The sequence below is a fragment of the Pantoea sp. X-Soil-ISGK-275 genome (genome assembly GCF_059730795.1).
Map to the genome: position 1 here is coordinate 115,344 of NZ_AP035978.1, position 47,685 is coordinate 163,028.

Annotated in this window: 53 protein-coding genes and 2 pseudogenes (1 of these 55 cut by a window edge); 7 read left to right on the forward strand and 48 right to left on the reverse strand. The window is 57.8% G+C overall.

The genetic code is table 11. The features are described 5' to 3' along the window. The 22 genes from AC6I8A_RS24055 to mobA form a co-directional block, all read right to left on the reverse strand. Window positions 1-694, reverse strand: partial view of an LPD7 domain-containing protein gene (locus tag AC6I8A_RS24055; RefSeq protein ID WP_497819435.1) — the start only. It extends 4,031 nt beyond the left edge of the window; only the first 694 of its 4,725 coding nucleotides appear in the window; it begins with the start codon at window positions 692-694; its stop codon lies off the left edge, out of view. A gap of 30 nt (window positions 695-724) precedes the next feature. Then, on the reverse strand, window positions 725-1,015 hold the full coding sequence (locus AC6I8A_RS24060; protein WP_497819436.1) for a conjugal transfer protein: 291 nt from the start codon (window positions 1,013-1,015) through the stop codon (window positions 725-727). Continuing rightward, complete coding sequence (gene traJ, locus AC6I8A_RS24065) at window positions 1,012-2,178, reverse strand: plasmid transfer ATPase TraJ (RefSeq protein ID WP_497819437.1); 1,167 nt, start codon at window positions 2,176-2,178, stop codon at window positions 1,012-1,014. The genes AC6I8A_RS24060 and traJ overlap by 4 nt, the downstream gene beginning before the upstream one ends. Further along, the gene (locus AC6I8A_RS24070; RefSeq protein WP_497819438.1) at window positions 2,178-3,002 is read right to left on the reverse strand and encodes a type IV secretory system conjugative DNA transfer family protein; all 825 of its coding nucleotides are present in this window, start codon (window positions 3,000-3,002) and stop codon (window positions 2,178-2,180) included. Before AC6I8A_RS24070 ends, traJ begins: the two co-directional genes overlap by 1 nt. Further along, window positions 2,999-3,481, reverse strand: coding sequence for a DotD/TraH family lipoprotein (locus AC6I8A_RS24075; protein WP_497819439.1), 483 nt, complete (start codon window positions 3,479-3,481; stop codon window positions 2,999-3,001). Before AC6I8A_RS24075 ends, AC6I8A_RS24070 begins: the two co-directional genes overlap by 4 nt. Window positions 3,482-3,567: 86 nt before the next feature. Beyond that, complete coding sequence (gene pilV / locus AC6I8A_RS24080; RefSeq protein WP_497819440.1) at window positions 3,568-4,911, reverse strand: shufflon system plasmid conjugative transfer pilus tip adhesin PilV; 1,344 nt, start codon at window positions 4,909-4,911, stop codon at window positions 3,568-3,570. After that, window positions 4,911-5,564 (reverse strand): prepilin peptidase, encoded by a 654-nt coding sequence (locus tag AC6I8A_RS24085; RefSeq protein WP_497819441.1) that lies wholly within the window; start codon window positions 5,562-5,564, stop codon window positions 4,911-4,913. The genes pilV and AC6I8A_RS24085 overlap by 1 nt, the downstream gene beginning before the upstream one ends. Before the next feature lie 20 nt (window positions 5,565-5,584). Then, window positions 5,585-6,049, reverse strand: a complete 465-nt coding sequence (locus tag AC6I8A_RS24090) for a lytic transglycosylase domain-containing protein (protein WP_222213790.1) — start codon at window positions 6,047-6,049, stop codon at window positions 5,585-5,587. Between the two features lie 53 nt (window positions 6,050-6,102). Next, the gene (locus AC6I8A_RS24095; protein WP_497819442.1) at window positions 6,103-6,690 is read right to left on the reverse strand and encodes a type 4 pilus major pilin; all 588 of its coding nucleotides are present in this window, start codon (window positions 6,688-6,690) and stop codon (window positions 6,103-6,105) included. Between the two features lie 26 nt (window positions 6,691-6,716). Next, window positions 6,717-7,832, reverse strand: a complete 1,116-nt coding sequence (locus AC6I8A_RS24100; protein WP_497819443.1) for a type II secretion system F family protein — start codon at window positions 7,830-7,832, stop codon at window positions 6,717-6,719. Beyond that, a complete protein-coding gene (locus tag AC6I8A_RS24105; protein WP_497819444.1) occupies window positions 7,825-9,348 on the reverse strand; it encodes a GspE/PulE family protein in 1,524 nt (507 codons plus the stop codon). Before AC6I8A_RS24105 ends, AC6I8A_RS24100 begins: the two co-directional genes overlap by 8 nt. A 4-nt stretch (window positions 9,349-9,352) precedes the next feature. Continuing rightward, window positions 9,353-9,874, reverse strand: a complete 522-nt coding sequence (gene pilP, locus AC6I8A_RS24110; protein ID WP_497819445.1) for a type IV pilus biogenesis protein PilP — start codon at window positions 9,872-9,874, stop codon at window positions 9,353-9,355. Continuing rightward, a complete protein-coding gene (gene pilO2 / locus AC6I8A_RS24115) occupies window positions 9,861-11,165 on the reverse strand; it encodes a type 4b pilus protein PilO2 (protein WP_497819446.1) in 1,305 nt (434 codons plus the stop codon). The genes pilP and pilO2 overlap by 14 nt, the downstream gene beginning before the upstream one ends. Window positions 11,166-11,174: 9 nt before the next feature. Beyond that, the gene (gene pilN, locus AC6I8A_RS24120) at window positions 11,175-12,806 is read right to left on the reverse strand and encodes a PilN family type IVB pilus formation outer membrane protein (RefSeq protein WP_497819447.1); all 1,632 of its coding nucleotides are present in this window, start codon (window positions 12,804-12,806) and stop codon (window positions 11,175-11,177) included. A 26-nt stretch (window positions 12,807-12,832) separates the two neighbouring features. Next, on the reverse strand, window positions 12,833-13,270 hold the full coding sequence (pilM, locus tag AC6I8A_RS24125; RefSeq protein ID WP_497819448.1) for a type IV pilus biogenesis protein PilM: 438 nt from the start codon (window positions 13,268-13,270) through the stop codon (window positions 12,833-12,835). Beyond that, on the reverse strand, window positions 13,270-14,325 hold the full coding sequence (locus AC6I8A_RS24130; protein WP_497819449.1) for a TcpQ domain-containing protein: 1,056 nt from the start codon (window positions 14,323-14,325) through the stop codon (window positions 13,270-13,272). Before AC6I8A_RS24130 ends, pilM begins: the two co-directional genes overlap by 1 nt. A 327-nt stretch (window positions 14,326-14,652) precedes the next feature. Further along, the gene (locus AC6I8A_RS24135) at window positions 14,653-15,261 is read right to left on the reverse strand and encodes a hypothetical protein (protein ID WP_497819450.1); all 609 of its coding nucleotides are present in this window, start codon (window positions 15,259-15,261) and stop codon (window positions 14,653-14,655) included. A 118-nt stretch (window positions 15,262-15,379) separates the two neighbouring features. Further along, the gene (locus AC6I8A_RS24140) at window positions 15,380-15,802 is read right to left on the reverse strand and encodes an HNH endonuclease (protein ID WP_497819451.1); all 423 of its coding nucleotides are present in this window, start codon (window positions 15,800-15,802) and stop codon (window positions 15,380-15,382) included. A gap of 576 nt (window positions 15,803-16,378) precedes the next feature. Beyond that, window positions 16,379-16,594: a TraY domain-containing protein gene (locus AC6I8A_RS24145; RefSeq protein WP_497819452.1), complete on the reverse strand. Its 216-nt coding sequence runs from the start codon at window positions 16,592-16,594 to the stop codon at window positions 16,379-16,381. A gap of 187 nt (window positions 16,595-16,781) precedes the next feature. Next, on the reverse strand, window positions 16,782-17,060 hold the full coding sequence (locus tag AC6I8A_RS24150) for a helix-turn-helix transcriptional regulator (RefSeq protein WP_497819453.1): 279 nt from the start codon (window positions 17,058-17,060) through the stop codon (window positions 16,782-16,784). Between the two features lie 110 nt (window positions 17,061-17,170). Next, window positions 17,171-19,135 (reverse strand): TraI/MobA(P) family conjugative relaxase, encoded by a 1,965-nt coding sequence (gene traI, locus AC6I8A_RS24155; protein ID WP_497819454.1) that lies wholly within the window; start codon window positions 19,133-19,135, stop codon window positions 17,171-17,173. Continuing rightward, window positions 19,135-19,476 carry a plasmid mobilization protein MobA gene (gene mobA, locus AC6I8A_RS24160; protein ID WP_497819455.1) on the reverse strand — a complete coding sequence of 114 codons (342 nt, stop codon included), beginning with the start codon at window positions 19,474-19,476 and terminating at the stop codon, window positions 19,135-19,137. The genes traI and mobA overlap by 1 nt, the downstream gene beginning before the upstream one ends. A 242-nt stretch (window positions 19,477-19,718) precedes the next feature. Here mobA and AC6I8A_RS24165 point away from each other — a divergent pair, with 242 nt between their 5' ends. After that, the gene (locus AC6I8A_RS24165) at window positions 19,719-20,042 is read left to right on the forward strand and encodes a hypothetical protein (protein ID WP_497819456.1); all 324 of its coding nucleotides are present in this window, start codon (window positions 19,719-19,721) and stop codon (window positions 20,040-20,042) included. Window positions 20,043-20,083: 41 nt separating this feature from the next. Here the strand turns inward: AC6I8A_RS24165 and AC6I8A_RS24170 are convergent, their stop codons facing one another. From AC6I8A_RS24170 to AC6I8A_RS24260, 19 genes and pseudogenes are all read right to left on the reverse strand, one after another. Next, a complete protein-coding gene (locus tag AC6I8A_RS24170; RefSeq protein ID WP_497819457.1) occupies window positions 20,084-20,431 on the reverse strand; it encodes a DUF5983 family protein in 348 nt (115 codons plus the stop codon). Between the two features lie 110 nt (window positions 20,432-20,541). Continuing rightward, on the reverse strand, window positions 20,542-20,958 hold the full coding sequence (locus AC6I8A_RS24175) for a hypothetical protein (RefSeq protein WP_497819458.1): 417 nt from the start codon (window positions 20,956-20,958) through the stop codon (window positions 20,542-20,544). Further along, the gene (locus tag AC6I8A_RS24180) at window positions 20,955-21,311 is read right to left on the reverse strand and encodes a hypothetical protein (RefSeq protein WP_497819459.1); all 357 of its coding nucleotides are present in this window, start codon (window positions 21,309-21,311) and stop codon (window positions 20,955-20,957) included. Before AC6I8A_RS24180 ends, AC6I8A_RS24175 begins: the two co-directional genes overlap by 4 nt. Window positions 21,312-21,400: 89 nt before the next feature. Continuing rightward, window positions 21,401-21,973 (reverse strand): hypothetical protein, encoded by a 573-nt coding sequence (locus AC6I8A_RS24185; RefSeq protein WP_497819460.1) that lies wholly within the window; start codon window positions 21,971-21,973, stop codon window positions 21,401-21,403. Continuing rightward, a complete protein-coding gene (locus AC6I8A_RS24190; protein WP_222213955.1) occupies window positions 21,970-22,119 on the reverse strand; it encodes a succinate dehydrogenase flavoprotein subunit in 150 nt (49 codons plus the stop codon). Before AC6I8A_RS24190 ends, AC6I8A_RS24185 begins: the two co-directional genes overlap by 4 nt. A 375-nt stretch (window positions 22,120-22,494) precedes the next feature. After that, a pseudogene (locus AC6I8A_RS24195) lies at window positions 22,495-22,743 on the reverse strand (DUF905 family protein); the annotation flags it as partial. A gap of 984 nt (window positions 22,744-23,727) precedes the next feature. Then, window positions 23,728-25,410, reverse strand: coding sequence for a DUF4942 domain-containing protein (locus AC6I8A_RS24200; protein ID WP_497819461.1), 1,683 nt, complete (start codon window positions 25,408-25,410; stop codon window positions 23,728-23,730). 673 nt (window positions 25,411-26,083) lie between these two features. Continuing rightward, the gene (locus AC6I8A_RS24205; protein ID WP_497819462.1) at window positions 26,084-26,479 is read right to left on the reverse strand and encodes a hypothetical protein; all 396 of its coding nucleotides are present in this window, start codon (window positions 26,477-26,479) and stop codon (window positions 26,084-26,086) included. A gap of 81 nt (window positions 26,480-26,560) precedes the next feature. Further along, window positions 26,561-26,875, reverse strand: a complete 315-nt coding sequence (locus tag AC6I8A_RS24210; protein ID WP_058776656.1) for a helix-turn-helix domain-containing protein — start codon at window positions 26,873-26,875, stop codon at window positions 26,561-26,563. Then, on the reverse strand, window positions 26,868-27,212 hold the full coding sequence (locus AC6I8A_RS24215) for a toxin (RefSeq protein WP_094111544.1): 345 nt from the start codon (window positions 27,210-27,212) through the stop codon (window positions 26,868-26,870). The genes AC6I8A_RS24210 and AC6I8A_RS24215 overlap by 8 nt, the downstream gene beginning before the upstream one ends. Window positions 27,213-27,394: 182 nt before the next feature. Beyond that, window positions 27,395-28,018 carry a plasmid SOS inhibition protein A gene (locus tag AC6I8A_RS24220; protein ID WP_497819463.1) on the reverse strand — a complete coding sequence of 208 codons (624 nt, stop codon included), beginning with the start codon at window positions 28,016-28,018 and terminating at the stop codon, window positions 27,395-27,397. Next, complete coding sequence (locus AC6I8A_RS24225; RefSeq protein ID WP_497819464.1) at window positions 28,015-28,461, reverse strand: conjugation system SOS inhibitor PsiB family protein; 447 nt, start codon at window positions 28,459-28,461, stop codon at window positions 28,015-28,017. The genes AC6I8A_RS24220 and AC6I8A_RS24225 overlap by 4 nt, the downstream gene beginning before the upstream one ends. Before the next feature lie 95 nt (window positions 28,462-28,556). Continuing rightward, window positions 28,557-29,198, reverse strand: a complete 642-nt coding sequence (locus tag AC6I8A_RS24230) for a JAB domain-containing protein (protein ID WP_497819465.1) — start codon at window positions 29,196-29,198, stop codon at window positions 28,557-28,559. 832 nt (window positions 29,199-30,030) lie between these two features. Next, window positions 30,031-30,408 (reverse strand): DUF1380 family protein, encoded by a 378-nt coding sequence (locus tag AC6I8A_RS24235; protein WP_497819466.1) that lies wholly within the window; start codon window positions 30,406-30,408, stop codon window positions 30,031-30,033. Between the two features lie 43 nt (window positions 30,409-30,451). Further along, window positions 30,452-30,886, reverse strand: coding sequence for an antirestriction protein (locus AC6I8A_RS24240; RefSeq protein ID WP_497819467.1), 435 nt, complete (start codon window positions 30,884-30,886; stop codon window positions 30,452-30,454). 456 nt (window positions 30,887-31,342) lie between these two features. Next, window positions 31,343-31,576 (reverse strand): hypothetical protein, encoded by a 234-nt coding sequence (locus tag AC6I8A_RS24245; protein ID WP_222235264.1) that lies wholly within the window; start codon window positions 31,574-31,576, stop codon window positions 31,343-31,345. 13 nt (window positions 31,577-31,589) lie between these two features. After that, on the reverse strand, window positions 31,590-32,234 hold the full coding sequence (locus tag AC6I8A_RS24250) for a DNA methyltransferase (RefSeq protein WP_497819468.1): 645 nt from the start codon (window positions 32,232-32,234) through the stop codon (window positions 31,590-31,592). Window positions 32,235-32,554: 320 nt separating this feature from the next. After that, on the reverse strand, window positions 32,555-32,800 hold the full coding sequence (locus AC6I8A_RS24255; protein WP_497819469.1) for a hypothetical protein: 246 nt from the start codon (window positions 32,798-32,800) through the stop codon (window positions 32,555-32,557). Between the two features lie 36 nt (window positions 32,801-32,836). Beyond that, entirely contained in the window at window positions 32,837-33,766 is a 930-nt protein-coding gene (locus tag AC6I8A_RS24260) for a DUF1281 domain-containing protein (RefSeq protein WP_497819470.1), read from the reverse strand. Window positions 33,767-34,156: 390 nt separating this feature from the next. On the opposite strand from AC6I8A_RS24260, the gene AC6I8A_RS24265 reads away from it, so the two are divergent. Next, window positions 34,157-34,435 (forward strand): helix-turn-helix domain-containing protein, encoded by a 279-nt coding sequence (locus tag AC6I8A_RS24265; RefSeq protein ID WP_497819471.1) that lies wholly within the window; start codon window positions 34,157-34,159, stop codon window positions 34,433-34,435. A 101-nt stretch (window positions 34,436-34,536) separates the two neighbouring features. Here AC6I8A_RS24265 and AC6I8A_RS24270 read toward each other — a convergent pair whose 3' ends face one another. Beyond that, window positions 34,537-34,788, reverse strand: coding sequence for a hypothetical protein (locus AC6I8A_RS24270; RefSeq protein ID WP_497819472.1), 252 nt, complete (start codon window positions 34,786-34,788; stop codon window positions 34,537-34,539). A gap of 163 nt (window positions 34,789-34,951) precedes the next feature. Next, complete coding sequence (locus AC6I8A_RS24275; protein WP_206098197.1) at window positions 34,952-35,188, reverse strand: hypothetical protein; 237 nt, start codon at window positions 35,186-35,188, stop codon at window positions 34,952-34,954. A gap of 504 nt (window positions 35,189-35,692) precedes the next feature. Between AC6I8A_RS24275 and AC6I8A_RS24280 the strand changes: the two are divergent. Next, window positions 35,693-36,121, forward strand: a pseudogene (locus AC6I8A_RS24280) (GFA family protein). An 87-nt stretch (window positions 36,122-36,208) separates the two neighbouring features. Here the strand turns inward: AC6I8A_RS24280 and AC6I8A_RS24285 are convergent. Further along, window positions 36,209-36,460 (reverse strand): hypothetical protein, encoded by a 252-nt coding sequence (locus AC6I8A_RS24285; RefSeq protein WP_497819473.1) that lies wholly within the window; start codon window positions 36,458-36,460, stop codon window positions 36,209-36,211. A gap of 259 nt (window positions 36,461-36,719) precedes the next feature. On the opposite strand from AC6I8A_RS24285, the gene AC6I8A_RS24290 reads away from it, so the two are divergent. After that, window positions 36,720-37,262, forward strand: coding sequence for a 3'-5' exonuclease (locus AC6I8A_RS24290; RefSeq protein WP_497819474.1), 543 nt, complete (start codon window positions 36,720-36,722; stop codon window positions 37,260-37,262). 13 nt (window positions 37,263-37,275) lie between these two features. Here the strand turns inward: AC6I8A_RS24290 and AC6I8A_RS24295 are convergent, their stop codons facing one another. The 4 genes from AC6I8A_RS24295 to AC6I8A_RS24310 are packed head-to-tail and all read right to left on the reverse strand — an operon-like array spanning window position 37,276 to window position 41,954. After that, window positions 37,276-37,773 (reverse strand): Mov34/MPN/PAD-1 family protein, encoded by a 498-nt coding sequence (locus tag AC6I8A_RS24295; RefSeq protein ID WP_497819475.1) that lies wholly within the window; start codon window positions 37,771-37,773, stop codon window positions 37,276-37,278. Next, complete coding sequence (locus AC6I8A_RS24300) at window positions 37,770-39,533, reverse strand: HesA/MoeB/ThiF family protein (protein ID WP_497819476.1); 1,764 nt, start codon at window positions 39,531-39,533, stop codon at window positions 37,770-37,772. The genes AC6I8A_RS24295 and AC6I8A_RS24300 overlap by 4 nt, the downstream gene beginning before the upstream one ends. 1 nt (window position 39,534) lies before the next feature. After that, window positions 39,535-40,782, reverse strand: coding sequence for a nucleotidyltransferase domain-containing protein (locus AC6I8A_RS24305; RefSeq protein ID WP_497819477.1), 1,248 nt, complete (start codon window positions 40,780-40,782; stop codon window positions 39,535-39,537). After that, window positions 40,779-41,954 (reverse strand): HNH endonuclease, encoded by a 1,176-nt coding sequence (locus tag AC6I8A_RS24310; protein ID WP_497819478.1) that lies wholly within the window; start codon window positions 41,952-41,954, stop codon window positions 40,779-40,781. The genes AC6I8A_RS24305 and AC6I8A_RS24310 overlap by 4 nt, the downstream gene beginning before the upstream one ends. 393 nt (window positions 41,955-42,347) lie before the next feature. Between AC6I8A_RS24310 and AC6I8A_RS24315 the strand changes: the two genes are divergently transcribed. From AC6I8A_RS24315 to umuC, 3 genes are all read left to right on the forward strand, one after another. Further along, the gene (locus tag AC6I8A_RS24315) at window positions 42,348-44,516 is read left to right on the forward strand and encodes a hypothetical protein (RefSeq protein WP_497819479.1); all 2,169 of its coding nucleotides are present in this window, start codon (window positions 42,348-42,350) and stop codon (window positions 44,514-44,516) included. A gap of 534 nt (window positions 44,517-45,050) precedes the next feature. Then, window positions 45,051-45,500: a translesion error-prone DNA polymerase V autoproteolytic subunit gene (gene umuD, locus AC6I8A_RS24320; protein WP_497819480.1), complete on the forward strand. Its 450-nt coding sequence runs from the start codon at window positions 45,051-45,053 to the stop codon at window positions 45,498-45,500. A gap of 8 nt (window positions 45,501-45,508) precedes the next feature. Then, window positions 45,509-46,783 (forward strand): translesion error-prone DNA polymerase V subunit UmuC, encoded by a 1,275-nt coding sequence (gene umuC / locus AC6I8A_RS24325; protein WP_497819485.1) that lies wholly within the window; start codon window positions 45,509-45,511, stop codon window positions 46,781-46,783. Window positions 46,784-47,685 lie beyond the last annotated feature (902 nt).

The following is a 47,685-nucleotide window of genomic DNA, read 5'->3' on the forward strand; positions in this document are numbered from 1 at the left end:
GCAGCGTACGGAAAGCACCGTCCACGTCCTGAAACGGGATGACCAGCGCCCCGTTACGGGTCTGCCTGAGATCCGCGTCCGCCGTTACTCCCTTGCGCTGAAGATAACCGTGGTTAGGGTCGGCGGGCGGGAGGCGCTCGTAGAGGGCCTTCGCCTTTGCGGTCTGCTGTGCATGAGTGGCTGCCAGCCGGCGTGCGGAGTCATCACGGGACTGCCGCGCAACTGCCTTCATATGCAGGCGAGCCACCGGATCGGCTTCACCGCCGGTGCCTTTCCACTTCGTGATGTCCTTGTGCGTTTTAGCGGTCCAGTAGTTGATGAACCACCCACCCGGCTTGCTGCCGTTCAGAAAGCCGCGGTAGACGCCGTCGCCGTTCCCCTTCGGCCCGTCGGTGACCGATACGCGGTGGATTTCACCGTCCATCACCGGCAGGCCGTCAATAATCAGCCCGGCGCTGGTCAGCGCGTCCAGAAACTCCGTCTGCGGGTCCCCGCCGCCGCTGCGCCGCGACGGGTCCGGCAGCCAGGCCTGCAGCCGGCTCAGGTCAGCCCCCGGGCGGGCGTACCAGAGCTGAGCCTCCTTATCCCACGTGATCGCATTGCCCCCTTCCGGGTGTTTTCCGGCGTCGGCGCGCGCGGCGTCGCGCTGGTCAGGCATGACCGCAAGCCACACCGGGTAGTCCGCTGTCTTCATAAAGCCTCCTCTGCTGCTGTGTCAGGACGGCTACTCGCCGTCGGTAAACCGGCGGTACCACCACGGGCGGCCGCTCAGGGATTTGCCGCGCGCCCAGCGAGCCACGCGCGTAAGCAGTTCGGTGACGCCCCAGCCAAACATCCTCAGCACGCGGAACACGGCGATGATGCCGCTCACGACGTAAATCGTGTTCATGGCGGGAAAGCGGAACCAGAAGAGGTAGAGCAGGAACAGCCAGGCGGGGATGCCGACGAAGTTGAGGGCGCTGCCGGCCCGCCGCCAGAATCCCGGCGGATAGTTCTCTTTATTCAGCGTACTCACGCGGTCCCCTCCTCAAACTCGCGGCGCTGGCGCGGCGACATCACCACGGCCAGCTCGGATTCGGCAATACGTCCCCCGCGGTACAGGCGCCAGGCCTGATCCACGATGCGGCGCTTCTCCAGCCGGATGATGTTGTTAATATGCTGACCCCACTGCGACCAAGGCATTTCGGCGAGCTTTTCGCGCAGGCTGTAGTCGAAAAGGATGAACTCACGGACCGCGATGCGCTTACCGTCGGTCGTGCGCAGCAGCGTCTGCACCACCACGTACTGCAGTACGCCCAGCAGCGACCACGCCATCGCGTCGCGGCTCTCGTGCGGAAATTCGTTAATGAGGCGCGGGAAGGCCTCGCCCGGCGAGTCGATGTGCGTGGTGGAGAGCATCAGGTGACCGAGCTGGCCGGCGCGGATGCCGGCATCAATGGTCTCGCGATCGCGCATCTCCCCCACCCCGATGACCGAAGGCGCCCGCCTGAGGTCTGCGCGGATGCCCGTAGCGAAATCGGGAATGTCTTTCCCCACCTGCGACTGCAGGGGCGGCAGCACGTCATCCGGACGGCCGAGGATGAACTCAATCGGGTCCTCTTTGGTGGTGACCTTGCGGTCGGGGTCCGTGTCCAGACAGTGGCGATAGGTTGAGGCGAGCGAGGTGCTTTTGCCTGAGCCGGTGATGCCGCCCCACAGCCCCACCCCCTTCGCTGGCAGGAGGTTCGCCATCAGCTCCGGCTCCAGCCCCAGACTTTCCAGCGGCGGGATGTCAGAAGGAATGACGCGCATTGTCCAGCCAATGGTACTGTCCTGACGCCCCGCCGTGCCCTGCAGCAGATTGACGCGAAAGCGGATGCGCTCGCCGCGCTTCAGCCCCCAGCGCCCGGTCATGTCGCCGTCGAGCTGCATCGCCCGGTCAACCGACACGCCGCCGCGCACCTGCGGGCGGAGCTCCGGGGAAAACACCTCGTCCATCAGTTTGGCCATGGTGTCGTCCGCCACCGCAAACGGGCTTGCCCTGAGCAGGCGGCCGTAACGGCCGACCACAAAGTGGTTGTCGCCCTGCAGGTGAATGTCGCTCACGTTGTTGCGCGCGCACCACACCATAAAGCCGCGCAGCGTATCGGCGCTGAGTCCGCCGCTGAAGTCATAAAGTTCCAGATCTGAGGCTGCCATCAGCGCTTCTCCGTATTGATGACCGGCTTCCACTTCGCCTTGTCGGTGACGAAGCCCGCGCGGGATTCAAGACGTCGCTCGCGGTCACCGGTGGTGAGTTTGTTGTTGTCGCCGGTGACCGTCTGCTGGCGCTCGGTGACCACCGGCGCCGTGATGAGGTTCTGACGGCGCAAGAGCACGTACTGCAGCATGCCGTTGTAGTCGCGCGTCAGGCGGTTGACGTTGGCCTCCAGCGTCTCGTCGGCGCTCTGGCGCCCTTCCGCCCAGCCTTCGTTGACCGCCGCCTGCCAGATGTCGCGCTGCACGCCGTTTTCCGGGATGAGGCCGCCTGCCGGCTCGTCCGGCGGCACGGTGCTGAGCCCGGCCATCAGCCAGCCGCGCCACGTCGGCGGGTTGCTGACGAAGCGCTCAGGCTGGATGATTTCGTACACGTGGCTTGCGGTGCGTATCTGGTCAGGCGTGACGTGCGCCACGTCCACGGCCTCGGTGATAATCGGCGGCAGCCAGCCGCGGCTGCTGATGAGCGGGCGGAAGTCATAAGTGGCATCTAGCTGCTTAGCCCGCGCCTCCAGGTCGCGGCGCAGTTCCCACGCACGCTGCGCCTTGCCGCCGCGAAAGCCGGTGGTTCGCCCACCCTCGGTCAGCATCTGCCGGCGGTTGTCGGAGACGTCAGCGGTGTCGCGCTTTTGCGGTGACAGGTAGGCCTCCGGCCCCGGCGGCGGCGCGCCGTCAGGCCCGGGCGCAGGTGCCGCTTTCATAAAGTGAAATCCCGCGCAGCCCGCGAGCAGCGCGGGCAGCAGCAGGATGCACAGTCGGGCTTTCATCGGCGGCCTCCCTTATGGTTACGTCCCGACTCAGCCGGCAGCGAGGGCATAAACTGCAGCACAATCTGCCCGGGGTACGTCACGAACGTGGCGCGCCAGGCGGTCTGCATCTCAATCATGCGCAGGACGTTTGCATAAGTGACGTTCTGCACCTCAATGTCCACGGGCAGCGGCAGGCGAACGCCGGTATAGCTGAAAGTCAGTCCGCGGGCGCGGGCCATCGCGCTCAGCAGCTCCACCGCGTCGCCGTTCCAGCTGAAGGTGACGCGATCGCTGTCTGCGCGGATGACCGCTACGGGCAACGTCGTGCTGTCACGAAGCCCCCCCTCCATCCACAGCTGCGTCAGCTGAATTGCCGCTTTCGGTTTGGGATTGACGGTGTATGCCGGGGCTGCGCCCGGCGAAGGAGACTGAGGGGGCAACTGGCAGCCGCAAAGCAGCAGCGCCGGAAGCGCTGCCGTAAGAATGAGTCGTTTCATGGAAAGCCTCAGCATCCGGCCGGACGGACGGATACGTTGAATGAAAAATTGAGCGACCCTGCGCGGAACCGGCAGGGTGAAAAGGGTCAGTTAACCGAGCAAAAGACCGGCACCTGCCAGTTCTGTGTGTAACCGCCGCCGCAGGCCACGCCCAGCGTGTTCCAGGATGACCAGTCCCCGTCATGGTTGACGCGACCAATTTCCAGGGGCCAGCGGCCGCCGCAGCTGTTCGCACAGACGCGAACCGGTGAGCTGCTTCCGCTCTGCCAGACGCCGTTCTGGCAGGCAAGCGTGGCGCCCGATGCGTCGTGGCTGATTGCCCCCAGCTGGCCGCACGCCGCGCCCGCCGAGTTAACCTGGTCCTGAGACAGCACGCCGCCCGCCGAGACGTCACCGTCCGATCGCAGACTGCCGGCCCGCATCTGCCCGGCGGTGTAAATATTCTTGTTGTTGACGGACCTTACCCAGTCGTTATCCGACATATAAAAACCGCCGCCGTAGGTTTCATTCAGCCAGCCTTTGCCGGCGCGGGTGATGATCCAGCCGTTGTTGCTGCGGATGTCGTTGTTGGCCGTGATGCCGTTGTTGGCCGTCACGTTGTTACCGGCCGCCACGTTGCCGTTTCCGGTCACGTTACCGTTCGCCGTTATGCTGCCGCTGGCCGTAACGTTACCGCCGGCCGTCATATTGGTACCGGCAGACACCTGGCCGGTGAAGGTCCCCGTCGCCGCGCTGACCGTCCCTCCGCTGTTAATGTTGTTGCCGTTCATATCGATAGCGGTGTGCATGCGGTTCAGGTCCGGCCGGCCGGTCACCTGATAACGGTAAAGCCTGTCGCTTTCGTCCGCGTCGGTGCCGAGCGCGTCGGCGGACAGGAATGCCGCAAGGCGCCCCTGCTGACCGGTCAGCCCATAGTCACCGAGCTTTGCCTGCCAGCCGCCGTCGGCACCCACCGCGTTATTTGCCGGCCAGACGTAGCCGCCCATTCCGTCGGTGTCCGTCGCTATCTGACGCAGGCCCTTATAGGGGATCTCGCTGCCGCCGGTGGTCAGCACGAAGGCGACCAGCTGGCCCGCCTGACCCGGGTCTCTGGCCACCGCGAGCTGGTAAGTCTGTCCGCTGTCGTTGGTCAGTGAAAAGCCCGCCGGGAGATAGCCCTGCGTGCGCAGCGTGGCGCCGGTGATCACGACAGGGCCGCCGGCAACCTGCGTCTGCAGCGTGTTGCGGTTGTCGCGCACGTAGCGCTTGCCCGCCTGCGCCACGAAGCTCAGATGCGAGGCCGTTCCGGTCCAGACCTTTTCCTGCTGCATGCCGGCGTAGCGGTCCATGGCGCCGGGCGTGATGATGAGCACGATGGCCATCACGATGCCGAGCTGAAGCAGCATGTTGCCGCGGTGTACCGCGCGCGGCTTCCGTTTAAGAAATTTCATCAGAGCACTCCCGCCAGTTGTTGGGGAAAGAAAAGGCACACGCCGCACAGGTAACCAAACAGCGCGGGCGCAAAGGGTTTTGAAGTCTGGCGCGTCAGCGCTGCGCACAGGCAGCACAGCAGCAGCCCGCCGGCGGCGGCGTAGCACGCGCTGCGCCACGGCAGCCAGGCACAAAGGCCGGCCATCAGATAAACGTCACCGAGCCCCATGCGCTCCTCGCGCTGGCGAAAGCTGGCCAGCCAGCGAACGGCGCCGGACAGCGCGAACGCGGCGATACTGGCGGGCAGCGCCTCACTGAGCGGCAGCACTGCATCCGGCAGCGCCGCAGAGGCCAGACCGCCCAGCCAGAACGTCATCGTGTAGCGCAGCGGCAGCCACTGACAGCGAAGGTCGGTAAGCGTCAGCGGCACCGCAAGCACCAGCAGGAGTAAGCTACGCAGGACGGCGCTCACCGGCACCGCAGGTGGAAGCGCCAGCAGCCAGCCGGCGGTGAGCAGGTAAATCAGGGCAACCGGCGTCAGAAGCGGCCAGGTCAGAGGCGGACCGTCATGCGTGCGCAGAAATCGGCTGGCCTGATACGCCTGCAGCGCAAACAGCCCCGCGCAGCAGGCAAGCCATGCGCCGGCCGCCGGACCATCGGTAAATAAAGTCATGAAATTTTCCGTGTGAAAGGTCAGCGTCGGGCCATGTAGTCGGCGTAAACCTTGCGGGCGTAAAGCATCCGGCGGGCGGTATTATCGTCGGCGAAGCCGGCGTTATAGCTGCCAAGGCACTCCCACGTGACGCCGCAGACCTGCAGGTGCCTTGCGAGTATCCAGGCCCCGACCATCACGTTCAGGCAGGGTTTTGTCAGCAGGTCCTGCTCGCTCTGCAGCACGCCCATAGTGCGCAGCTGAGGCACGTGCGTGGAGTTGATCTGCATCAGGCCGAAGTCCCGGCTGGTAACCTGACCTTTTTTGTTGCGGTTATAGCCGATAGCCCCGGCGTTAAAGCCGCTTTCCACCTTACTGATGGAGCGCAGCAGCTGCGGATCGACGTGGTAGCGTGCGCCCGCCTCGTTGTAGCAGTAAGCCTGCGCCGGCAACGCGGCGCACAGCAGTAATCCGGCCACCGTCAGCAGGTATGTAAGCCTGTTCATCATGAGTCACCGTGAGTCGGTCAGAAAAGGCGCCGGGTTTCCCCGGCCCTTCATCAGGTATTGCTGGTGAAGACCAGCGTGTTGGTGCCGGCTGAGCCGCTGTCCGCCGTACACTGTGACGCCGCCACTGACGCACTGACCGCCCCGCTGGTCGCGCTGCCGTTGATGCTGGTTGAGGCGACGTTGTTGGCGCCACTCATTTTCTGCACCAGCTGCGCGCAGGCCTCCTGCGGCACCTGCGTGTAGGTCAGGGAGAAAGCGGTATTCTGACCGCCGCTGGTGCTCACCGGCTGTACCGTAACGCTGCCGCCCCAGCGGTTATTCAGCGAGGCGCTGCCCGATGACTTGGTGCCGATGACCGCCATGCTGCCCGGCGCGCCGCCAAACTGTACCAGCGCGCCGGTCATGGCCGCCGCTGAGCTGAACTGGTAGGTGCCGCCGGTTTTCAGCATGCCGCGGGTATTGGTCATGAGCTCCCCGGCGTTGGACATCTCTTCGGTGTAGTCCGATCGGCTGAACAGACCGTTTCCGGAGGAGAGCACCCAGACGAGCACGAGGAGCGCAGCGATGCCCACGATGACGGCTTCCTGCAGGTTAAGGGCGCCGCGGTGAACGGCAGAGCGTTTTAAGGGTTGTGACATGGTTGAAACCTCATTAGGAAAGAAAGTTAGCGGTTGCCAATCAGCGAGCCCAGATCCTGGGTTGCGATAAACGTGAGCAGCAGATAGCCGGCGGTCACGAGCATCCCCAGCAGCTGCAGAAGCCGGGAAACACGTTTGATGCGGTTGATGGATTTGGTGAGCCACATGCGCGCGAAGTTTTCGATGTTGTCCTCGCCGCCCGGACCGGAGGTCAGCAGCAGAAGCCTGTCGATAGCCTCCCGCGAGGGAAACGCATAGCCGCTATCGGCCAGCGCCTGCCCGAGGTGCTTACCGCGTGCCACCTGACGCCGGGTGGCAGTCAGACGCTCATACAGCCAGGGCGTGGCGTTGCGGCTCAGCATGTCGAGCGCCTCCTCCGTGCGGACGTTGGCGCGCAGCAGCGCGCTGAGGTTCAGCAGAAAGGAAACGCCCTGCATCTCCCGGTAAAGGCTCCACGGCAGCAGATAGTCCAGCACCTGACGCCGCACCGGACCGGTGAGGCGCGGCAGTGACCAGACGACCCAGCCGGTAAAGGCAGCCAGGACGGCGGCCAGCACGTAACGGTTACCGATAAAGAAGTGCGTTATGGCACCCAGCCACCACAGGGGACCCGTCCAGCGGTCGGGCGGCGCAAGCTGTTCAAGACGCGGCAGAAAGCGGTCGTAAACCATCTGCATCATGTAGAACGTGCCGCCCAGCAGCATCAGCGGATAGGTCAGGTTCACCACCGCCGTGGCCTTCATTTCGCCGATGCCCTTCACCACCTCGATGGCGCGCAGCAGCGCCCCGCGAAGGTCTTTAGCCACGCGCCCCGCCCGCAGGATTGTCGCCTCCTGGGGCGGTATCCAGCCGGCCAGCCCGGCGTCCAGTCCCCGGCCGCGCGTCAGCGCGTGGCGAACGTCCCCCAGGCAAAGCGATACGGCATCGTTTTTACGGCGCCGCGTGCGCTGCATGCCGGCAATCGCGTCCTCTGTTTTCTGGTTGTTCTCCAGCAGAAACGCCAGATCTTCGTACAGCATCATGCGGTCTGCCGTGCTGAAGGTTTTCTGTCCAAGCCAGCGCCCCAGCCCTTCCGAGCGCGCGCTGCCTCTGGCAAGCGAGCCCTTGAGGCGGCCACGCAGCAGGCGAATAAAGTCAGCCATGGCCGCCTCCGCTGCCTGAGAGGACCAGCGCCTCCGGCGGAAGCAGGTTCAGGGTGTCCTCATCGAGCGGACTGAGCTTATCCGCATCAATGGGGTCAACCTCGCCTGCCGCTATATAGCGCATCAGGTGCATGCCGCGGGTGATGCCGCCCATGTGATGCACCCAGTAGCTGCGGGCCGCGAGCTTGCCGAGCTCGCGATAAAGCTGCATAAAGCGGGCGTCAGGGCGGATGACCTCGGCAATCACCTTACGTCCGGTGATGCCGTGCCAGCAGCCCTTAGCGCTGCAGCCCGCATGGTTGCGAAATGCGACGGTCGCGGTATTGCAGTATGTTTCAACCAGCTCGCGGTCGTCCTCGCTGAGCGTTTCCCTGACGTCTGCCCAGCCTTGTTTACACGCCGGGCAGAGCGTCTGCACCAGGCGCTGCGCGATGAGGCCAATCACCACCTGCGGATCCATGACCATGCCGGCCGGTATGTCGAGGGTATCGGTAAGGCGGTCAATGATGCCCGGTGCGTCGTTTGCGTGAAGCGTGGACATCACCAGGCTGCCGCTTTTTCCTTCGCTGATGCAGGCGCGGGCGGACCAGCCGTCGCGGATTTCACCCACGACCTCCGCGTCGGGGTCAAGCCGCTTAAATGCCGAAAGACGACGCTGCCAGGCACGCGTGACCGATTCAGAATCGTTGCGGTCGGCGATGATAGTGGTCTGCACCGCTCCCTTCACCTTGCCCTCCACCGGGTCTTCCACCGTAACGAGACGGCGTTTACCCCGCGTCAGCTCCACGTACATGTGGCAGAAGGTTCGCATGGTTTTGCTCTTGCCCGAACCGGTGGGGCCGGCGGTGATGATGATGCCCTCCGGGCGCTGCAGCATGCGGCGTATCAGCTTCTGCTGCTCGGGAAGGTAGCCCAGCACGTCGAGCGAGGGGATGTCCTTGCTTTCGTCCAGTATCACGCGCAGCACCACGTAGAGGCCCGACTCGGTGGGCACGGCCGAGTAACGCGCGGCGTACAGTCCGAGCGCCTTCACAAATTCGTTGCGCAGGCGCCCGTCCTGTTCATCTGTTTCGCTGAAGGCCTGCGGCGCCACGTCGCACATCGACATCACGATAGTGGAAGCAAGGCTCATGCCCTCCTCCACGTCCAGCTCGGCCTGCAGTTCGAGGTCGCCGTGGATGCGGAACACCACCGCCGTAATATTCTCGGCGCCGATAAGAATGTGAATGTCTGAGGCGTGCGACTCGCCGGCGCGGCGCATAAAGTCCACCACCTTTTTCTGCTCCGGCGACCACGTTCCCGCAGCGGCGCTGCCGCCGCGTCCGGTCTGCAGCCGGCGAAGCTCGCTCAGGTGCACGGGCTGAATATCGAGCCCCGGCAGGCTGCGACGGGCGCGCGCGATTTCCGACTGCACCGCCGGGCTCGCGCGATGCTCGGTGGACACGTACAGCCGCCCCTGCTCCGGGTTGCTGTCGTCAAGATGAAGCCAGTTCAGTGTCTGTTCGCTGAATTCCATTCGTTTACCCCGCGAAGGCCAGTGAAACGAGGCCTTTGTCAGGACTGCTGACGGTCACCTCGCTGAACGTGATTTTTGCCACCGTCCAGGCGGTGCCCGGAATGCGGCTGCCTGCCTGAACGCGCACCTGATTACCGCCGTCGAGCTGAAGCGTGGCGGAGAGCTGCTGGCCGCCGGAGATTTCCACAATTAGCGGCAGCGCGCGGCTCTCCTGTGCGGGTTTGGGTGCGGCGCTGTCCTTCACCGGCGCGGCAGGCTGCGGATTAAATGGCCCGCCCGTGCCGGCGTCGTAGCCGTTTTTCTGCAGCTCGTTGAACGCTTTGGCCTGCGCCAGCTGCGCCTCGTACAGCAGGGTTTTGGCCTGAATATCTTCCAGCCGGCCAAGGCTGGTATCGCGCGGCCCGGCATCAGGAGAGGCTGCCGGGCCGGGCGAATCCGGTCCTTCAGTCGCTGCGGGAGCGGCGACGGCCAGCTGACTGGCGATCAGCGCGGGCAGCAGCAGGTAACGCCACTTAATTCTCTGCATAGAGCATTCCTTCCAGGGTGTAGGTCAGCCGGCTTCTGTGCAGCTCGGCCTTTACGGAACTCAGCCGCAGCCCGTTACCCGGGAAGCGCGAAGCGTCGAACAGCCGGTCCGGCGGGATATCGGTGATAAAGGTGAAGCTGTAACGCTTCCACGGCAGCGGGATATGGTCCTGCCCGACGGTCTGGGTCAGCACGACGGGCTCGCTGAAGCGCAGGTTTGCCCGCAGGCGCTGCGCGTAGCTGGTCATGCGGCGAAGCTGCTCGTCCCCCGGCAGCAGCATTTCGGCCGGCGCTGCGGCAAAGCGGACCGTCTCCTTAAATGACGCGTCGTCGGACGGCCCGGGCATGTTGAACACGGCCTGCGCCCCTGCCCCGTAAAGCTGCGGCAGCCGCGCGGCAAAGTCACCCACTGTGCCGCCGTCCGGCAGGGCATAGTGCAGCGTCAGCTGCCCGGTGGCCTCGCACGTTGCCCGGCTGAACACCCAGCCGGCAATCGACAGCGGCGCCTGACGCCACTGTTTCACGCACGCGCTGAGCATGCCCGAGAAGTCTGGCTGCCCACCCCACGGTTTATTGAGGCTGGCAGGCTTCAGCGCTGCCGCCTCGCGTGCGCGGGTCAGCTCGGCCTGCACCCATGCTGCGTGCTCGGCCTTTTCCTTTTCCTCCAGCCAGTGGTTGCCGTACCAGGCACCGGCCGCGATCACCGCAGCCAGAAGCATCAGGCGGGATGGCGTGCGGCTGTCGGTTTTGTGCAGCAGCGCCCGCGTCGGCACGGTGGCCGGGAGCAGGGCACTCAGCGCGTCCCGGCGCACGTCAGGCAGGTCCAGCAGGGTATCCGGATCGAACACGGTCCAGCCCGCTGAGGGCGCCGGCGCCGTGCTCCGGAACAGTTCGGCAGCGCGGAGTGCGGTGGCCGCATCTCCCGTTACGTCCCCGTAAGGCGAAGGATGACCGCCGGTGACCGCCATAAACCAGTACCTTTCGCCGGGAAGCAGAAAGATGCCCCAGCAGTCGGCGGGCACGCTTCCGAGCAGCGCCGCCGCCAGCGAGGCTGGCCGCTTACCTTTGGGAAGAACGACCGTGTCGTCGGCAAGCGTGCCCAGCCAGGTGGCGGGCTCATCGGCCGTACCGGCGGGCAGCGCCAGCCAGTGGCTCGCGAGCTGGTCACGGGCCTCAATGCGCATGCGCCGGCGCCCGCGTACCGACACCCACTGCCAGTGCAGGCCGGCAATCAGCGCGTGTTTCCCGGAGGGGACCACGCTGACTCCGGGCTGCGTCAGTTCAGACGTCATAAAACCTCCTTATCCCAGCACGACGGGCGTTACGAGGATGATGAACATGCGGCGGCTGTCGTCACCGCGCGCCTCGCCGCCCAGGCCAAAGAAGCTGTAGCTCCCTGTGCCCTGCCGGTTAGCCGAATCGCTGAGCTGCTCATAGCCGCTCAGCACCAGCGTCTGGCCGGACTGCATGATCACGCGCTGTGTCGTGGTTTTCAGATTGGTTTTGGCCAGCTGCGCATTCTGCCCGCCGGAGGTGAAGTCTTTGAACGTCGGGTCGTCAGACATGCTGATAGAAAACTCCAGCTGCATCTTCGGCGAGTTCGGCATCAGGAAGGGCAGCGCGGTCATGTTAAAGCCGGTGGTGATGGTCGCCGTGGTGATTGAGGTGCTGGTCCCGACGTTTGGCGTCTGGCTGGTGCTGATGCTCGGCACATAGTCCTGTTGCAGCGCGTTCTGAATCGGGACGGCAGAGAGATTCGTTGTCAGCGCCGAGGCTGTGGTCAGCACGCTGAGTTTCGCCTGCTCGTCCAGCGCCTTCAGAAACGTCTGCGTCCCCTGACCTTTACCGTCCAGAATGGCCACGCCGCCGCTTAGCGCGTCAGAAGCGGCCCCTGTGAACGGGCTCGTCAGCGACAGGCCGACGCTGCCGGTGTTGAGAACCGCGTTCCAGTCGATGCCCAGCTGGTTCTGATGGCGGTTCTCCACGCTGAACACCTTTACCGAAATCATCACCTGGCGGTTAAGCTCGCGGTTACGGTCGTCAATGTAGCGGCCGATGGCGTCGAGCACACGAGGCGTATCGGTAACCGTCAGCACGCCGGCGGAGAGGTTAAGGCGCCCTGAGCCCGGCGTCAGCATTGACTTCACCGTGGTCTCCACGTCCTTAAAGATGTTGGACTTAATGGTCGCCGTCGTGGTCTGGCTGGTGCTGTTGTCGCCCTTATTACCACCGCTGCTGTTACCGCTCGTGCCGGCAGAAGACGTGGTACCGCTTACGGTTTTTGATTCAAAGCTTGCGTCGCTGTCCATAAAGTTAATGGCGAAGTTGCGCGTATCGAGCCAGAAGATGGCGATGTGCCCGTACTCGTAGCGCCACGACAGGCCGAGCCGCGTGGTCACGTTGTCCAGCAGCCCGCTGAGCGATCCGTTCCAGCTGACGCCGCGCAGTCCGCCGTCGCCCTGCTGCATCGTGACCGGCTGACTGCTGGTCTGGCCCATAGCGGCCAGCGGCACCATGCCGCTGGCGTCCGGCGCCGGCAATGGGCCGGGCATTTTTTCTGTCCGGCCACCACCACCGCTGCCGGCCATGGCCGCCTGCGCGTCCGGAGTCACGACCACCGGGATGCGGCACTGATCGGTAATAAAGGCGCTGACGTAGGCGAGCGTGACGCTGCCGGGACGATTAATTTTGACCGCGCAGGGCGGCAGCTCCGGACGCTGCCCGGCGAGCCCGTTCAGGGGGATCGGGTTAATCCACTGAGACGTCAGGTCGCGCACGACCTGTCCGCTTTCAAGCGCGCGCTTGTGTGCATCGGCCTGCGCCTCCGTGGCAGCGGCCCGCTTTTCGGTGGCGTCCACGCGGTCAAGCGTGCTGCAGCCGCTGGCCAGCAGGCAGAGCGCCGCCGCCGCGGTCAGCCGGTGAGGTATTTTCATTGCTGTGTCCTGTAAGAAAGGGAAAGTCAGTTAACCCACACCACGCTGCCGTCGGGGATGACGGCGGGGACGGTGAGCTGCATGTCGGCGCCGGAATAGTCGACCAGGCGGCGCGATACCACCCGTCCGGCCAGCGCAGAGTGACGGGTCTGCGTCATCAGCGCCGCCATCAGCCCGGGCTGAGCCGCGCGCCACACGTAGGTCCTGCCGCTGGCGATGACGTTGCTGAGGCCGGCGACACTTTTCCAGCCGGTAAGCTGCGCGTCGTTGACGCTGAGGTTATTCGCTGTGGGGTTCAGGTAGCGCCAGTCGTTGATGCGGTTCATGTAGCGCACCATCTGCGTGGCCTGCAGGTTCTGCGTCTGGTCCTGCAGCTGCCCCGCCTCCTGTACGGCCCGCTGGTCGGGGGAGAGCCCGCCCAGCAGCAGTCCCGCAAAGAGAACCAGCAGCCAGTACATGATCATTACTGCACCTCCTTATCGTCCACCGACACCACGCACTGTGCGGCACGCACGCCCGCGTAGAGCGGCACCTTCGCGGTCCCGTAGAGGGTGAAGAGCCGGTTCAGCATCTCGCGGAAGCTGCCGTCAAAGTGGAGCGGTGCGTCTACCCGGTAGTTGGTTGGCGTCAGCCAGGCCACGGTCCAGTTCTTAATGCCCGGCACGGTACACGTCTCCGCGGCAGCCTGGCTGTAAAGCCAGTCCTTCACGGTGCTGCCCGTCTCAATGCGCCAGTGGCGAACCTGAACCACTGGGGGCGGTATCACCGGCTGAACGGGGACGCGGGTTGTTGCCGGCGAAACCGGCACGCTTGCCGCCCCGGCAGCTTTTGATGTGGCATCGCCGTGGAACGGGTTACGTCCGGTGGTCGGCAGTGGCACAGCTTTCACCGCCCCGGCCGGAGCCGATCTGACGGGCACGGCGGCAGGAACCGGGGGCGATATTGGTTTGTCTGCGCTGCGTGCCGTCTGCGCGCGCTGCGCGGGCTCTACGGTGACGGTGCCGGTTTTCGCATTAACGGATGCCTTCATCCCACGTCCGGCCAGCAGCTTGTCCACGACGAACGGCCAGCGATCGTTGCCCGTCCACTGCCACAGCTCGGGCGCGTCGGCGGAAACGGCTTTGTCGAACACCACCGAGTGTCCGGGCGGGATAATTTTGCGCAGGGCTGCACGAAGCGTTGGCGCCGCGCCCCCGTGACGCACGAAGCCGTAGGAAGGCCCGGCGCCCGCCGTGGACGGTGGCGCTGTGGTGCCTCTGAAGACAGGGGACCCGCCCGCCGCGACAGCAGGTTTCGACAGCAGCGGCGCGGGAGCTTTCGCGCCTGACGGTGAAGCCGGGCGCTGCGCGGAAGGCGTGCTCTGGTGAAGCCGGTACTGCATGGCGCTGATGTCGGCCGCGCTGCGCGAGAGGATGCCGTCAACCACGCTGCCCGAGGGCGGCCCGGTGATGACCGCCTGCTGCGCGCAGCCAGTGAGAAACAGGACCGGTATCAGCCCTGCCCGTTCGGTAAATGACATAAAGAGAACTCCGGATAACTCAGGGCTGCACCGTCTCTGCGGCGGCCGGAGCCGGGCCGGCAAAAACCGTGCGGGAAGGCAGGCGAAACCTGCCGGTCAGAAGGGGTGTTGCGGCGCCGGGTGCCTCCCGGTGCTCTGGCCAGACTGACAGACGCCAGAGCGGCATGACTTAGACTTGTAGCATCGCATTTATGAGTAATAAGACGATGTCAGTCTGACCGCGTGCGCTGGCCGCAGGTCCGCCACAACGAAAAGCGCACTGACCGGTCAGGGTGAGTGCGCTTTTCGTTGCAGGGAAAGAAATGGCCCGGACACGCCAGGCAGACGTCAGGCGGAGAACGTTGCGCCAATAAGCCACTCAAGCCAGCCGTCAGGTACGGCGTGCACCGACACAACGGTATCGCCGTCTCTGAGCAGAACCCGCCCGTTAACCCGCGATTTGTCCCCGGGAGTGCGACTGCCGGGAGAGGACGCGCTGTCTGACAGGCTGAAGTTCACCACGCGTGACGGGAGTTTTCGTGTCTGAGGACCCGCCGTCAGCACGGCTGAGTAAGCACCTGAGGCGTTGTCAACGCTCAATGGCAGGCTGTCTCCGGACGAAGTAACTCCCCTGAGACTCGCGACAAAGACGGCAAGCTTGTCATGCTCCAGACGCTGCCGGATGGCATCTGCTGCTGAAGAGGTGATGACTTCAGTGTTATCAGAACTCAGCGACTCGGGTGTACTGTAGCGGACAGGCTGCAGAATGTCCTTTAGCCCGCGATCACCCGCGCTGACGTGCCAGACGCTGACGCTGAATGCACTGCAGCTCTGACATTCGCCAGCGGAATAAGCCTGCGGCGCCACGTTTTTTTCGTGGGGAAGGCAGGATGTCATGACAAGCGGAGAAACGAGCGCCAGCGCCAGACCGGCGCAACGGAGAAGTGTCTTATTCATGATTTTATTCCTTCAGAGGCCGCCCTTTTGTGAGAAGGGTCCGGCTGCGAAACGGGCGGTGCTGGCCGGCAGGTACGAAGCGCTCGCCGTAAGGATGCGCGCAGGAACACAGAGCGTTTCATAAATTATTTCCGGCGCCTTCACTTAGCTTAAGACGCCGGTCTCTCAGAGAGTTGCTACCTGTTTCATCCTGAGCTTTATCAGACTTCTGTGGGCGAATGCCGTCGCAGCGCTGATACCAGAATTCAACCCGTTCAGCCCGCGTGATCACCAGTCCGAAGCGCACCGCCGTACGGAAATACACGCTGTGGCGCAGCGCTCTGTCGACCTGCTCTGCGAGCAGCGCCCTGAACTCGTCAGGAGTGGAATTTCCTTTGATCGTCCGGCAGGTGGTGCAGACGGGAACAATTCCGCCCTCAACGAACTCTTTGCTGATAGCTTCTGCGTGCCAGCCCTGTACGGGCAACGCTTCACCACAGTAAGCGCAGCAGCCGTTAAACTGCCGCCGCAGCGCTTCGCGTTTTGATTTTGAAAGATGCATGATTTCACCCCATGAAATACGCCCGCGTCCCCGGGCATCCGTTTAAATGAAACGATTAAAAGACTAGCCGGGCTGACCCACTCGCGAGAGTGGGCCGGCACAGAATGCTCTGTGTCACTGTGCGTTTTGCGAATTGAAACCGTCAGGGATGCCCGTTCACGACCGCACGAAAGTGCAGGGCTAATCTTCTCCAGATACAGGTTGTGTCCGGCGGATCGCGCCGGGGCCTGATGCAGTAAATGCACCGGTCGAACTGGATACATCGAATTTGTACGTAGGGGTATAACGGTTACGCTCCACAATTCCGACTTTGCGCGGTGCCCGCCTGTATAGCCGCACAGTCGTTTCTCAGCGGCTTTACTGTTCTCCCGACGTAGTGCAGGCCATGACGTAGCCTCCGGACATCTTCCGCGCATCGGTAAAGGATGCCGGCAAGAGAGGACCCTGAGGTCGGGAATATAAAAACGGGCACGTTGTTAAAGAGCAGAAGAGTTTTCAGGCAAAACGATGCCCTGCGCAGGCGCGCATAATTTAATAAAAAAGAAGGCCAGCAATTACTCGTGCTGGCTGAAGAAATTATTGAATAGCTTTTTCGCTGTCTTCAGCGGTAAACCGGCGCCCTGGTGTGGCGAGGTCAGTAAACGATTTAAGATGGTCCTCAAGGCGCACAAGCGCCTCTTTAGTATTACTGCGACCAGAACGGTCTGCGGCCTGGCTCAACATAGCGGTCATCTCGGGTGAGAGGCGCAGCAGGACTTGCATTCCTTTTTCTTTATTGATGTGAGCAGGCATCTGTATTCTTCTGTAACCGAGTGTAGGGATCGTGTTAGCAATGTAAGCATTAAATAAGATTGGTCCTAAAAAGAAAACACCCCCTAAAAAGGGGGTTGTTAGTTATCTTATTGATAATAAATAAAAAGCAGCTTAAAAAAGCTGCTTTGACACTAAAAAATCTTTTAATAGTTTAATGCTTATAAAGTTAAAGCAAATTATTGCCATACATAAAGCTTGAAATACTCATCATCACCCGTAATACCACGACACCCCGAAGTAATTTCATGTTACTTGCTCTGAGACGTTTTTGAGCAGCAACCAATGAGTCTTTAACTGTATCAACTGTGACATGACGATACTCTGCTATTTCCTCAGCTGACCAGGATGAAAACACGAGCATACATACATGTGCTGACTGTATTTCGGTCAATTCAGGAAAGAACTTGTTTAGATGAGAAAAATGACTAAGATCCTCGGCAGCCATAGCAGCCTCCTAGACAGGTTGTTAAGGTTAGCTGGTTGTACAGGCTCCTAACCCTGTGCAATCAGCGACTAAATACTTCCGTTTGGCTTATGTCTCTCTTTTTAAACTCCTCATGGTCGTGGTAAATCTCTGTTAACAGGACGAAAATCTTGCTCGTCCCTGTTTTGAGGCTCTGCCTGCTTCAGTTCTGACTGTACATTCTGGCCCCGCAAGCTTTCTTCAGTAGCGCGTACGTTGGCCATCAGTTTCGGATCGCTGACTTTAAACTCGTGCCCGTCACGCTTAGTAATGTTCCGGACTACGCCAGAATACAGCACGCGGTTCACTGCTTTATCCTCTCCTGTCAGCGTCGTATTATCACCGCTGTGCCACGCAGTAATCTCTGCAGCAAGGTCATTGTTAAAACGGTCAGACTTGCTGTCAGCCGCAGCGTAAACCTCAACCCTGTCACCAAAATCGGTAACTGCGGGCTTACCGTCGCGCAGGTAGCTGACCGTTCCGTCACGCAGCAGACGCGTTTCGTGCTCGCTTGATTTAAATGTTGGAACGTTGTCACCCGGGCCATAATGAATGACGGCGTTAGGTTCAGGCCACCCACTGTTCTGCTTACGGGCGGCGCGCTTCTCACGATAAGCCCAGCCACGCATCTGGCTGAGTGCTGCAGCATCCCCTTTCACCGCTTCTCGCTCAACCCATGACTTCCAGCTCAGTGGACGGCCTTCTCCGGTTTCTTTGAGAGTCTGACGCTCCTCACGCAGTTGCAGACGCAGTTCGGCCATCGCCTTCATCTTTTCGAATTCGGCAACGCGGTACATAAGTTTGCGCATCAGGGGATCCCTGACAGTATCGCGGACGTGTGCTTTAGCAACCACGCAGTGTGACGCAATCTGGCGGAAGCGCTCACCCGCACGCAGATCAGGTTTCTCCCAGCCGGTACGATATGCATCATAGCGGGCACGCAGAATATCGCGTGCAACGGCGCGAGCTTCACGACGTTCTCGGCGTGCTTCCTGATCGCGCACGTGTAGCTGCGGCATGTAACAGGTTTGCATATGAAGCATGCCGTCTTCGGGCCTGTCGGGATTGTATACCGGCGGTGCGGGCTGATATTCGCCACAATGTGTGACCATAGTGGTCAGGCTGATGTCCGGATGTACATCTGAAGCTTTAACGCTGACGCCTTCCGGATTCAGCAAATCGTAAACGGCAAGCCCGCCGTTCTGCTCACGCACTCCAAGCCCGCGGGTGTAGAGAACATTGTGGAGGCGATCCCAGCTGAGTTTATCCTGCGCAATCACGTCAGATAATACCTGCCGCGTTTCGCGTATCGCATAGCCATGAAGACTTTCTTTATCGGAAAAAATCTCGCGTTTAGCTGCACCGCGCGGAGCAGAAGGCATGTCGCGTCGGGTACGGTGAAGATCACCGTACTGATCCATATGCCAGCTGCCGTTGTCAACTTTAAAACCAAACTCACGCTCCAGCACGCGGCAGCACTTCTGCAGCGTGTCTGCATCATTCCACATGTTTTGTGCAGCATAGGTCTGCGGATGAACGCGGTTAGCCGACACGTGGCAGTGTACGTTGTCAGTATCACGGTGAATGGCAGCCACGTACTGATGCTCTTCCATACCGAGCTGTTTCAGGCTGTAGCGAACGGAGCGGAAAATCGCGTCCGGTGACGGGTCTTCTTCGCCCTGCCAGGAAAGAATGAAGTGATAAACCGCATCCTTACAGTGACGATTCTGATCAGCTGTCAGGTTCATTTCAGTTGCGGCGGATTCCAGTGACCAGCAGTTGGTTTCACACAGCACTTCACCCGAGAGCACGCGCTGAATGCCCTCGGGTGAAATGCTGACGATTTCGCTCGCGGGTGCGGCACGCTTACGTCCGACGTAGTCAACCAGCTGACCAAATCCGGGCGTAGAAATATATTCTGCTCCCGGAGCATGCTCTGCTGCATCAGGGGATACAACCTCAGCACTTTTCTTTTCCTCGCGCGTGCTCACGTAGCTAACCAGCTTCTTAAAGCTGGTCTTCTTATCGCGGCGCTTTGGCGGGATGATCACGTTCATCAGTCTTTCATGTCCTCAACCGGCACCGGCGTCATGTCCAGCGCGTTAATGGCGTGCTTGATGCTCGTCAGAACTTCCGAGAACTGGTGGCTTAGCTCGGTTGTCATGTTCGCCTGCATCTGGGTATACAGGTGTTTCTGCAGGCCGCCCAGACGTAGCAACTCGTTCATCATACGAATGTCGGTGCGCACGGTAATGCGTCGGTTGAGTGCCGTACGGCGCAGGTACTCAGATGTCGTCAGTCCGGCGGCCAGGGCCTTCTTATTGATGGCCTCAAACTCTGCATCGGTACAGCGGCACTTAACCAGTTTTTCTCTCTGACGCTTTTCGCTTTTCGACATAACTCAACCTTGGCACATTACCCGGGTCTCGGGGCGGAGCCCTGAGCAGGTCGTTTTGGGAATCACTGCCAGCGTGCTGGCGGTGGTCACAAAACATTTCCTGTCCCGTATTTTAATCAACTGTTCGTATTTTGCCACTTAGCTGGTCAGAAGTAAACCGGCGTCATGTGGGGTGATGGGGGTGGAAATGGTGGTAAAAATCCAGCAAAATCGGGTCTTTACCATTTAGAAGGAAAATTGACATGGCGGTACGTAATGTTTTCACTCAGAAGCAGCTTGATGAGGCGCGTGAGAAGCTGGAAAATCTTCCAGATTTGACGCCGCAGCGTATCACCCGCGAAGCAGCACTGGAAAATTTGAAAGACACCATTCTGATGCTGGCGAAAGAGAAAGGCTATACCGTGGCGGATATCAAATCGGCGCTGGATTCTATGGAATTCCGCTTCAGTGAGAAAGCAATTTCCGCAGTGATAAACGAGGGGAATGGAAAGAAAAAGCGCCAGCCTCGTAAGACTGACGCGGCAAAGGAAAAAAACACTCAGCAGGAAATCCAGCCTGCATCATGAATCGATTCCGGCAGAAAACACGATCCTCTGCCGGAATTTTTTTACCCGTTGTGTACAGAAAACCCTTCCAGTATTTCCGCATCTGCATCGAAGTGAATCATCGCAACCTGACCTTGTTCAGTCAGATAAGTGACAACGTGACTGAAGTCATCGGAGATTCCTTTACTCATGAGTTGTGTTATCGCATCGGACCTTGCAGACATACGAATCAGAAATCCGTATGTCGTCAGATGTATCAAGTTATATCCTCCATATTCACCGCTGATGTGACGCGAAAGTGAATCCAGAATGTCAGAATCCTTCCGCGTCATATGGGCATTGCTGATAACTGCACAGCGACATATTTCGGGATCATTTTGCTTAACTAAAGTGTTTTCTTGTGAGGTCATTGTGTATTCCGCCTGAATAGCGGTCCCCGGTGTACTGGAAAATTTCGTATCGAAATCACGCACTAAGCAGGCTTACTATTGCCTGCTCAGGGTGAAGTAAGTTTGTGGACTCAGGTACGCAGAACGGTGTAACCAGTGTCAAAGTCATACACCGCAATTGGATAGCCATCCCGGATGTAAATTTTACGGCCTTCCGGTTCGTCGGTGGGTTCGTCAATGAAGGTCAGAGACTGGAAATCCTGCCCCTGAATACCACCCGGCCCGCAGAAATGGCCGCAGCGGTAGAGGTAGTCAGTCAGATCGCTAAACTGCTCAAGTGTGAGCAATTGATCCGCCTTAGGTTCGCTAGTTTGCAGCGTCTTAACCGCTTCGGAAATTGCGCACTCAATGATGTGATATATCTGCTCATGTTCCTCATGAGTCAGTGGACGGCTAAGGCTGAAGGAAACAGAATCTGCAACCAGTTCGGCGTAGCCGTCATGTGAGCTGGTCATGGCTTCTGTAATCTCTTTGATGGTCATTTTCATTTTTTGCAGTCCCACTGTGCATGTTCATGAGATTCGGCTGCGAAGTGCATCCGGGCAGTTTCCAGCGAGCTGTCGAAAGAGATTGCGCCTTCGTCCGGCCAGCAGTGCGCACACAAGTGCATGATATCGGTCAGAAGGTCAGTGACTGCGGTTTCTGCCGGTTCAGTGCTGTCGCTGATCCCAGTCTGCTCCGCAAAACGTAAAAGTGCGGATGCCGCCAGGCTGACGCGACGTGCGTTGTCGTTAACTTCTTCAGTAGCCTGTGCGCGCTGTGACAGAGCCTGCAAATCAAGGATGGTGAACGCTTCTTCAGAAAGTGAAGCGGTCAGGGTGGTGATGTTTTCAGAATTCATGTTGAACACCTCTGTGACGGTATTACCGACGGGTTTCGAATGGGAAAAACAACGTCATGAGGCCGGTCATTCTCCGGCCTCTCTGCGAATCAGGCGCAGATTTTTCGGTTATAAATCACCTTAAAATCGGTGTATTCCGGGCCGTCCCGCAGCGGCTCCAGCCGCACCACGTTTTCAGCCACGCCGTTCATGGTCAGCACGCGTTCGACGCCTGCGTGCCAGTCCTCCGCCGGGTTCAGCGGAAACCAGAGGTTGTTATTGATCCCGCTCAGCAGCGGATCGCAGCAGACATGGATGCCGCGTCCGTGACGGTTATTGTTGCTTGTCGTCACGACCAGTTCGCCGCGAACCTGACGCGTTAATGATGCTCGCACCAGCTGCGTCACAACGTCGTCCCAGCTCCATTCCGCATCATCAGGCAACGGCAGCTCGATGCAGCGAAGTGACTTGCAGCCTGCGCGCGCCATACTCTGCGCCAGCCCCAGAACGGAAGGTTCACGACTCGCGGCGTCAGCACCTGCGATCCAGTTGCCGTGATGGAAAAAGGCTTCGTCGCCGTTGTCCAAGCGGATAAAGGTGTACTCACCCAGCACGCGGAGGATGTCGTTCTGCGTCACGGGTGCCAGCGCGTAAGGTAAATTCAGGGGCGTTGCGATGCTCATGGCTGCGCCTCCATCAGGTTGTTTACGGTCGTCATAAACTGCTGCCACAGGGCAAAGGGCATCGCGGGGACGTGCGCCAGTTGGCCACTGCGTAGGGCATTTACAAAACTCAGCGCGTGTGCGACGATTTGGGGGTCAAAAATCATAATACTCTCCTAAGGGTCTGGTCTTTGATGAGGCAGCCAGCTCGAACTGGCCGCCGTAATGAAGCAGGGGCTACCCTGCTTTTTTTACGCCTGTACGTTGCTGCCCTGCTCCAGCTCAACGGTCAGCCACTGGCTGGCAGCGAAAAACGCTTTTTCACCCTGAAGTCCGAAATGCGCCAGCGCGATGCGCCCTGCTTCACCCCAGGCTTCCGAAACATCTGCCGGAAGCACAACCGAATCCACTGGCACGCGCTGCACCACGGCCCTGGCCAGATTTCCCAGAATGTGGGCCATAGAGCTCCGGCGCTGCCCCAGCGTCATCGCAACATCATTCAGATCGGTCAGTGCAGTCAGTTGCTCATCCAGGGACTGAGGCACGCCGCGGCTGTTGATGTACTTTCGCAGCCAGTAGCCCGCATCATGTTCAAAGCTGAAAGCCCTCCAGATAAGAGCGCCCGACGGCTCACGCACGACCAGACGGAAATGACTGCCCTGATCGTCTTCAATGAAAACGTTGCTGAAGGCGGCTGTAACGTTTGCAGCCTGTTCGCGCGTAAATGCGCCGTCACCCAGCGCCGCTACGCAGCGCATTTCAGTGGTGGTGCCGTTCTGGGTTGAAGTCATGATGTGCTCCTGTCTGAAATTAATGATCCGGCTGACCGCCGCGCGATGCCCGAAAAGCCCTTCTCTGACGCGGGTTTCTTCTTTCCGGTCTGGCCTTTCGCGGCAAAGGGCAAAGGAGCAACGACGAAGAGAAGGCATAAAGGGGCGACGACAATAAGTTTTTGCGGCCCCTGGCGAAAAGTTTTTGGCGGCGTGCATTTCACCCCTTTCTGCCTGAACCGGCGGTGCTACGACCAGCCCTCCGCGCAAGGGCTGGCCGGAAAGCAGAGGAGCGTCAGAAGGGACGTTTCAGACCGCTACGCGGGCTGGCCTTAAAGGCCCGGCGGGGGTTCGCCGGGACGGTGAAAGCGACGGCGTAGCCGGCAGCAGCCGTTGAACCTGGACATCAGACCGAAACCGCTTGCGGACGAAACCCGCAGGGGTTCGGCGGCGCTTGGCGGCTTGCCGCTTAGCGACGTAGGGCTCGACGACCCGGCTTGCCGGGGAGCCGAAGGGGGCCCACGCTGTTGCTGTTGCTGTTGCTGTTGCTGTTGCTGTTGCTGTTGCTGTTAATAAGATTTTAACGATGACGTGAACAGACCACTGTTCGGGTAGTTACCCGGCCTGATACAGATATTCGCATAATGGACAAACACAGCAGGACGGCCACGGCCGGTGCGACAGCACCGGCTTTTCCCGGCCCGCAGGGCGTACTGTAGATTTTTCTGCGGATTGCACAGGAGCCGGAACGTTCGGGAGCATGCAGCGCGCCACTCATCAGCAGCGCGGCAACGATGCATCCGGAACCCGGGAAGCCCGACCGCGTGTACTTTGCGATTTTTTCAGGCTGCATAATCGCAGCCGGTGAAACCTCGAGGGGGTGTGTGCGTAAAATATCTTTTCACGGTTAATGAAGTCTGGCCTTGTGTCGGGATCACAAAACCGGCCCAGGAATCGGGCCGGTGCTGCATCTGGCAGGGCTTCCCTGCCAGCCTGGCGGGAAAGTTACTCCGGCTTGTAGGCCATCAGGCGCACGACGCTAACCCCGGTTCCCGCAAACATGCCTTCCATCGGTGCGGACCAGCTGCAGTCCCAGCCCGGCAGCAGATCTTTGCGGTTGCTGCCCGCAGGCAGAATCGCTGCCAGTCGGCCGCCCTCCTTCACCAGCGCCGCCGCTGCGTTCAGGTGCGCCACCGCACGCCCCTCGCTGTAGGGGGGATTCATCACCACCACGTCAAAGCGCTGCGGCGTCTCCTGCGACCACGCCAGAAAATCGGTTTCGATCACGTGGTGGCCTTTGGCCTCCAGTACGCGGCAGTGCAGCGGGGAAATCTCTACGCAGGTGGTCTGCGCCTGCGGCATCAGGTCAGCAAGGCCGCCCATGCCCGCGCTCGGCTCCAGGCAGGTTTCACCCTCGCGGATGTCGGCCTCATCAAGCAGCTGCGCGGCGAGCTCGGACGTGGTCGGGTAAAACTGGTGTGTTTTCTGATCCGGCAGCGCACCGCTTAACTGAATATCCTGAATCGCCGTTGTCGGGTCGTAGTCAAACTCGAACCAGGTGAGCGCATTGATATTCATTTTTACGCCTCCGAGACTCATCAGCACTTTTTCCGCTTCGGCGCGCGCGGCCTTGTCTCCTTCCCGGTAGCCCTTAAAGCGACGGTTAAACGGGTTTGTCGTAATGGGTTGGCGCGGTTCGTCCCAGCGGTTAGCCTGAAACGGCGTTGTGCGCTCGATCTCCAGCTCGCTCAGTTCGGCCAGCACGGAGAACGGCAGGAGGTTTGATTGCAGTGCAAAACTTTTCACCTTCGTGCGCGGCTTCTGGCGATGCTCCGCCGGAATGGCCGCCGGGTGCAGGAAGGCCAGAATGTCATTAAGTCGCCAGGCCATGTCCGGGTGAATTTCAAGATGCGCGGTTCCTTTCAGGAAGGCTTTGACGCGCAGCGCACCGCCATCGAGCGTGAGCCATTCACCGGCACGGCTGCGGGCAATCTGCAAAATTTTGTCGGTGGTGCGGTAGCTGGTTGGATCACGCCCCATGAATTTGGCGATCACCTGGCGCAGGTCATCGATGTAACCGGTGCGCTGATAGTTATTGCCGCCCCACTCGTCATAGACGCGTGCCATGATCATGCGTTTGCCGAACCCTTCCGGGCGGTTGGTGACGTGCTCACCAGACAGATTGCGAAAGATGCCGTCCACGCGCTCGGAGAAAAATTTCTCACGGGAAAATAACAGCTCGGAGAGCGTTGATCGCACGGTTGCTTCCTCAAAATCAGGCGCTTTCATTTCGCGGATCTGCTCGTTCCACTCATTGCGGCGATCGTTGGGCATGTACTCATACACGTCCGTCAGGTTTAACGCATCCTGCCAGTACGCCGCATTCAGTGATGCAACAGCCCCCGTGACGTTAAACACATCCCCTACGGAGAAACCATAACCACCCCGGCGGCCGCTCAGGTTGCCGCTGATAAAATGCGCCACCGCTGGCGTGTTTTCGTGGCTGGTCACTACGCGGGCAATTTCCCCGATAATCGCGCGCGTATGCTGATAACGTCCCAGCAAACCATCAATCAGATCGGTCTCAACGGGCGCAAAAAAAGTATCTGAAACTACTTCCCCGGTGGCAGTAAGCGGCGCACGGTCGGCGGTTGAATCAGGGGTAACGCTGGCGAGTGTGTTTTGCATGGCATGGCTCCTTAAATCCGGCTGAGTAAGTGCAGCTCGCGCTGCGGACCCGAAAAAGACCTTCTCTGACGCGGGTTTCTTCTTCCCGGTCTGGCCTTTCGCGGCAAAGGGCAAAGGAGCAACGACGAAGAGAGGGCATAAAGGGGCGACGACAGAAAGTTTTTGCGGCCCCTGGCGAAAAGTTTCTGTCGGCGTGCATTTCACCCCTTTCTGCCTGAACCGGCGGTGCTACGACCAGCCCTCCGCGCAAGGGCTGGCCGGAAAGCAGAGGAGCGTCAGAGGGGACGTTTCAGACCGCCCTGCGGGCTGGCCTTAAAGGCCCGGCGGGGTTCGCCGGGACGGTGAACGCGACGGCGAAGCCGGCAGCTGCCGTTGACCTTTGCCATCAGACCCTAGCCGTCAGGCCCGGAACGCGGTCCTTTGCGGTCCGGCGGAGCTTGCCGGCTTTGCCGGTTAGCGGAGTGGGGCTCGACGACCCGGCTTGCCGGGGAGCCGAAGGGGGCCATGGCCCGTGACGTGCGGGTGTGTATTATTTCAGGAGAGAAATGGCAGAAGCACAACAGCAGGAATAAAGAGAGCAGGACAGAGCGACGTCTGTCTCATATGAGTAAGCGCATGCGACGGAAGAAAGCCGGTGCGTCAGCACAGGTTTTTACCGGCATAGCCGCGAATGTTATCCCTGCGCGCGCGATCTTATGCTGTACAGTGAAACCGCCACAATGGCCGCACCCATTATCATGGACAAAAGCGGCAATAGCTGCCCATGGGATGAAGAGTACAGCATGATGTCAGCGCCTTCCGGTTCGCCCGCCGCCGGGTCAGCCAGCAGGTTCATACCGCCCCAGGCGCAAAGAAATACGCCCCCTGCAGGAACGGTCATCGCAAGAAGTTTCATCACTAACCAGTCACCCGCTGGCTGCGGGTGCTTTGAGGCCAGCAGGCGCGCCAGCACGAAGCACATCGCGTAGCCGCACCAGTATGTCAGGCTGCCTGTCTCGCCCGGCGCCAGGAACTGAAAAGCCAGCGCATAACCCAGGCTTAGCAGGGAACCCAGCATTAAAAAACTCATTATCGTCTCCTCTCGCGCCGCGCGGTCAGGCAGCGCCGATATCGTCTTATGCAGATGCCGGGAATATCGTATGGATCCGCGTTACAGCTGCGCGAGCGTCCGCAGCGTGTCCGGGTTCTGCTGAACCATGCGGATCAGCAGGACGGCCTGAGCGTTAGGCTTAGCTCTGCCCTGCTCCCAGTTCTGATAGGTGGTCTCGCCCGTATGCAGATAGTGTGCGAAAACCGCCTGTGACAGGTTAAGTTTTTCGCGCACGTCGCGCAGCTCCTGCGGCTCGATGGTGACGGGTGCGCGCTTGCTGACCTTGTAAGTCTTGAGCGTGATTTTCCCGTCCTGGTGATCTTTAAGCTCCTGCATGCCCGTCATCAGCTCACTGAAAATGTCACGTTCAGTCATGTCTCAGCCCCTTTTTAATCACGTTAAGCGCCTCCGCCAGGGCGTCGCGCTGCTGTTTGGTCAGATCGTCGCGTTGATCCTTATCGTAGATGGTAAACAGGATGAACTGGCCTTTTTCGTTCGTCCAGTAATAGATAACCCTGATCCCGCCTCGTGTGCCTTTGTTCCGGCGCTCGTCCCTGAACCGGACTTTTCGCAGGCCACCCGTATCCGGGATCACGTCGCCCTTTTCGGGGTCAGCCAGCAACATGTTCTGAAACAGCCTGAACTGATCGTCGTTCAGGTAGTCAGCCCGGTATTTCTGAAAGCTGGAAAGCTCAATAAATGTCGCGTGCATGGTTTTTCCCTGTCCCCAACTAAGGGATATTATATCCCTTAGTTGGGGACGATTCAACGATTATCCCTGACGAAACCCGGTTCAGATATTGCCGCCAGCTTGTTAGGAATGAGCCAGCGGTTCATGTCTTTCTGCGCCCTGTCCATGTGCAGGGACCGCAGGTGAATTTCGCCCGCCACCTCTCAGGCAACGTCTCCGGCGTACGGCTGCAGGGTTTCCAGCCCGTTCAGTGACGGAAAGCGCCTCGCCCACGCGGCGATCATGTTCTTCAGGTCGTTTTCCGGGACGTCGTCACACCAGGCGGAAAACCAGCCGCGCAGCGTTTCCGGCGTACGGAAGGCGAGCTCTGTTTCAGCCTGCCTGATACGGTTCTCCAGCTGGCGCTCCCGGTAGTCCTCTGCCTGCCTCTCGCGCCGCCCCGCATGGCTTACGGTCTTCATAGCGGCGTGTTTTGCGCGCTCCGCGCGGCGAAAAACGGCCTCCGGAAACAGGACGGTTGCCAGCTCGCCCGGCAGCGGCAGCGGGCAAACCTCGCCCGCCGTGCTGAGGAAGATATCCAGCGCGCCTTCCCACTCGGGCAGCGGCGCGCGTTTTTCGCGCGGACGGAGGTAAATGCCCCGTATGCGGTTCAGCGTCTGGACGCTGACGCGGCTCCTGCCGCTCAGTTGCTTCATAAACGCGGCGGCCCAGGGATGGCGGGCCAGCCGCGTCCCCCGCTGCTGTGCGTGCTCAACCGCCGCGATTGCCTGCAGCGCGGCCTGACGTTCCGGCAGCAGGGTGACCAGTGAGTGTGATTTCGGGATCATGCGGCGTGCCCTCCCATCCGCAGCGCGGCGATCAGCTCACCGGCGCCGGTGAAGCCTGCCCGCGTGTACTCTGCGATTTTTTCAAGCTTTACGCACAGCGCCGCAGGGTCAAAGCGATAGCTGACGCTGAGAGGAACACGCGACCGTGTGCGGACATCTGTCAGCACTGCGCACCACAGCGGCGAATCTTCCGACGGGCTGACCAGCTCAACGGCAAGCCCGGACAGATCGGCTCGGGTCAGCCGCAGGTGAACCGGGTGTGCCCCGCCCCACTCGCCGCGCATTTCGCAGTCAGTCTGCCAGCTTTCGGGCACCTGCAGCGCGTTCATCACGGCACCGCTCATGCGCTGGCGAAACGCCTCGCCCCGGTGGCGGTAGGCTTCAAAATCGCAGCCGGTAAAGCTCTGGAGGGTGTTAAGCGTAAATTTTTCTTCTTGAGTCATGGGATTCAGCTCTGTCTCAGGGGCATGGAGCCGGCCCGGGTATCGGGCCGGAAGAGGGGCTGGCAGGGCAAACCTGCAAGCCTGGTTGCAACGGTTTACCCGTTGAGTTGTCCCCGCTCAGCCAGTGAAACAGTCTCGTTTCCTGCCACAATGATATGGTCAATGAATCGCACAGCGACCAGCTCAAGGACCTTTTGCAAGCGTCCGGTTATAGCAATGTCTGCCTTGGACGGCTCTTTGTTAAACGAGGGGTGATTGTGGCTCACCACAACCGCCGCCGCGTTCAGCTGCAGCGCCCTGTACACCACCTCCCGGGGATGAACCTCTACGCTTGAAACAGACCCCTGAAACATCTCTTCATAGGCAAGCAGCTGATGCTGGTTATTCAGAAAAGCGACTGCAAAAATTTCACGCTCGCGACCGGCAAGTTTTGCTCTGAAAAACGCCTCAGAGACCTCTGGTGAGGCAAAAAAGGTCCCGGTAGGGTAGCGATGATCGATAGCGCGCGCGGCTTCCTCCAGGATCTGGCTCTCCGTGGCCATCACGTAATTTCCCTGGGCATCACGAATCTGAAGGCGGGTGAAAAACCGGACGTTATCACTGACGCTTTCCAGGCGAGGCCCGGGTGCTTCAGGTGCGGTGTTTTCAGGGTTTTGCGCGTTATGACAGGGCATCATTTCAACCGGCGCACGGTCGGCGGTTGAATCAGGGGTAACGCTGACGAGTGTGTTTTGCATGGCATGGCTCCTTAAATCCGGCTGAGTAGGTGCAGCTCGCGCTGCGGACCCGAAAAAGCCCTTCTCTGACGCGGGTTTTATCTTTCCGGTCTGGCCTTTCGCGGCGAGGGCCGAGTAGCAACGACGAAGAGAGGGCATAAAGGGGCGGAGGCAAAAAGTTTTTGTGTCCCTTCCGCAAAAAGTTTTTGACGGAGTGCATTTCACCCCTTTTTGAACGAACCGGCGGTGCTACGAAAAGCCCTCAGCGAAAGACCAGGACGGAATGCCGTAAAAGCCGTCAGTGACCGCCCGGCGGTCCGCCCTGAAGCCCCGGAGGCCTTTTCCGGGGCGGTTAACGCACCGGCGCAAGCCGGTTGCAGCCGTTGACCTTCGCCATCAGACCGAAACCGCCTGCGGCCGAAACCCGCAGGGGTTCGGTGGCGCTTAGCGGCTTGCCGCTTAGCGACGTAGGGCTTGACGACCCGGCTTGCCGGGGAGCCGAAGGTGGAGCCATGCCCTTTAAGTGGATTTTTAATTTTTATAGCTGCCCGCAATCGCTCTCCGGCTCCGGCTGAAGGCATGCGTTTCTGTGCAGTTTCTGAGACTGACGGCGGAAAAAAAACGGCAGCTCAAGGCAATAAATATCGCGATCACTCACTCTTTAAAAACGAAAGTTAAAATCATTGAATTCAATAACTTTCTGCATAGTTTCGTCAGATTTCTGTTGGCTTCTATATCTCTGTGTCCACGCCTTATTTCTGTTTTCAGCAGCACGGGAAGCGGCGCCGCCCTCAGGCGGCTGGGGTTTTCACGCGCCCGGATGTGGCACAGGGCTTCCCTGCCCTGCCACGCGCTACCCGCGCATGGCATCCTGTGCCTGATGGATAGCCTCCTCAGCGTCCGTACCCTCGCCCGTTTCGCCAGCCTTTCCGGCCAGCTCCAGCAGTACCTTCAGGCTCGCGGCCGGCAGGGTGACGTGCCGCGCTGCCTGCCTGTCGCGGCGAACCTGACACGCCAGCTCACGCACGGTATCCCGGCCTATCCCGTAGCGCCGGTGATCATCAAGCTCGCCGATCTCATCCAGCACCGCGTGCGCCTCCTCCTCCGTCAGTGCCATTGAATCCGCAGAATCCTGAACGTCCTCCTCCGTCCATACCAGGATGGTGAACGGAGTGCCCGGCTGAAAGGTCTCCAGCAGCCAGGCGCAGATTTCATTTACGTTACCGTGCATCGTGTTATCTCCTTGGGGGCGGCTCTGCCGCCCCTGTCAGTGTTCAGTCAAGCGCGCGAAAAATGGCGGCGGCTTCGGGATGAGTTTCTGCCCAGACCATCAGCTGGCGGTGGCGGCGGCAAAACAGCGCACACAGCTCCTCCTCGTCGTGCCGGTCATACATCCAGCTGCGGTGGTTGAGAACCAGCGCGGTGATGATGATCCCCGCCGCGTCAGCGGAGACCTCTGCCACAGACCAGTTTTCGGGATTCTCAAACCGCCAGGTGCCATCCGGTGGGATCATGTATCCACCGCCCTGCTCCAGGTGAACAAAAGTCCACTCACCGCCGTTGTAGTTCGTCAGATAGCGCGCGGCGTACAGATAGACGTTGTTTTCGGCGCGCATAAAATCATCGCCAAACAGAGTAGGCAGAAAGCGCAGCTTTACGAAGCCGTCCAGAAAACGCGCCGCTTGAGGCGCGTGCAGTGCTGTGTTCATAAGAAACCTCCGCAGGTAAAGGGGATACAGTTCCGGCCTGTGCCGTGCCTGAATGACAGCCCGACGGACAGCGGCGTGATCAAGAGCGACGACGAGGCCGCAGCGCAAGCGAACGGAGGCGTGATTACGCACGGCGGCGACGCGAAGCATGAGCGGAGACGCGACGGGAGTAAGCGCGCAGGAGTGAGTGCGAACGGGGGAGGAGGAGAGCCTGCGGCTCTTGAACACGCCGCCGTCGGGCTAAAGTGAAGGCACGGCACTGGCCGCAGACCGCACGGACGTTTATTCCCGCACGCCGCCGGCGTGCATAAACGGCAGAGCTCGCGACATCCTTTTTGTCTTGTCCACATCCGGGGTGCATATCCGCCCCGGAACCCTGTGGATACATTTGTGCGGGCCAGGCAACGGGGGGAATATCCGGGGGCGGTTGCTTTTTAACCGCCCCACAGAATCCCGTCACCTGCGCAGACAGCCCCGCAGCTGCTCCGCGCGGCGGCCTGCATCCCTCAGGGAATCGCAGATATCGTCAATTGCCAGCAGCGTCAGTCGCACCGCGGGGGCGTCGCTGTCCCGCGGCCAGCGCTGGCGCATCGCGTGGATCCGCAGGAAAAGCTCGGTCAGAGTCTCGTCGATATCGGCCACGTCGTCAGCCAGACGATCGGCCGCGTGTTGTTCTGTCAGATTAAGCATTTATCGGTCTCCGTTATGCCGCGCGCGCGGCGCGATGTGCGTAAAGGCGGCGCAGGCCGGCGGCGTGGTACTCCTCCAGGAGCTCGATGCCAATCCAGCGGCGGCCGCACTCCTGTGCGGCAACGAAGGTTGAACCGCTGCCCGCAAACGGGTCCAGTACGATCGCGCCGGGCTGGGTGAAGGTTTCAATCAGCGGCCGCAGCACGCTCACCGGTTTTTCAGTCGGATGATGGCGGTTGCCGGTGTACTGCCAGGGCATGACGTCAGGAAGCGGCTTTGCCGGCAGCTGCGGGCGGCCTTTGGCCAGGAGGTACGCGCTCTCGTGCTGGTAACCGACGAACGCCGACTTAGAGGCGTAGGGTTTGGTAAAGACCAGGTGGCCGACGACGCGAAAACCCGCGGCTTTCCACGCCTGCATAAAAATGTCCACGCGGTTCCAGCCGTAGAAGCTCACCGCCAGGCTGTTGTCCTTAAGCACCCGGTACATTTGCTGGCTTGCCGGCAGCACCCACTCGCTGTTTACATCATTCGCTATCGAGCGGCCTGAACGATCCTTAAAGCCGACCAGGTACGGCGGATCGGTGAGGATGAAATCAATGCTCTTGTCCGGAAAGCCGCCCATAACCTGTACGCTGTCGCCGTGCATGAATCGAGACATAGTGATGCTCCTGTGTATGAAGGGGCACCGGTAGTGGTGCCGTGACCTCCACACAGACGGGCGATAAGCAGAGCAAACAAGGGCGGACGCGGAAGCCGCACGCGCCGCCGGAGCGGACTGAATGTCCCGCGCACGGCGGGGAACGGGTGAGCAGGACGGCGCCAGCTTACCTTGTTTGCGAAGCAGCCCGGCTACCGTGAGGGCACGGCACTTCATACCCGCCGTTTTCCGGCCGCAGGACGGGATACGGCATGAAGGTGGAGCGCAGCGACGTCTCTCTCCTTTCCGTAAAGAGCGCCGCCCGCGGGCGGCCGCCTTAGTTACTTCAGCAACCTGCGCGCCAGCACCGTGTCGGCACAGTGGCGCAGGAAAAACCAGCTGAGGCTGTTCTCAGCGTCGAGCGTGTTGTCAGCGAGCGCTAAGGTGGCCATCACTTCCTCCGGCGTGAGCTCCGGGGCCACGTCTTCTAAGTCGTCAGCTATCCAGAAGTGACCCACGCAGGGCGTGTCGGGGGCAAACCTCTGCAGATGCTCGATCAGTTTTTCAATGGTCAGGGATGCATTCATTTTCTGTCCGGCGGGCCTGCGCCCGCCGCCTCCTGTTCAGCCGCCGTAGCTGGCCACGTTGTCAATGATCCATGCCGGGCCCGTCACCTCACTGAACCCGAACTCGTCTTCCTCATCGCCCCACTCCAGCGAGTCGCAGCACTCCCCGGTCTGACAGCCCGCTTCATAAACAGCCCATCCGCAGTAGCTGCTGCCGGACTCGGCATACCAGTGCTCAACGGTGACGCCGTAACGCTCGCTCAGCGCTGACAGCACGTCCGGCGAGGGAGGCGACCAGGGCGTATCAAAATCAGCGTCAAAAGTGATGAGCCCGGAGTGCGACACGTCAAGATTGTGCGCGTGTGGCCACTTTGTGCCGCAGCGCTCAACTACGTCGCTAAACCCGTCCGGCACACCGTGGAGCAGGCGTCCGTTATATCCGTTTATCTCCGCGTCAAGACGCGGCGGGATCAGCTGCAGCATGTCGAACGGAAGTGCCTGCAGCGGCAGCGCGTCTTCGCGGCACTGGCAGTCCCACGACTCGCTGAGGCCGTTATTACCCCGCATCCAGTACCAGTCACCGTGCTTTATCTGCCACAGCCCGGCGATCACCGTCTGCTGCTCTGCAGAGAGCGATGACCACGTCATGCGCTGCAGACCGCTGGCCAGCCACAGTTCGTGCAGCTTGTTGCAGATTTCTGGCGTCAGTTCTGCGCCGTCACGCAGATGCGCCACCCACTGTGTAAAAGCACGGTTCTGCGGAGTATCGTTTCCTGTCACCTTCACCAGAGCGGGATACGGGGCATAGTCCGTCGCTTCCACCGGACGCAGCAGCCCGGCACAGCCCGCCAGAAAGATCTGGATCCCTTCTGCAGCCGCCCGCGCGTAAAGCGGAACGCCCTCCCCGCCTTCAATCAGCGTCAGCGCATTTTTTACGTGATATTCCGGGCCTGAAACCCGCAGCCTGTTGGCACACCAGTTTGGCATGTTGACTCCTCCGTTAAGGGTTGCACGGCACCATCTGCACCGTGCCGCCACGGAAGCCGGGCGCAAAGCGGAGCAGGCAACGGGCGAGGGAGGAAGCCGCACGCGCCGCCGGAGCGGACTGAATGTCCCGCGTACGGCGGGGAACGGGTGACGACAGACCCCTTGCCGGCGCAGCGGCCCGGCTAAGGTGAAGGCACGGTGCAGGCCCGATGGCACAGAGGGAGCTTGCATGGTATTTTTAGGAACGGGCGCCGGCCTTTGCAGCGCTGTGGCGTCACGCATGTGGGAGAAGAGAGTGAATCGCGGATGATTAATAACTTCTAAAAAAAGTGCAGTTTCTGCACTTTTTTATAGATAATAAAACGAGACAGATGGGCAAGGAGAAGGAATATGACGGGCTGGCAACTGAGGCTCTGGCGCCGGAGCCTGCTCTGGAGCCGTGACAGGGCTGCCGAAGAGCTTGGGGTAAGCCTTCGCACGTACAAAGACTACGAGAACGCAGAACGTGTAAAGCGATCGGTGGCGATGGCCACTGTTACGCTGTCGCTTATCAACGTTATACCAGCGCTGAAATCCGATCAGCTCAGCAAAGACCTCCTGCTGCAGATGCTTCAGAAAATGACGGCCGAGGTCTCAGGAAAAGAAACTGGAAACGATTTTGGCAGGTGAGCGGGTAACGATGCTGTTGCATTAAGCCGACAAGGCGGACTTAGGTCAGGCGAATGTCCGCTATGAGCGATCTGCGGACCTTGCAATAATTAATGATCTCCTTACTTGATGCCATAATTAGCAGGTAGAGACCTGACGTAGTCTGCAATTTCTCCATTATAAAGAGCCGAAATACTTTCAAAGACATCCGCTATATCTTTTCGGTTAACTTCATCAAGGGACTGAAAAGTTCCTGCAATACTCTCTTGCATCTCAATGGCTATATCAGGATTAATTAAAGTTTCCTCGGTAAATTCGAGTGCGATAGCTATATCAGCTATGACTTTCACTAATTGTATAGATTGTGATGACATATGAACCTCTTCTTATATTTCGACTGGATTCCTGCGCATCAACTTAACATGAGTTAGCAACGTCCGCTCTTGGCACGAAGCTGCCCCTTAAGACGACAGGTAGGGGCAGTTGTGATCGAAAAGCAGACGTTGATATGTAAGCAGCACAGCACTATGTGGCTGTTTATTGTTCTGACACTACTGGTGGGAGAGATGTTCTTGCCTTTGAAATCAATTCTTCAATTACTTCCAGAGGAATGTTCTCTTCGTAACAGGTCAAAAAGAATTCGTGAGTAATATCAGAAAAGAAGATCTCTGCAACTTGCCGCAAAGGAGATGTCTCGCTGACGGATAACTCCAAGTACATGCCATCACGTAATACATCGCTTCCACGCCTCATTTCATATTTTATCTCAGACACAAGAGAGTTCCTTTTTTTTACGACAACTATGAAGAGGTTTCGCCTAAAGTAAGATCAAAAAAATTGGTGTTAGAACATAGCCAGATAACCTTCTGGTCACAGAATCTTACACTATACGAGCAGTTTTACAGATAATCCTGAAATTGTCTTAACACGTCAACTTCCGCTCCTGTCAAGAAGCTAGCTCATAGTAACTGGCTTAGTCAGATATGAGCGCAGGCTGTGTGAAAACTGTTTTGGTCGCTTAATCTGCGTAAAACAGGGTTTAAAGCAGCGCTCATACGTAAAATTTGGCTCAGCTAACCTGTCAATTAATTCCAGATTTTGCGTAGATGCACGCACTTTAGTTTTAGGTCAGAGTTTTCACACAGCCTGAGCGATGAGCGTATGTTTAGACCGACTGTTAGCTGACTTTGAGTTGCCGAAAAAGAGCGATCCTATTCATTACTAAAAAGATGGTAATGTTTCATAAAATCTCTTAGACCTTGCAGGAATGGTTTTGAAATGAATGGATCTTGTTTGTGTGGAACAATTGAATTTGAACTTACTTATAAACCAGCAGTTTTTTATCGTTGTCATTGCTCGCTTTGCAGAAAGCAGAGCGGCGTGGGTTACAATCTCGCCACACTAGTCAAAGACAGTGAGTTTCGCTGAATTAAAGGAGAAAACTGCATTGCTTCATGGTCTAAGCCAACGGGGTACCGTACCGATTTTTGCAATGTATGTGGCTCAACTGTGCCTAACAGTCTGCGAGACGTACCTTATGTCTGGGTTCCTGTTGGTTTAATTGACGAACCTCTTGAAATGGAATGTGTAGGAGACTTCTGCACAGATGATGCAATGCCTAGGGATGAAGCGCGCTCACCTAGTGACCATGCTGGACCTGTGGAGTCGCTAGCCTCGCTTTTAAAGTACCTGAAACTCAATTCCTGAGCGTCAGCACTTGGCACTCAGGTGACATAGGAGATGTGACAGGTAGCAATGAGCGAACAGCGGACCTCGCAATAATTATTTATCTCCTTACTTAATTCCATAATTAGCAGGTAGAGACCTGACGTATTTTTCAATCTCTTCATTGTAAAGAGCCGAGATACTTTCAAAAATGTCCGCTATATCTTTTCGATTAACTTCATCAAGGGACTGAAGAGTTCCTGCAATGCTTTCCTGCATCTCAATGGCTACATCAGGATTAATGAGGTTCTCGTCGGTAAATTCAAGTGCGATAGCTATATCAGCAATGGCTTTTACTAATTGTATAGATTGTGATGACATATGAACCTCTTCTTCTTTTTTTGACTGAATCACTGCGCATCAACTTAACATGAAGTTAGCAATGTCCGCTCCTGGCACAAAGCGGACTGACTTGGATGCAAGGTCCGCTATGAGCGAACAGCGGAAGTTCGCATATGGTTTTAGTCTGATGAAGGCATTACTTAAAGAAAGGGTGGTGTGGTAGATACATACCACCGGTAATAGCGTATCGTTTTCTTTTACAAACCGAATAGCAGTGCTCTCAATCGCAGGAGTGATTATGAATGCTAGCGAGATTTTCGTTTCAGTCGATATTGAAACATCCGGCCCGGTTCCGGGATTATTTAGTCTGCTTTCCATTGGGGCCTGTCTGGTGCATGCGCCCGACGTGCGTTTTTATGCCGAGTTGAAGCCTGACTGCACTGGCTTAGATCCTGAGGCGCTGGCAGTGACGGGATTTAACCTTCAGGCACTGGCTACCACCGGCATAGCCCCCGCGGACGCCATGCTTCAGTTATCCACCTGGCTCACATCCCACCTTCAACCGAGCCAGAAGCCGGTCTTTACGGGACTGAATGCCCCCTTTGACTGGTCATTCATCAATTACTACTTCCATAAATATACGGGGAACAACCCATTTGGCTTCAGTGCATTAGATATTAAAGCTTACTTTATGGGGGCAACAGGCTGTACGTGGTCTGAGACCAAATCATCAATGATGACACAGCGTTTATCTGCCAAAGGAAGATCCAGCCATAATGCTCTGGATGATGCATTATTTCAGGCAGAGCTTTTTGCGTTGATGCAAAATAAAGGGTCTTGATGAATTGGGTCCGTTAAGGCCGTGACAAGGATACTGTATACACTGCCTCCTGATACCTGCCCTCCCGAAATATCCAGGCTTTAATGCCTGTGGTCGATGGTGACGTGCCGACAATCACCGCCACGGGATGGGGAAGATCACGTGCATTTTGCCTCGCGAATCGCGCAAAACTGGCAATGTCAGTCCCTGAGATGTGAGGAATTGCCTGCGGATGCGTATGCCAGTATCCAACCAAGCGCAATCCCTTCCTGTTTGCGTTCTCGATTTCAGTGCGGCAGCGATCGCTGTTCAGTTCGAGCCACGTTCTGCCAGCGCGGTCCGCAGGATGTGGCGCTGAAGCATGACACAGTACAATGCCACCGGGATGGGCGGGATCGACAAACAGCTGCCCGCCTCGCTCATTTTCTCCCTGTGACTGCCGGTAGTGACCGAACATCTCAGAGACCTGCCGCCCAACCTGCATCTCCGCATTCATATCCGGCCAGGCCCAGCGCCATGCTATTTCATTCATGCGTTTTGCCCGGGTTTCGGCCAGTTACGTTCAAAAACACTCTGGACAACTCCTTCAGGAAGTACAGGTCCCGTATAGCGTCCCCCCAACACTCCGGCCTCATCAGGGCGATACACACTGGAATGCCATTGAGTGACATCCCCTACAGTCGTCAGGTAACGTATTGCGGCCTGAGTGACCATTGTTGCAACACCATTCATTCCCGCCGAGCCTCCCGGTATAAAACTTTCACCACAGGCAGGAAGAGGCACAACGCCTCCATCCGGCCAGTCGGTAAACCGGTGCCTGAAGTCACCTCTATCGCTAAAAAGATATCTTGCATCAAAGCGGCCTTCAGGTGCGATCAGTGCATGCCCGACAAGTGTATGCGGTTCACTCCAGGCCTGTATCAGCCCCCATTTCGCTCCGGAGGCTTTCTTTTCCCAAAGGGCAGACTCTGATTCCCAGTCAGCTGTCGTGATAATAACCAGATCAACATCCTCGAAAATATCGGGTTTTTGACCAATAACCCATTCGATGTATGTATCCAGCGCGGTGACATCAAGCACAGGCAGATCCTGAAGCAGACGATGGCGCATGGCCTGAGACTTAAATTTGCCTAAATCCTCAGCACCCAGCATATGCCGCCCCAGATTGGGTGACTCCAGCCTGTCAGGATCGATAAGAGTCAGCCTGCCCAGACCGGCCTTGGCGAGTTGAATACTCACAGCAGATCCCAGCGACCCTACACCGACAAAGACAACATGCGAGTTCTCAAGTGTTTTTGCTGTGTTACTTCGATCCCGTGAAAAAAATGCCCCACGATCAATAATGTTCACACGCGATGACAGAATACTGGCCGGAGGTCCTTCTTTCTTTAACCCGGACTGACGGCGTGAGGATCTCAGGCCGTAAAAATGTGTACGATCTGTTTCCTTCTTTCTGGTGCACAGGTTAACAGTAAATCTTGCCGCCCCGTCCCCACCCGGTAATGCCATGACAACCCATCGGGAAAGTAAAGCACTACTCTTTTCTGACCATTCAGACATCACGGCCAGGGATTCTTCAGAAATATGGGGAGCAAGCCATTCGAGAAACTCGTGAGGTTCAGACACCTTAATGCCAGGGAAAGACGTCAGTTTGACAAAGAAACCTGCTTCATGGGGGCTTCTTATCACAACCGAACGGCCAGTGGCACGTCTGAAATGCTGGCGGATAGCGTTCTTGTCAGACGAAACCCATACCGGGTTGAGACCAGTATGTCCGGTATACCTCGGATCGCTTACAACATACAAAACTGAACCCGATTCAGGCTCCCCCAGAAGAATCAGGTTACGTGCCGATCGTTTAAGCTGCCAGAGCCAGTAAGTGGAAATTTCATTCTGAAACTCCGTCTCCCGCCGTGCAGGATCTGCGTTTTCCAGAGAAAAAGACACAATGCTCGCAAAACGGGACAAGCTGTCCTGAACAATTTTCTCAGGCGAGCCCGTAACGGGCTTTTCCCTGAATCCATGGAGACACAACCCGGACGCCATGGCATGGGGCCAGACTAACCACGGTGAAGGTTCGACCTGAAGGCTAGGGGATTCAGACGGGAAACCGTTGGGAAAACCAATCCGTAGTCTTCGCTCAAGGCCGGTGTAATCAACGGGTAAAGGAAAATCAAAGGCGGCCGCCTCACCGACCCGCAGTTCAGCGGGCCTGAGAAGAGCCGAAGCATTGTCCGCGCCCAGACAGTCTTTAAGGGCGGAAATGCCGCGTTGTATCATCTCATCCTTCATATCAGCCGAGTCGCCCGACAGGTGCAACATTTGCCTGAGACTGATTACTGCTGACTGAACTCCCGAATAGAGATCCCATTGCGACAGAGTTCCGTGTCACACCGTCTTGCCGCCCGGGCATCGTCCAGTTTGCCGGAATGCTTTCGTTAACTTCGCGAACGAATGTCGTACCAATACCGAACTGCTCCTGGACCGCCTTCGCAAAGGTTTCTGTCGACGCGTGGCTGTCGAGCCCCAGCGTCAGCGCCGAGCGGGCACTCGCATGCCATTTATTAAAGGCATCAACGTATTTATAACCTTCATCCGGACGATTCCATTTTTCCGCAAAATTCTCGCCGTTATCTTCAGGATTGCAGACGTAATACTCATTATTGTAACGGTGAATATGGTCAGGCATCCTGTTCACGATTTCCAGGATAGCCTGAAGCGGGGTGAAGGCGGTATATTCTGACTGCGCGACAACATCCAGATAAGCGTGAGTCGCAAGCGTGGTGATAACTGCCGAAATAGGCCGGTATCCTTCATTTTTCGTCCTGATCGCCCATTCATCCCTGTGCCTTTTCATCAGTTTAATGCTCGCACGTAACGGATCGTCTTTTTGATATTCTTTATATTCAGGCAGCGGGGCCTGGGTCGCAGAGTCCATTGCTGCACGACTTTTATTAAACTCAACAACATGTTCAAGCATGATGTCCTGCTTTGACGCATCATGCAGCCAGTCTGCATAAGGAATGGGACTACTTGCCTTCCAGCCGTACTCCCTGTCGGGTACTTCGAGCATGCCCAGTCCGTCGCTTTGCTCATTATTATGGCAGGGACGTGCAGGTGTGACATCAATGTGGAAACCTGGATTTTCATCGGCGTAAACAATCCTGACACCGCGACGAAGTTGTTGAATATCCTCCTGAACCCTACTGCCCTCCTGGAAACGACGTTCAATGACCTCTAATACAGTCCGGGCATCGATCCCTCTGGCATGGGGTAACCAGACAATCGCATCTGCATCAATTGTCCCGAGATCTGCTGGCGCCCCAGGCACCGGGTTAATCGTTGTCTGAAGACGCATAGAACCTTGGGGAAAAATATGGGCATCCGCCAGCAGGGGATCATCGGCAGCAGAAAGAATTTTTTCCAGCTGAGAGTAGCGAGCATCAATAACGCTGTACTGTGCTACTGATAACGAAATTTTTCGGGCTGCACGGAGAAGAAAATACTCCCAGCTGCGGTGTTTAGTCTGTTCGTTACTCATGGACGTTGCTCCTCTGTACATCCGATGCTAAGCATGGGGCGAAACTGGTTTGCGTTATTTTTGTCACGGTCAAAGATGATGTAGGGATGCTGATGCTGGGTCGTCAGCAAAGCCCCAAATTCAATGGCAAGCGCAGCAGGCACCGCGGCAAAAACATGAATGGCCTGGGTCGTGGTGGCTTCTAACTGACTGAGCAGCTTCTGCAGCTCATCTCTGAACGCATGGATGACCCTGCGGTTTGTCACCATGGCGTAGCTGGGTGCAGGTACAGTGAATTCTACAATCCGGGCACCCGGCAGTGCGGCGGTAACATCGCCTCGCGGTACCGTTGCGGAAAGAGACAGCACCAGAGCAACTGGCCCCTCACCTTGCGGAAGTTCAGAAGAGATAAACGCCGGCGGCAGGGCATCTGTATCCGGCCAGCGCAATATATGTTCCCTGTTAAATGAATACTGAAAGCGTTTATAGCGGTCGCCAATGGTCTGGCCGAGGAAAAACAACGCCGGAATATCCGCAAGCCCAACCATGGCCAGAGCCGGCTTATCGCCAAATTGCCCCCCGCGGCGGGCAAGCCCGGCCTCGAGTTTTTCAGTGATTAAATCCTTAATCGCCTGCCAGTAACCCGCATCCCTTCCCCGTGAACTGGGCTCAGGGAACACAACCGTAACCGGATGGCACTGTGCCGTCAGCCCTTCTGCAGACATTGCGGTAAGAAGGGCCTGCGCAGGAATTGCAACCAGAGTCTGATGATGCTGGCTTTGAATGATAACCGGTATGGCGCGTTCCTCCCCGGGCGTGGAAGCCGCTAGGCGAATTCTGGTCAGGCAGGCAGAGTGAAGTCCGCTAAGATCGTCTTCGGGATAATTATCGCCGTCACGATCAACCCGGTCATGGCATCCCGGACACAGTAGCATAAGATTCTCGCTGTCATTCGTCAGTGCCAGGGCCTCTTCTTCGCTGTGTGTGGCGTTTCCCCTGGGGCCTTTCGGGCTGGCAGGAAGAATATGGGCCACTTCTCCCCATTTCATCGGCGTACCGATACGAAAATCATGGGTCAGATCGGTTCCGCAGAGTTCACAATGACCCGCTGCACGGATCCAGACCAGAATTTTCACTTCAGGGCTAGTGTTAAAACGCCCACTCGAATCATCCGCCTTTTTTTTCGCATTCACGTAAGGGTACTCCTGAAAAGGAAAAACCATTAGCACGGAAAATAATGAAATAGGTACTGTTCATCTTTTTTTCAATACGCAACCGCGAAAAATATAACTCGCGAAACAAAATACGGAGCGGACCGCCTATAGCGCTGCCAGGTCTGCATTGAGCGAAGAGCAGAAGTCCGTAGTTGAGTCACCATGAAACTTGCTAACAATGCCGTGTGTCAACCAACTGGGAACAGGTCAACCATGGTTTGGCTAAAGTGGATCGGTAATATGCAAATTTATTTAGGTAGAAGTAATAAAAAGATCTCCGGAATTCTATAATGTCTGTTCTTGTCTAAGGGCGGTTCCTTGAACCGCCTGCGATTTGTCTACGGTAGACAGATTGAGAATCTGCAGACCACCATGGCGAAGGTCGTCGGTGCCAGCTACGGGGAAAGGGAGATCATCTTGTTCGTAAATATTGACTTCGACAATCAATCGGCAGTTGCCAGTATTTCGTTGGAAGGTTGGGCGCAGCCGCTTGTCGAATTCCTCGCACTGTATTTTACCATCCACAAAGACATGCTTCGTTTGGACTACTCCCACCTATCAACTGAGAACCTCAGGTTTACGGATACGAGTTGGCCATATAATTCGCAAACTGAGCGTGAGCACTTTACGGCCGAATTCGTGGCTGCGGCACAGCAGGGGCAGATAGCGCTGACCTTAAAAATTCTCGGACACGGAACCACGGGGATCGAGAAGTCGTCCTCTATCTTGGACCCAAATTCTTACCAGCGCGCTCAGGATATCTTCTGGGATGGCATACTTAATGGCGATCCCCCGGGCTTACGTGAAATCATTGTGGCGGAAATCGAGCCACGTGCGATTTGGGTTAAATGGTTGCTCGCTAACCGTTCATATTCTCGGAATAAATATTTGGACGATCAGCAGATCATGAAGGCGTTGGTGGTCAATACGTCCGAGGAAGATTGCATCTATGTTCTTCAACTAGTCGACCCTCATCAGGGGGCGAATGCTTGGGCTTTCGAACAACTGGTCCAGCAGTATTGGCATCGTGTACGCGACTACTTGGAAAAAAATATCGACATGACGTCGGACTATTCAAACCGCGGAATACTTGAGTTCGTCTCCTCTCTATTTGCGCATTCGCCGACAGTGCAGACATCCCGGTGGGCTTGCGAACAGGTTTTTGAACGAGCAGATCCGTCAGTCTTTCCTGAGCTAATCCAACATTGCCGCGCGATATTGCCGGAGGATGTACGTAATCTGTTCCTGCGCTGGAACATCCGTTCGAAGAAAGAGAAGAAAGACAATATCAAGGATTGCGTTGCCAAGGCCTTCTCTAGGCTTACTACATTGTCCGTGGACACTATACCCTCGGACCTCGCACTTGCAGCGGCTTGGTACGGGTTTGGAGACCCAGCGCGGTCTAGTCAGCAAAGCGTCGTTGCCAGCCTCAGAGAATTGCCATCCCCGGCGTGGGATCGAGAAACGCTGTGGACCCAACTGGGCCCAGCCGCCCGCGAGGCCTGGCGGCAGGATCTGTTCGATCAGGTGAATGAGGAACCTGAGTTAGCCCAGGGGCTCCTCAATTTTGCCTGCCTTTGGCTCGAGCAGACGGCATTCGCCGAAGTCGAGCCAGTGCTTTTGCGATTGATGGATGACGAGGAGCATCTGGCGTTTGCGAATCGGCTTGTTGGCACTCATGTACGGCAACTACAACTGAGGGGCAAGGGACTACTACGGTCCAAGCAAGGGGCACTGGATCTGGAGGGGCCAGTTGGCCGGGGCGAGGGTGCTACTGCGTTGCCTAGCGTAGGAGCCCAAACTTGGCTGAGCGACCCTTCCGTGGAGCGCGTCATCCATAGGGCGCTTAGCCAGATTGAGGAAGCATTTTGTCGCGAATATTCGGAGACCTGGGGAGAGGACGAGGAGGTCCATACGGCGCGCCTCCTGGCTTTGACAAAGGAGGCGATCGGCAACGCGAGCAGCCAGTTGCGCCAACTCTCGGTTACGACGCGGGCGACGTATCCGAGCCTGACAGTGAAGGTGCGTCAACCCAGCAAGCGAGAGGAAGGGGCAAACACACCAGCCGGGGCTCCGCTGGGGGCAGACGTGCTGTTCCTGAGCCGTATCGTGGACAAGGGGGAAACAGTGGTCCAGCGTGCGACCCTTATGCAGGTGAAAAAGCGCAAAGGCACTAATTCGGGACGGGCCTTCAGTTCGACGGTAGGCATCGACCTGAAGCAGTGCGAGGACATACTCAAGCAGTCAGAACACGCCTACTATCTATTCACGACTCCTGCCTCGCCTCGCCCGGTTCTCTGGGTTGCCACAGCGCGGCTTGTCAGAAATTTGACCCAATTGCACACGAGCAAATCCACGGTTTTGGCGATGCAGGTGCGCGACGCTAGCTGTTCCTACGCGGATTTTTTTCTGCACGAGCTTGTTGGCCTGTGGGCTGGCGACGAGCATGAGGACATCATCGCCGTCGCCAACGGAGATCCTCGGCTTGGGCGAACACCTCGCCACATTGTTGAAATCGAGGTTCGCCGCCAATCTGATTAATGCTTCGGGGAGAAATTCATGCTCCAACTATAGGGCAGGATCGTCTACCGAGGCGGGGCAGTCCGATCTAATTGACCTACACCCCGTTGATTACCACAGATTGTTCTCATTAACGTCCGCTCCTGGCACTTAACGGACATCTTATGCCTGTACTCTCTACTTCAAAAAAATCAGGCTGGCATGTCATGCGGAGACTTCTTTCTGATGCCTCAATACGTCATTAAGCCGCCAGATTTCACTCCAGACCACTGTTACCCAGCTGGCGCCGTAATAGTTGAATTCACTTAGCTCCGTTCAGCTCAGTAAAGACTTGATGCTTCAGAAACTAACGTCCTAAGTCTCAGGAAAATAAAACTGGTCGCCATTCAGGCAGATGAGCGGCTTAACGTCGCTCATTCAGCTAAGGGGACTTGCCAGAAAAATCCGCCTCAATAATACTGTATATAAAAACAGTATCAATTTGAGGAGGATTTTTATGCGCGACATACAGACAGCAATTGCCTTACCGCCGGATCATCTGCAGAGGGCTGCTCTATGAAACAGGCAGCATGTTCTTCGGATCTCACTGTGCTCTGGCCACCCATCTTTACGCCCAGAGTCCGCGTGCCGCTCTACGCGGAGCCCTGCGCGGCCGGCTTCCCCTCCCCTGCACAGGATTACGTCGAAAAAGAGCTCGACCTCAACGAGCTCTGCATTCGCCGGCGCGCGTCGACGTTTTTCGTGCGCGCCAGCGGCAACAGCATGCAGGATCTCGGCCTGTTTGATGGCGACGTCATGGTGGTTGACCGGGCAGAAGAGGCCGCGCACCACGACATCGTCATCGCGGAGGTAGACGGCGAGTTCACGGTCAAGCGCCTGCAGCTGCAGCCGTGCCTTGCCCTGCTGCCCATGAATCCGGCCTACCCCATCATCTATCCGGAGGAGCTGCAGCTGCTTGGCGTGGTCACATGGTTTTTCAACAGTACCCGCGCACGCCGGAGGTAACCATGCCTATGTTTGGAATAGCCGACGCGAACAAGTTTTATGCCAGCTGCGAGGCGCTGTTTAGGCCGGACCTGCGCGGCAAACCCGTGGTTGTGTTGAGTAATAACGATGGCTGCGTAATCGCAAGATCGGTCGGAGCAATCGCCATGGGTATCAAAATGGGTATGCCGTGGTTTCAGCTTAAATCTCAGGAATATCCTGAGAAAGTTCACGTATTTTCAAGCAACTACGCCCTATATCACTCGCTTTCGCAGCGCATTATGACAGCGCTGGAAGAAATGACGCCCCGGGTTGAACAGTATTCCATTGATGAAATGTTCCTCGATTTAACCGGCATCGATGGCTGCGAGGACTTTGAGCATTTCGGGCGGCGCCTGCGCGCGCACGTACTGGCCACAACCGGCCTGACCGTGGGCGTCGGCATGGGGCCGACCAAAACTCTGGCGAAATCTGCGCAGTGGGCCAGCAAGGAGTGGAAGCAGTTCCGCGGCGTGCTTGCGCTGACGCCCGGCAATCCTAAAAGAACCGAAACCCTTCTCCTGAATCAGCCCGTAGAGGAAATCTGGGGCGTGGGGCGTCGCATCGGCAAGCGCCTTAACCTGATGGGTATTGAAAATGCTCTGCAGCTGGCGCGAGCGCACCCTGCCCTCATCCGCAAAAATTTCAGCGTTGTGCTTGAGCGAACCGTGCGCGAACTCAACGGCGAATCATGCATACCCCTCGAGGAGATGCCGCCGGCGAAACAGCAGATCGTCTCCAGTCGCTCTTTCGGCGAACGCATCACCACAAAGGTGGCCATGCAGGAGGCGCTTTGCCAGTACGCCACGCGCGCAGCCGAGAAGCTCAGGAAAGAGCGTCAGTTCTGCCGGCACGTTGGCGTATTTATCCGGACCTCGCCGCACGCGAAAGATGAGGTGTTCTACGGCAACAGCGCTGGTGAGAAGCTCCCGAGCCCGACGCAGGATACGCGTGACGTCATTGAGGTGGCCATGCGCTCGCTGGACCGCATCTGGCTGGAAGGTCGCCGTTATATGACGGCAGGCATCATGCTTGATGACTTCACGCCGCATGGCGTCAGCCAGCTGAACCTGTTCGATGAAGATCAGCCGAGAAAAAACAGCGCGCAGCTGATGAAGGTGCTGGACGGTATTAACCAGTCCGGGCTGGGAAACCTGTGGTTTGCGCGTCAGGGAGTGAACAACGAGTGGAAAATGAAACGGGAGCTGCTTTCCCCAGCATGGACCACAAATTGGAAAGATATCCCTGTGGCATTTGTCAGATAAGGTCTGTCGAACAAATCCGGATAAGAAGCCGATCGTTATCAGCGCTGCCCATGATGAGCGGCGAATAAGCAGTCTCGATTACTTTGGCCGGACCTCCGTGCTTTTTTCACAGTAGACCACTGTTAGCCAGCACATCATTATTCACAAAGGCCATCGCGCCGATCGTCACGTTATTACAAATGATTATTCTCCCAGATTCATCCTCAGCGTTTTTTTACCCAATCGCCATATTCTCACGCAGTTTGAGGCTACGCCCGATGACAGTTTTTGCTCTGACGACAATCTCGACGTAATGGTTCACTTTCATTTCCAGACTGACAGAAGCCTCAAGACTGATGTCAGTGCCGTAATGTCTAATTAGCTTGAGGTTGAAACGGAGCGCTCTTTTCTGCGTACGCAGAAAAGGCAGCATATGTGTATAAATGGCCACTTGCCATAAGAAGTAATAATTGTTCTTTAAGCCTAAAAGCACCCGGTGGATGACTTTGAACAAGGTTAAATATTCAATTTCTCAGTGGGTCAAGACTTCGCCTTAGGAAGTAACACCAAGTGGCGTCAGTTAGCTAAGGCTGTTTAAGGATAGGTAGGCCAAAGCAAGCTGCGAGAAGCTAATTGAAATTCTTGACGACATTAACCAATCTGGCGCGAAAACGTATGGTTTGTGAAGCAGGTCGTTAATACATAATGGAATATTAAATGAGAAAATTTTTCAACGGCATGAACTGCTAACTGGAAGAATATACCAGTAGCGAAAGTATGTTGATGATGAGTAAAAACAAATTTGATTATCAAACGAAGACCACCCTCACGTCATCAATGACGTTGAAATTATGGGAATTTCAGATTGAAATATCACAGTATTTAACAGTAAATACAATGACTTAAAAATATTTTTACCGGGG

Excerpts from the sequence above, each read along its gene's own strand:
- traJ (WP_497819437.1), bottom strand. The coding sequence starts at position 2,178 with ATGGCAGCCTCAGATCTGGAACTTTATGACTTCAGCGGCGGACTCAGC.
- AC6I8A_RS24070 (WP_497819438.1), bottom strand. The coding sequence starts at position 3,002 with ATGAAAGCCCGACTGTGCATCCTGCTGCTGCCCGCGCTGCTCGCGGGC.
- AC6I8A_RS24075 (WP_497819439.1), bottom strand. The coding sequence starts at position 3,481 with ATGAAACGACTCATTCTTACGGCAGCGCTTCCGGCGCTGCTGCTTTGC.
- pilV (WP_497819440.1), bottom strand. The coding sequence starts at position 4,911 with ATGAAATTTCTTAAACGGAAGCCGCGCGCGGTACACCGCGGCAACATG.
- AC6I8A_RS24085 (WP_497819441.1), bottom strand. The coding sequence starts at position 5,564 with ATGACTTTATTTACCGATGGTCCGGCGGCCGGCGCATGGCTTGCCTGC.
- AC6I8A_RS24090 (WP_222213790.1), bottom strand. The coding sequence starts at position 6,049 with ATGAACAGGCTTACATACCTGCTGACGGTGGCCGGATTACTGCTGTGC.
- AC6I8A_RS24095 (WP_497819442.1), bottom strand. The coding sequence starts at position 6,690 with ATGTCACAACCCTTAAAACGCTCTGCCGTTCACCGCGGCGCCCTTAAC.
- AC6I8A_RS24100 (WP_497819443.1), bottom strand. The coding sequence starts at position 7,832 with ATGGCTGACTTTATTCGCCTGCTGCGTGGCCGCCTCAAGGGCTCGCTT.
- AC6I8A_RS24105 (WP_497819444.1), bottom strand. The coding sequence starts at position 9,348 with ATGGAATTCAGCGAACAGACACTGAACTGGCTTCATCTTGACGACAGC.
- pilP (WP_497819445.1), bottom strand. The coding sequence starts at position 9,874 with ATGCAGAGAATTAAGTGGCGTTACCTGCTGCTGCCCGCGCTGATCGCC.
- pilO2 (WP_497819446.1), bottom strand. The coding sequence starts at position 11,165 with ATGACGTCTGAACTGACGCAGCCCGGAGTCAGCGTGGTCCCCTCCGGG.
- pilN (WP_497819447.1), bottom strand. The coding sequence starts at position 12,806 with ATGAAAATACCTCACCGGCTGACCGCGGCGGCGGCGCTCTGCCTGCTG.
- pilM (WP_497819448.1), bottom strand. The coding sequence starts at position 13,270 with ATGATCATGTACTGGCTGCTGGTTCTCTTTGCGGGACTGCTGCTGGGC.
- AC6I8A_RS24130 (WP_497819449.1), bottom strand. The coding sequence starts at position 14,325 with ATGTCATTTACCGAACGGGCAGGGCTGATACCGGTCCTGTTTCTCACT.
- AC6I8A_RS24135 (WP_497819450.1), bottom strand. The coding sequence starts at position 15,261 with ATGAATAAGACACTTCTCCGTTGCGCCGGTCTGGCGCTGGCGCTCGTT.
- AC6I8A_RS24140 (WP_497819451.1), bottom strand. The coding sequence starts at position 15,802 with ATGCATCTTTCAAAATCAAAACGCGAAGCGCTGCGGCGGCAGTTTAAC.
- AC6I8A_RS24145 (WP_497819452.1), bottom strand. The coding sequence starts at position 16,594 with ATGCCTGCTCACATCAATAAAGAAAAAGGAATGCAAGTCCTGCTGCGC.
- AC6I8A_RS24150 (WP_497819453.1), bottom strand. The coding sequence starts at position 17,060 with ATGGCTGCCGAGGATCTTAGTCATTTTTCTCATCTAAACAAGTTCTTT.
- traI (WP_497819454.1), bottom strand. The coding sequence starts at position 19,135 with ATGAACGTGATCATCCCGCCAAAGCGCCGCGATAAGAAGACCAGCTTT.
- mobA (WP_497819455.1), bottom strand. The coding sequence starts at position 19,476 with ATGTCGAAAAGCGAAAAGCGTCAGAGAGAAAAACTGGTTAAGTGCCGC.
- AC6I8A_RS24165 (WP_497819456.1), top strand. The coding sequence starts at position 19,719 with ATGGCGGTACGTAATGTTTTCACTCAGAAGCAGCTTGATGAGGCGCGT.
- AC6I8A_RS24170 (WP_497819457.1), bottom strand. The coding sequence starts at position 20,431 with ATGACCTCACAAGAAAACACTTTAGTTAAGCAAAATGATCCCGAAATA.
- AC6I8A_RS24175 (WP_497819458.1), bottom strand. The coding sequence starts at position 20,958 with ATGAAAATGACCATCAAAGAGATTACAGAAGCCATGACCAGCTCACAT.
- AC6I8A_RS24180 (WP_497819459.1), bottom strand. The coding sequence starts at position 21,311 with ATGAATTCTGAAAACATCACCACCCTGACCGCTTCACTTTCTGAAGAA.
- AC6I8A_RS24185 (WP_497819460.1), bottom strand. The coding sequence starts at position 21,973 with ATGAGCATCGCAACGCCCCTGAATTTACCTTACGCGCTGGCACCCGTG.
- AC6I8A_RS24190 (WP_222213955.1), bottom strand. The coding sequence starts at position 22,119 with ATGATTTTTGACCCCCAAATCGTCGCACACGCGCTGAGTTTTGTAAAT.
- AC6I8A_RS24200 (WP_497819461.1), bottom strand. The coding sequence starts at position 25,410 with ATGCAAAACACACTCGCCAGCGTTACCCCTGATTCAACCGCCGACCGT.
- AC6I8A_RS24205 (WP_497819462.1), bottom strand. The coding sequence starts at position 26,479 with ATGAGTTTTTTAATGCTGGGTTCCCTGCTAAGCCTGGGTTATGCGCTG.
- AC6I8A_RS24210 (WP_058776656.1), bottom strand. The coding sequence starts at position 26,875 with ATGACTGAACGTGACATTTTCAGTGAGCTGATGACGGGCATGCAGGAG.
- AC6I8A_RS24215 (WP_094111544.1), bottom strand. The coding sequence starts at position 27,212 with ATGCACGCGACATTTATTGAGCTTTCCAGCTTTCAGAAATACCGGGCT.
- AC6I8A_RS24220 (WP_497819463.1), bottom strand. The coding sequence starts at position 28,018 with ATGATCCCGAAATCACACTCACTGGTCACCCTGCTGCCGGAACGTCAG.
- AC6I8A_RS24225 (WP_497819464.1), bottom strand. The coding sequence starts at position 28,461 with ATGACTCAAGAAGAAAAATTTACGCTTAACACCCTCCAGAGCTTTACC.
- AC6I8A_RS24230 (WP_497819465.1), bottom strand. The coding sequence starts at position 29,198 with ATGCAAAACACACTCGTCAGCGTTACCCCTGATTCAACCGCCGACCGT.
- AC6I8A_RS24235 (WP_497819466.1), bottom strand. The coding sequence starts at position 30,408 with ATGCACGGTAACGTAAATGAAATCTGCGCCTGGCTGCTGGAGACCTTT.
- AC6I8A_RS24240 (WP_497819467.1), bottom strand. The coding sequence starts at position 30,886 with ATGAACACAGCACTGCACGCGCCTCAAGCGGCGCGTTTTCTGGACGGC.
- AC6I8A_RS24245 (WP_222235264.1), bottom strand. The coding sequence starts at position 31,576 with ATGCTTAATCTGACAGAACAACACGCGGCCGATCGTCTGGCTGACGAC.
- AC6I8A_RS24250 (WP_497819468.1), bottom strand. The coding sequence starts at position 32,234 with ATGTCTCGATTCATGCACGGCGACAGCGTACAGGTTATGGGCGGCTTT.
- AC6I8A_RS24255 (WP_497819469.1), bottom strand. The coding sequence starts at position 32,800 with ATGAATGCATCCCTGACCATTGAAAAACTGATCGAGCATCTGCAGAGG.
- AC6I8A_RS24260 (WP_497819470.1), bottom strand. The coding sequence starts at position 33,766 with ATGCCAAACTGGTGTGCCAACAGGCTGCGGGTTTCAGGCCCGGAATAT.
- AC6I8A_RS24265 (WP_497819471.1), top strand. The coding sequence starts at position 34,157 with ATGACGGGCTGGCAACTGAGGCTCTGGCGCCGGAGCCTGCTCTGGAGC.
- AC6I8A_RS24270 (WP_497819472.1), bottom strand. The coding sequence starts at position 34,788 with ATGTCATCACAATCTATACAATTAGTGAAAGTCATAGCTGATATAGCT.
- AC6I8A_RS24285 (WP_497819473.1), bottom strand. The coding sequence starts at position 36,460 with ATGTCATCACAATCTATACAATTAGTAAAAGCCATTGCTGATATAGCT.
- AC6I8A_RS24290 (WP_497819474.1), top strand. The coding sequence starts at position 36,720 with ATGAATGCTAGCGAGATTTTCGTTTCAGTCGATATTGAAACATCCGGC.
- AC6I8A_RS24295 (WP_497819475.1), bottom strand. The coding sequence starts at position 37,773 with ATGAATGAAATAGCATGGCGCTGGGCCTGGCCGGATATGAATGCGGAG.
- AC6I8A_RS24300 (WP_497819476.1), bottom strand. The coding sequence starts at position 39,533 with ATGAAGGATGAGATGATACAACGCGGCATTTCCGCCCTTAAAGACTGT.
- AC6I8A_RS24305 (WP_497819477.1), bottom strand. The coding sequence starts at position 40,782 with ATGAGTAACGAACAGACTAAACACCGCAGCTGGGAGTATTTTCTTCTC.
- AC6I8A_RS24315 (WP_497819479.1), top strand. The coding sequence starts at position 42,348 with ATGGCGAAGGTCGTCGGTGCCAGCTACGGGGAAAGGGAGATCATCTTG.
- umuD (WP_497819480.1), top strand. The coding sequence starts at position 45,051 with ATGAAACAGGCAGCATGTTCTTCGGATCTCACTGTGCTCTGGCCACCC.
- umuC (WP_497819485.1), top strand. The coding sequence starts at position 45,509 with ATGTTTGGAATAGCCGACGCGAACAAGTTTTATGCCAGCTGCGAGGCG.